This is a genomic window from Lactobacillus panisapium (assembly GCF_019469265.1).
Classification (GTDB): Bacteria; Bacillota; Bacilli; order Lactobacillales; family Lactobacillaceae; genus Lactobacillus; species Lactobacillus panisapium.
In genome coordinates, this window is record NZ_CP048268.1 from 1505001 (window position 1) to 1562671 (window position 57671).

63 protein-coding genes, 1 other RNA gene and 1 other annotated feature (2 of these 65 cut by a window edge) are annotated in these 57671 nt (G+C 39.2%); of the genes, 6 read left to right on the forward strand and 58 right to left on the reverse strand.

The features are described from left to right. The 16 genes from GYM71_RS07210 to GYM71_RS07285 all read right to left on the reverse strand — a co-directional run. Positions 1–954, reverse strand: partial view of a DEAD/DEAH box helicase gene (locus tag GYM71_RS07210; protein ID WP_220219975.1) — the 5' portion only. The gene continues 408 nt to the left of window position 1, outside the view; only the first 954 of its 1362 coding nucleotides appear in the window; the start codon lies at positions 952–954; the stop codon falls past the left edge of the window. Continuing rightward, positions 947–1903: a DHH family phosphoesterase gene (locus GYM71_RS07215; protein WP_220219976.1), complete on the reverse strand. Its 957-nt coding sequence runs from the start codon at positions 1901–1903 to the stop codon at positions 947–949. The genes GYM71_RS07210 and GYM71_RS07215 overlap by 8 nt, the downstream gene beginning before the upstream one ends. A 54-nt stretch (positions 1904–1957) precedes the next feature. Beyond that, the gene (gene dinB / locus GYM71_RS07220; RefSeq protein ID WP_244986808.1) at positions 1958–3094 is read right to left on the reverse strand and encodes a DNA polymerase IV; all 1137 of its coding nucleotides are present in this window, start codon (positions 3092–3094) and stop codon (positions 1958–1960) included. Continuing rightward, positions 3087–4535: a glucose-6-phosphate dehydrogenase gene (zwf, locus tag GYM71_RS07225; protein ID WP_220219978.1), complete on the reverse strand. Its 1449-nt coding sequence runs from the start codon at positions 4533–4535 to the stop codon at positions 3087–3089. Before zwf ends, dinB begins: the two co-directional genes overlap by 8 nt. A 160-nt stretch (positions 4536–4695) precedes the next feature. Next, entirely contained in the window at positions 4696–5139 is a 444-nt protein-coding gene (yajC, locus tag GYM71_RS07230; protein WP_244986809.1) for a preprotein translocase subunit YajC, read from the reverse strand. A gap of 65 nt (positions 5140–5204) precedes the next feature. Further along, complete coding sequence (gene ruvB / locus GYM71_RS07235; RefSeq protein ID WP_374106767.1) at positions 5205–6215, reverse strand: Holliday junction branch migration DNA helicase RuvB; 1011 nt, start codon at positions 6213–6215, stop codon at positions 5205–5207. 49 nt (positions 6216–6264) lie between these two features. Continuing rightward, complete coding sequence (ruvA, locus tag GYM71_RS07240; RefSeq protein ID WP_220219980.1) at positions 6265–6849, reverse strand: Holliday junction branch migration protein RuvA; 585 nt, start codon at positions 6847–6849, stop codon at positions 6265–6267. Between the two features lie 3 nt (positions 6850–6852). Further along, positions 6853–8745, reverse strand: a complete 1893-nt coding sequence (mutL, locus tag GYM71_RS07245; protein WP_220219981.1) for a DNA mismatch repair endonuclease MutL — start codon at positions 8743–8745, stop codon at positions 6853–6855. Positions 8746–8747: 2 nt separating this feature from the next. After that, positions 8748–11330 (reverse strand): DNA mismatch repair protein MutS, encoded by a 2583-nt coding sequence (mutS, locus tag GYM71_RS07250; RefSeq protein WP_220221201.1) that lies wholly within the window; start codon positions 11328–11330, stop codon positions 8748–8750. A gap of 173 nt (positions 11331–11503) precedes the next feature. After that, positions 11504–12151, reverse strand: coding sequence for a pyroglutamyl-peptidase I (gene pcp / locus GYM71_RS07255; RefSeq protein ID WP_220219982.1), 648 nt, complete (start codon positions 12149–12151; stop codon positions 11504–11506). A gap of 21 nt (positions 12152–12172) precedes the next feature. Next, positions 12173–13111 carry a DUF979 domain-containing protein gene (locus GYM71_RS07260; RefSeq protein ID WP_220219983.1) on the reverse strand — a complete coding sequence of 313 codons (939 nt, stop codon included), beginning with the start codon at positions 13109–13111 and terminating at the stop codon, positions 12173–12175. Further along, complete coding sequence (locus GYM71_RS07265) at positions 13112–13780, reverse strand: DUF969 domain-containing protein (RefSeq protein ID WP_220219984.1); 669 nt, start codon at positions 13778–13780, stop codon at positions 13112–13114. A gap of 190 nt (positions 13781–13970) precedes the next feature. Further along, positions 13971–15170 carry an SLAP domain-containing protein gene (locus GYM71_RS07270; RefSeq protein WP_220219985.1) on the reverse strand — a complete coding sequence of 400 codons (1200 nt, stop codon included), beginning with the start codon at positions 15168–15170 and terminating at the stop codon, positions 13971–13973. A gap of 178 nt (positions 15171–15348) precedes the next feature. Further along, the gene (groL, locus tag GYM71_RS07275) at positions 15349–16980 is read right to left on the reverse strand and encodes a chaperonin GroEL (RefSeq protein WP_103752482.1); all 1632 of its coding nucleotides are present in this window, start codon (positions 16978–16980) and stop codon (positions 15349–15351) included. A 16-nt stretch (positions 16981–16996) separates the two neighbouring features. Next, positions 16997–17281 carry a co-chaperone GroES gene (gene groES, locus GYM71_RS07280; RefSeq protein WP_103752481.1) on the reverse strand — a complete coding sequence of 95 codons (285 nt, stop codon included), beginning with the start codon at positions 17279–17281 and terminating at the stop codon, positions 16997–16999. A 181-nt stretch (positions 17282–17462) separates the two neighbouring features. Further along, positions 17463–18104, reverse strand: coding sequence for a redox-sensing transcriptional repressor Rex (locus tag GYM71_RS07285; RefSeq protein ID WP_103752480.1), 642 nt, complete (start codon positions 18102–18104; stop codon positions 17463–17465). 313 nt (positions 18105–18417) lie between these two features. Between GYM71_RS07285 and GYM71_RS07290 the strand changes: the two genes are divergently transcribed. Continuing rightward, the gene (locus GYM71_RS07290) at positions 18418–20343 is read left to right on the forward strand and encodes an ABC-F family ATP-binding cassette domain-containing protein (protein ID WP_220219986.1); all 1926 of its coding nucleotides are present in this window, start codon (positions 18418–18420) and stop codon (positions 20341–20343) included. Between the two features lie 336 nt (positions 20344–20679). Next, positions 20680–21084, forward strand: coding sequence for a GNAT family N-acetyltransferase (locus GYM71_RS07295; protein ID WP_220219987.1), 405 nt, complete (start codon positions 20680–20682; stop codon positions 21082–21084). 34 nt (positions 21085–21118) lie between these two features. On the opposite strand, the gene tsaD is transcribed toward GYM71_RS07295, so the two are convergent. The 19 genes from tsaD to GYM71_RS07390 all read right to left on the reverse strand — a co-directional run bounded on the left by tsaD (position 21119) and on the right by GYM71_RS07390 (position 35157). Beyond that, the gene (gene tsaD, locus GYM71_RS07300; RefSeq protein ID WP_220219988.1) at positions 21119–22168 is read right to left on the reverse strand and encodes a tRNA (adenosine(37)-N6)-threonylcarbamoyltransferase complex transferase subunit TsaD; all 1050 of its coding nucleotides are present in this window, start codon (positions 22166–22168) and stop codon (positions 21119–21121) included. A 2-nt stretch (positions 22169–22170) separates the two neighbouring features. Beyond that, positions 22171–22737 carry a ribosomal protein S18-alanine N-acetyltransferase gene (gene rimI, locus GYM71_RS07305; protein WP_220219989.1) on the reverse strand — a complete coding sequence of 189 codons (567 nt, stop codon included), beginning with the start codon at positions 22735–22737 and terminating at the stop codon, positions 22171–22173. Further along, complete coding sequence (tsaB, locus tag GYM71_RS07310; protein WP_220219990.1) at positions 22721–23461, reverse strand: tRNA (adenosine(37)-N6)-threonylcarbamoyltransferase complex dimerization subunit type 1 TsaB; 741 nt, start codon at positions 23459–23461, stop codon at positions 22721–22723. Before tsaB ends, rimI begins: the two co-directional genes overlap by 17 nt. 27 nt (positions 23462–23488) lie before the next feature. After that, positions 23489–24007 carry a folate family ECF transporter S component gene (locus tag GYM71_RS07315; protein WP_103752475.1) on the reverse strand — a complete coding sequence of 173 codons (519 nt, stop codon included), beginning with the start codon at positions 24005–24007 and terminating at the stop codon, positions 23489–23491. A 52-nt stretch (positions 24008–24059) separates the two neighbouring features. Continuing rightward, positions 24060–24797, reverse strand: a complete 738-nt coding sequence (locus GYM71_RS07320) for an acyl-[acyl-carrier-protein] thioesterase (RefSeq protein WP_220219991.1) — start codon at positions 24795–24797, stop codon at positions 24060–24062. A gap of 14 nt (positions 24798–24811) precedes the next feature. Continuing rightward, complete coding sequence (gene rsmI, locus GYM71_RS07325; RefSeq protein ID WP_220219992.1) at positions 24812–25666, reverse strand: 16S rRNA (cytidine(1402)-2'-O)-methyltransferase; 855 nt, start codon at positions 25664–25666, stop codon at positions 24812–24814. A 12-nt stretch (positions 25667–25678) separates the two neighbouring features. Continuing rightward, on the reverse strand, positions 25679–26017 hold the full coding sequence (gene yabA / locus GYM71_RS07330) for a DNA replication initiation control protein YabA (RefSeq protein ID WP_103752472.1): 339 nt from the start codon (positions 26015–26017) through the stop codon (positions 25679–25681). An 8-nt stretch (positions 26018–26025) separates the two neighbouring features. After that, a complete protein-coding gene (locus GYM71_RS07335) occupies positions 26026–26886 on the reverse strand; it encodes a DNA polymerase III subunit delta (RefSeq protein ID WP_220219993.1) in 861 nt (286 codons plus the stop codon). After that, positions 26886–27209 (reverse strand): cyclic-di-AMP receptor, encoded by a 324-nt coding sequence (locus tag GYM71_RS07340; protein WP_103752470.1) that lies wholly within the window; start codon positions 27207–27209, stop codon positions 26886–26888. The genes GYM71_RS07335 and GYM71_RS07340 overlap by 1 nt, the downstream gene beginning before the upstream one ends. Positions 27210–27215: 6 nt before the next feature. Then, positions 27216–27863, reverse strand: coding sequence for a dTMP kinase (tmk, locus tag GYM71_RS07345; protein ID WP_220219994.1), 648 nt, complete (start codon positions 27861–27863; stop codon positions 27216–27218). Positions 27864–27966: 103 nt separating this feature from the next. Continuing rightward, positions 27967–28197: a YaaL family protein gene (locus tag GYM71_RS07350; protein WP_103752468.1), complete on the reverse strand. Its 231-nt coding sequence runs from the start codon at positions 28195–28197 to the stop codon at positions 27967–27969. Next, positions 28197–28796 carry a recombination mediator RecR gene (gene recR / locus GYM71_RS07355; protein ID WP_103752467.1) on the reverse strand — a complete coding sequence of 200 codons (600 nt, stop codon included), beginning with the start codon at positions 28794–28796 and terminating at the stop codon, positions 28197–28199. The genes GYM71_RS07350 and recR overlap by 1 nt, the downstream gene beginning before the upstream one ends. Further along, a complete protein-coding gene (locus GYM71_RS07360) occupies positions 28797–29126 on the reverse strand; it encodes a YbaB/EbfC family nucleoid-associated protein (RefSeq protein ID WP_103752466.1) in 330 nt (109 codons plus the stop codon). It lies immediately after the preceding gene. 18 nt (positions 29127–29144) lie between these two features. Then, positions 29145–30959, reverse strand: a complete 1815-nt coding sequence (gene dnaX, locus GYM71_RS07365; RefSeq protein WP_220219995.1) for a DNA polymerase III subunit gamma/tau — start codon at positions 30957–30959, stop codon at positions 29145–29147. 53 nt (positions 30960–31012) lie between these two features. After that, an RNA gene (ffs, locus tag GYM71_RS07370) (signal recognition particle sRNA small type) lies at positions 31013–31112 on the reverse strand. Positions 31113–31137: 25 nt separating this feature from the next. Continuing rightward, positions 31138–31668, reverse strand: coding sequence for a tRNA adenosine(34) deaminase TadA (tadA, locus tag GYM71_RS07375; protein ID WP_103752464.1), 531 nt, complete (start codon positions 31666–31668; stop codon positions 31138–31140). Continuing rightward, positions 31668–32288, reverse strand: coding sequence for a class I SAM-dependent methyltransferase (locus tag GYM71_RS07380; protein WP_220219996.1), 621 nt, complete (start codon positions 32286–32288; stop codon positions 31668–31670). Before GYM71_RS07380 ends, tadA begins: the two co-directional genes overlap by 1 nt. Before the next feature lie 893 nt (positions 32289–33181). Beyond that, positions 33182–34174: a C40 family peptidase gene (locus GYM71_RS07385; protein WP_220219997.1), complete on the reverse strand. Its 993-nt coding sequence runs from the start codon at positions 34172–34174 to the stop codon at positions 33182–33184. 80 nt (positions 34175–34254) lie between these two features. Beyond that, positions 34255–35157 carry a C39 family peptidase gene (locus tag GYM71_RS07390; RefSeq protein WP_220219998.1) on the reverse strand — a complete coding sequence of 301 codons (903 nt, stop codon included), beginning with the start codon at positions 35155–35157 and terminating at the stop codon, positions 34255–34257. Positions 35158–35347: 190 nt separating this feature from the next. Between GYM71_RS07390 and GYM71_RS07395 the strand changes: the two genes are divergently transcribed. After that, positions 35348–35746 (forward strand): hypothetical protein, encoded by a 399-nt coding sequence (locus tag GYM71_RS07395; protein ID WP_220219999.1) that lies wholly within the window; start codon positions 35348–35350, stop codon positions 35744–35746. Positions 35747–35815: 69 nt separating this feature from the next. On the opposite strand, the gene rplL is transcribed toward GYM71_RS07395, so the two are convergent. The 18 genes from rplL to cysS form a co-directional block, all read right to left on the reverse strand. Next, a complete protein-coding gene (rplL, locus tag GYM71_RS07400; protein WP_103752459.1) occupies positions 35816–36181 on the reverse strand; it encodes a 50S ribosomal protein L7/L12 in 366 nt (121 codons plus the stop codon). A 48-nt stretch (positions 36182–36229) separates the two neighbouring features. Next, on the reverse strand, positions 36230–36739 hold the full coding sequence (gene rplJ, locus GYM71_RS07405; RefSeq protein ID WP_103752458.1) for a 50S ribosomal protein L10: 510 nt from the start codon (positions 36737–36739) through the stop codon (positions 36230–36232). Positions 36740–36774: 35 nt separating this feature from the next. Further along, positions 36775–36900 (reverse strand) — a sequence feature (ribosomal protein L10 leader region). 33 nt (positions 36901–36933) lie between these two features. After that, entirely contained in the window at positions 36934–37680 is a 747-nt protein-coding gene (gene phoU / locus GYM71_RS07410; protein ID WP_220220000.1) for a phosphate signaling complex protein PhoU, read from the reverse strand. Between the two features lie 15 nt (positions 37681–37695). Continuing rightward, complete coding sequence (pstB, locus tag GYM71_RS07415) at positions 37696–38451, reverse strand: phosphate ABC transporter ATP-binding protein PstB (protein ID WP_103752456.1); 756 nt, start codon at positions 38449–38451, stop codon at positions 37696–37698. Between the two features lie 12 nt (positions 38452–38463). Then, on the reverse strand, positions 38464–39264 hold the full coding sequence (gene pstB, locus GYM71_RS07420) for a phosphate ABC transporter ATP-binding protein PstB (RefSeq protein ID WP_103752455.1): 801 nt from the start codon (positions 39262–39264) through the stop codon (positions 38464–38466). 11 nt (positions 39265–39275) lie between these two features. Further along, positions 39276–40169 carry a phosphate ABC transporter permease PstA gene (pstA, locus tag GYM71_RS07425; RefSeq protein WP_103752454.1) on the reverse strand — a complete coding sequence of 298 codons (894 nt, stop codon included), beginning with the start codon at positions 40167–40169 and terminating at the stop codon, positions 39276–39278. Positions 40170–40176: 7 nt separating this feature from the next. After that, positions 40177–41169: a phosphate ABC transporter permease subunit PstC gene (gene pstC / locus GYM71_RS07430; protein WP_103752453.1), complete on the reverse strand. Its 993-nt coding sequence runs from the start codon at positions 41167–41169 to the stop codon at positions 40177–40179. Position 41170: 1 nt separating this feature from the next. Then, a complete protein-coding gene (locus tag GYM71_RS07435) occupies positions 41171–42037 on the reverse strand; it encodes a phosphate ABC transporter substrate-binding protein (RefSeq protein ID WP_103752452.1) in 867 nt (288 codons plus the stop codon). A 137-nt stretch (positions 42038–42174) separates the two neighbouring features. After that, positions 42175–42867 (reverse strand): 50S ribosomal protein L1, encoded by a 693-nt coding sequence (gene rplA, locus GYM71_RS07440; RefSeq protein ID WP_103752451.1) that lies wholly within the window; start codon positions 42865–42867, stop codon positions 42175–42177. A gap of 71 nt (positions 42868–42938) precedes the next feature. After that, positions 42939–43364 (reverse strand): 50S ribosomal protein L11, encoded by a 426-nt coding sequence (gene rplK / locus GYM71_RS07445; RefSeq protein ID WP_034980336.1) that lies wholly within the window; start codon positions 43362–43364, stop codon positions 42939–42941. 126 nt (positions 43365–43490) lie between these two features. Beyond that, positions 43491–44039: a transcription termination/antitermination protein NusG gene (nusG, locus tag GYM71_RS07450; RefSeq protein WP_103752450.1), complete on the reverse strand. Its 549-nt coding sequence runs from the start codon at positions 44037–44039 to the stop codon at positions 43491–43493. Positions 44040–44140: 101 nt separating this feature from the next. Continuing rightward, positions 44141–44311 (reverse strand): preprotein translocase subunit SecE, encoded by a 171-nt coding sequence (gene secE / locus GYM71_RS07455; protein WP_103752449.1) that lies wholly within the window; start codon positions 44309–44311, stop codon positions 44141–44143. Between the two features lie 6 nt (positions 44312–44317). Continuing rightward, positions 44318–44467, reverse strand: a complete 150-nt coding sequence (rpmG, locus tag GYM71_RS07460; protein WP_103752448.1) for a 50S ribosomal protein L33 — start codon at positions 44465–44467, stop codon at positions 44318–44320. Positions 44468–44675: 208 nt separating this feature from the next. Then, positions 44676–44891: a P8 family protein gene (locus GYM71_RS07465; protein ID WP_103752447.1), complete on the reverse strand. Its 216-nt coding sequence runs from the start codon at positions 44889–44891 to the stop codon at positions 44676–44678. A 72-nt stretch (positions 44892–44963) separates the two neighbouring features. Further along, positions 44964–45518 carry an RNA polymerase sigma factor gene (locus tag GYM71_RS07470; protein WP_220220001.1) on the reverse strand — a complete coding sequence of 185 codons (555 nt, stop codon included), beginning with the start codon at positions 45516–45518 and terminating at the stop codon, positions 44964–44966. Positions 45519–45739: 221 nt separating this feature from the next. Beyond that, entirely contained in the window at positions 45740–46495 is a 756-nt protein-coding gene (gene rlmB, locus GYM71_RS07475; protein ID WP_220220002.1) for a 23S rRNA (guanosine(2251)-2'-O)-methyltransferase RlmB, read from the reverse strand. Further along, positions 46482–46925 carry a Mini-ribonuclease 3 gene (locus GYM71_RS07480; protein ID WP_220220003.1) on the reverse strand — a complete coding sequence of 148 codons (444 nt, stop codon included), beginning with the start codon at positions 46923–46925 and terminating at the stop codon, positions 46482–46484. The genes rlmB and GYM71_RS07480 overlap by 14 nt, the downstream gene beginning before the upstream one ends. Further along, entirely contained in the window at positions 46918–48342 is a 1425-nt protein-coding gene (gene cysS / locus GYM71_RS07485) for a cysteine--tRNA ligase (RefSeq protein WP_220220004.1), read from the reverse strand. Before cysS ends, GYM71_RS07480 begins: the two co-directional genes overlap by 8 nt. Positions 48343–48678: 336 nt before the next feature. On the opposite strand from cysS, the gene GYM71_RS07490 reads away from it, so the two are divergent. Further along, the gene (locus tag GYM71_RS07490) at positions 48679–49509 is read left to right on the forward strand and encodes an SDR family oxidoreductase (protein WP_220220005.1); all 831 of its coding nucleotides are present in this window, start codon (positions 48679–48681) and stop codon (positions 49507–49509) included. Between the two features lie 78 nt (positions 49510–49587). Here the strand turns inward: GYM71_RS07490 and gltX are convergent, their stop codons facing one another. From gltX to GYM71_RS07505, 3 genes are all read right to left on the reverse strand, one after another. Then, a complete protein-coding gene (gene gltX, locus GYM71_RS07495; RefSeq protein ID WP_103752441.1) occupies positions 49588–51087 on the reverse strand; it encodes a glutamate--tRNA ligase in 1500 nt (499 codons plus the stop codon). 75 nt (positions 51088–51162) lie between these two features. Then, positions 51163–52539, reverse strand: a complete 1377-nt coding sequence (gene radA, locus GYM71_RS07500; protein WP_220220006.1) for a DNA repair protein RadA — start codon at positions 52537–52539, stop codon at positions 51163–51165. After that, the gene (locus GYM71_RS07505; RefSeq protein WP_220220007.1) at positions 52539–53087 is read right to left on the reverse strand and encodes a dCTP deaminase/dUTPase family protein; all 549 of its coding nucleotides are present in this window, start codon (positions 53085–53087) and stop codon (positions 52539–52541) included. Before GYM71_RS07505 ends, radA begins: the two co-directional genes overlap by 1 nt. A 251-nt stretch (positions 53088–53338) precedes the next feature. On the opposite strand from GYM71_RS07505, the gene GYM71_RS07510 reads away from it, so the two are divergent. Then, positions 53339–53641, forward strand: a complete 303-nt coding sequence (locus GYM71_RS07510) for a hypothetical protein (RefSeq protein ID WP_220220008.1) — start codon at positions 53339–53341, stop codon at positions 53639–53641. 119 nt (positions 53642–53760) lie between these two features. Then, positions 53761–55107 carry an aminopeptidase C gene (gene pepC / locus GYM71_RS07515; protein WP_220220009.1) on the forward strand — a complete coding sequence of 449 codons (1347 nt, stop codon included), beginning with the start codon at positions 53761–53763 and terminating at the stop codon, positions 55105–55107. A 69-nt stretch (positions 55108–55176) separates the two neighbouring features. Here the strand turns inward: pepC and galT are convergent, their stop codons facing one another. Both galT and GYM71_RS07525 read right to left on the reverse strand, forming a co-directional pair. Continuing rightward, complete coding sequence (galT, locus tag GYM71_RS07520; protein WP_220220010.1) at positions 55177–56655, reverse strand: UDP-glucose--hexose-1-phosphate uridylyltransferase; 1479 nt, start codon at positions 56653–56655, stop codon at positions 55177–55179. Positions 56656–56663: 8 nt separating this feature from the next. Further along, on the reverse strand, positions 56664–57671 hold the 3' portion of the coding sequence (locus GYM71_RS07525; protein WP_220220011.1) for a galactokinase. 162 nt of this gene lie beyond the right edge of the window; only the last 1008 of its 1170 coding nucleotides appear in the window; the start codon falls outside the window, past its right edge; its stop codon occupies positions 56664–56666.

Sequence of the window (57671 nt, forward strand, 5' to 3'; positions counted from 1 at the left end):
ATTAACGACTAAGCTGACACCAGCAATATCTAAACCACGTGCAGCCAAATCAGTTGCAACCACGTACTGATACTGACCTGCTTCAACCTCTCGCAATGTCCGTTTTCTTTCCCGTTCAGTGATTCCACCATGAATTTTCGCTACTTTTAGTCCCTGATCCTGCAAGTAGCGAGTTAAATCATCAACTGTTTGCTTTGTATTAGCAAAAATAACAGCCAAATAGGGCTGACCCAAAGTTAACAATTGATGCAGGACTGCTTTTCTATTTTTGGAGCCAATATCAAGTAAATCATTTTTAATGGTTGGCGAAATTACTGCTGGGTTATCAATTACAATTTGCTCCGGCTTAGACATATATTTGCGCAAGAAGTTTGCTAGTTTTACCGGAATCGTTGCTGAAAAGGCAGCCAAAGTGGTGTCTTTTGGCAATCTTTGCGCAATAAAATCAATATCGGCTAAAAAGCCCATATCTAAGGTCATATCTGCTTCATCAATGACAAAGTCTTTAACATAATCTAAAAGTAAGATTTTCTTTTCAACAAAATCATGTAAACGTCCGGGAGTCGCAATAACTACTTGCGGTTTATGATTGTCAATTTTTTTAAGCTGCCGCTCACGATCACTGCCGCCGGCAAAATGAGCAATTGAAATATTTAGCCCAGCAGCATCACGTAACTCACGGGCAACTTGGTAAAGCTGCTCTGACAGTTCACGACTTGGTGCAGTCAAAATAGCCTGAGGATACTCAAGCTTTTCGTCAATCTCATTTAGAACCGGAATTAAAAAGGAATGGGTCTTACCTGAACCGGTTACCGCCTGCACAACAGCATTTTTGTGTGCTAATAAAACAGGAATTACCTTTTCCTGCACCTTCGTTGGCTCAGTGAAATGTATCTTGGCCAATCCCTGCCTAATCGCTGGCTTAATGTTTTCATTGGTAAAAATATTATTCATTTTTTTCTTGATATTCCTTAGTTACCTGAACTAATTCTGCAAAGATTTGCTTAACTTCGTCCATGTCTTTAGCATTTGCCCCACTGGCTAAAGCATGACCACCACCGTCATGCTTTGCAGCTAATTCATTAATAATTGGACCCTTAGAACGGTAATGTACTCTAAAAGTGCCATCAGGCTTTTCAACAAATACGTTCCAAGCAATAATGTCTTTAATTCTTCCTGGGGTAGATACAGTACAGGACGCCTGGTCGGAATCCACGCCTAATTTATGCAATGCATCCCGTGACAATATTGCATATGCTGCCCCGCTCGGATCAACTTTCATGTATTCAAGTACTTCAGCCTGCAGTTTTGCCTGCGCAAAGGTTACATCGCTAATATTGCGGGCAATCTCATTAATATTAATCCCAGTCGCTGTCAGTTTGGCAACAACGTTAAAGGTATGCACCGAAGTTTCAGGATACATGAAGCGGCCAGTATCGCCGACAATACCAGCATATAGCGGATATGCAACCTCCGCAGTCAGCGGCAAATTTTCTTCAAGAATAAAATCGGCCACGATTTGGGAAGCTGCTGGAGCCTCATCATCAACAAAACTTAGATCAGCATATGGTTCAACATCAGGGTGATGATCAATTTTAATTAAAAAATCACCCTTGCTGTACATTTTATTAGCAATTCGAGCCGTATTACCAGTATCAGTAGTAATGACTAAAGCCCCCTGATAATCTTCTTCAGTCACCTTATCCATGGTGTTAATCCAAGCTAGATCGCCCTCATCATTTTCACCTGCACACAAGATCTTCTTGTCTGGAAATTTAAGTCTTAAAGAGCGTGCAAGCCCGGCTTGTGATCCCAACGCATCGGGATCTGGACTAGTATGACGGTGCAGAATAATAGTTGGATACTGCTCAATTTTTTCATATATTTTTGGGAAAGTGTTCATTTTGTCTCCTTCACAATTTTCAAAGTACTCAATTAGTTTAACAGATATTTTTCGTTAATTTGAAAATAAATCCAGAGCAATATTTTCAAATTCAGCCTCGGTAAAATCGGTAGCGGTAACACCTAAAAGTCTTATTCCATCATTTAAAAATGACTCAGAAAGCGGATTGAATAAGTCTCTGGCAGACTCATAAATATCCAATGGATTATTAGTTGCATGCTCTAATTTCTGCCTCTTTGTAACAGTTTCAAAATCGTTATTACGAATTTTTAAAACAACTGTACTAGCAAACAGATTAAGCTCCTGCAATTTCTTAGCTACTTCATTAACATAATTTCTGATATTGGTCAAAGCTGTCTGCTCATTATATACACATGGCTCATATGTTCGCTCGACCCCAATTGATTTTCGATTACGCTCATCATCGGGTACAACAGGTGACAAATCAATCCCATTAGCATGCTCTGCCATCTGATAACCCATTCGGTTAAAATGCTTGATTAATTCACGCACGTGCATTTGCTGCAAGCCTTGACCAGTGTATACGCCCAGCTCAGCCAGTCTCTGTTCTGTTTTTGGTCCAATGCCATGAAAACGGCTAATTTTTTGCCGAGCCAAAAAGCCACGTGCCTCACTAGGCAAAATAACTGTCCGTCCAAATGGCTTAGAATATTCCGAACCCATCTTAGCTAGAAATTTATTATAAGTTGCCCCGAATGAGCAATTTAGGCCAACTTCTTTTCTGATTCTATTTTGTAAATCAATAGCGATTTGAACTGTGGAATCTTGCCCCATTTTATTCTCAGTCACATCAAGATATGCTTCGTCCAGAGCAATTGATTCAACTACGTCCGTAACTTCATGCATCATTTCATGGATTTCTGCCGAAACACGGCGATATTTGGCAAAATCTGGTTTCATAAATACTAGTTTGCTTTTCGGTACTAGCCTAAAGGCCTTAATTGATGGCATTGCAGAATGAACGCCATATTTACGGGCAACATAATTGGCCGTAGCTACTACCCCATGACCATGATTTTGCCGCGGATCTTGTCCGATTACGAGCGCCTTATTCCTTAAATTAGGATGATCACGCGTTTCAACTGAGGCATAAAAAGCATCCATATCAATGTGAATGATTTTTCGATGTAAATCATTTTCCGGCAACAAGCCGTCGCTATAATTATTCATAAATCCAACGTTCAGTTGGCGATTCAAAAATCTCATTTGCGGCCTTTGGCCCCATCCGATACGGCAAATACTGGTTTATCTGCTTACCTTCTTCATTTTCTTTTTGCCATGCCTCTTCCACAACATCAATAAATTTCCAGTAATTTTTCAATTCACTCCAGTGCGTAAAGTTGGTGGAATCGTTGACAAAAACGTCGTGAAGAAGACGTTCATAGCCATCAGGTACCTTTTCTTGTTCTTGCTTTGAAAATAAGTAATCTAGGTTTTCACGTCGAATGCCTGGCTCCGTAATTTTTTTGCCATTAATCGTTATAAAAATTTGCATATCGGGATCAATAATAATCGAAATGTTGTTGGAGTGCGCTTGTCCGTATGGTGTACAGATGTGTTTGAGCACAATATCAATTCGGTTAGTTTTTTCGCGCAATTCTTTTCCAGTTCTAAAATAAATTGGCATGTTGGCAACTGGACCCTTTTTAAATTTCACTTCGCCAGCGACAAAAGTTTCGGTATTCGAGTCTTCGGCTACATTAGGTTCTTGCCGGTAACCAAAAGTCATATCGCTACCTAAATATTGTCCCCGGACGAAATGCTGCGCAATCTCTTGTTCATCTGGCACAATCATACTATCAAGCAATTCCTGCTTAGCCTCATGGATACTTTTAGAAGTTAAATCCTTGGGTTCAGGCATCGCTAGTAAAGTAATGATTTGAAAAATATGGTTTTGGACCATATCACGCAAAGCACCAGAGGTTTCGTAATAGCCACCACGGGCCTCAACTCCCAAATGCTCTGCCAGAGTCACTTGAATATTCTTAATTGTGGCACTATTCCAAATGTTTTTTATCAACGGATTGGTAAAACGAAGCGGCAAAATATTTTGAACCATTTCCTTACCAAGATAATGATCAATTCGGAAGATATCATTTTCATCAAATGAAGCAGTTATCTGCTTATTCAATTCTTCTGCAGAGGCTAAATCACGACCAAATGGCTTTTCTACTACTATTCGGTTAAAACCAGTGCTAGTCAAATTCTGATCGTTAATATGCTGCGCAATTGTACCAAAAAAGCGGGGAGCCATTGCCATGTAGAAAATGCGGTTTCCCTGAGCACTATAACGGTTATCAAGATCGCCAGCTAAATTTTTCAGCGTTTCATAGTGTTCAACATTGGTAACATCATGGGACTGGTAATAAAAATGACTAGTAAAAGCAGCTAGATCATTTTCATTAACCTCATCGTGTGTCTCATGAACGGCATCGCTGACCTGCTGCCGAAGATACTCATGTGACCAAGGGCGCCTAGCCGTACCAACAACAGCAAAGTTATCGTGAATTAAGCCTTGCTCATACAAATTAAACAGCGCAGGGTAAAGTTTACGGTGGGCCAAATCGCCACTTCCACCGAAGATAATCATAATAACAGGTATATTTTTCATGAGAAAATCCTTTCCAAAATCAGGTATGTTAACTCTATTTTATAATATTTTCCAGTCAAACTTTAGTTTTAAACAACCTTTATTAGAAAAATAAGCGGAACTTAAGTCAAAAAAAGACTGCAATAAAAAAGATGCCTTTTTATAGACATCTTGTTAGTTATTATTCTTCAGATGAGTGATCATCCTTGTTTTCACTGCTTGGCGTATCAGCAGGCTCTTTTTGAGCGGGCTTATCGGCAGGTGCAGCAGATTTTTCTTCTGCCGCAGATTCTTTAGCTGGTGCAGCTTCTTCAGCTTCTGGCGCAGCAGGTATTATCTGTTGAACTGCCATCCGGCTAAATGTTAGGTAAATTCCGTCTGCATCCAAGACAATTGTTTTGTCCTTAGAATTAACGGAGTCAACTTTACCGTGCAGACCATCAATCATGATGACATTGTCGCCTTTTTTAAGCTCATTCATCATTTCCATTTTCTTTTGTTGTTGCTTTTTCTGCGGTTTGAACATTGTGAAGTACATTAATGCAAACATAATCACAATAAAACCGATTGTCCACAAACTTCCCATGCCATTATTATTATTGGCCGCTAAAAATAAAGTATTCAAATTTACACCTCATTGTCTTAAAAATATCAATTACTTAATTATACAAAAACTAGCGCAGAATTGCACTACTGCCCGGGAATTGGTAAGCCTAATTGCACATAAGCTTTTTCAGTGACCATTCGTCCACGTGGCGTCATTAATAAAAAGCCATGCTGCAGTAAATAAGGTTCATATAGCGATTCGACCGTTTCAACATCTTCACCGGCATTGGCAGCTATTGTCCGCACGCCAACTGGGCCACCATGATAATTTTCAATAATAACCCGTAAAATTTTACGATCTGTCTGATCTAATCCTTCATCATCAACTTGCAACTGCTTTAAGGAATCTCTTGTTGTCTCATAAGAAATCACGTCTTCACCTTTGACCTGTGCAAAATCACGCACGCGCCGTAATAAGCGGTTAGCTACCCGTGGCGTTCCCCGTGACCTTCTTGCCAGTTCATGTGCAGCTTGTGAAGCAATCTCAATATTAAAAACACTACTGGAGCGCTGAATAATTTTTTCAAGTTCCGTCACATTATAATATTGTAAGTGCTCGACAATCCCAAAACGATCTCTTAATGGTGCTGATAATTGGCCGGCTAGTGTAGTTGCACCAACTAATGTGAATGGCGGTAGCGGAACATGAACCGCATGGGTTGTTTGTCCCTCACCAATCACGATATCGACGTAAAAGTCTTCCATCGCTGAATACAAAACTTCTTCTATTGGTTTAGGTAAGCGGTGGATTTCGTCAATAAATAAAATGTCGCCCGGATCAAGGTCAGTTAAAAGCGCCACTAAATCGCCAGCTTTTTCAATTGCTGGTCCACTGGTACTTTTTAACTTTACGCCCAATTCATTCGCAATTACAAAAGCCAGAGTCGTCTTTCCCAATCCCGGTGGGCCATAAAGTAAAACGTGGTCGAGGGCTTCATCACGCTTTTTGGCAGCTTTAATATAAACTGCCATTTCTTTTTTAACCCGCTCTTGACCCAAGTACTCTTGTAGATTCTGCGGGCGTAATGAAAATTCTGTCTGTTCTTCTTTTGGTCCCTGAATTTGGCCAGAAACAATTGAATTATCTTCGTCCACTACCTGTTTCACTTCCTTTAAGTAAACACTAAGTCCATTATAACAAGAATTACTTCTTTAAGAGAAGAGCCAAACCCTTTTTAATATATTGATCAGCCGTTGTCGCTTGTTCTTTAGCCAAAAGCGGCGTAATGCGATCAACTTCTTTTTTAGTATAACCCAGAGCCAGAAGGGCCAATAATGCATCATTTAACTCTGGTGAGACTTCTTGATCAGGAAGTTGGTCAACGCGCTGAACATAATCGCCCAGTTTTCCTTTTAGATCTAGCACAATCTGCGAGGCCGTCTTTTTCCCAACACCAGGAAAGCGGGTCAGGTACTTAACCTCTCCTTGTTCAATTGCTTCGGCTAGCGAATTGCTATTTTCGGCAGCCATAATTGCCAACGCCGATTTAGGTCCAATCCCGCTAACACTCAGTAATTTTAAAAATAAACCTTTATCTTCTTCGGTCTGAAAACCAAATAAGGTGATGCCAGTATCCCGTACAATTTGCTCAATGTAAACACGGGCCTTCTGCATTTCCTGATATGCAAAAGGTGTCGGACTATACACCTTATATCCCACACCATTAACGTCAATAACAATGTAGTCAGGTTTAATCTCCGTAATTATTCCTGCCAAATATTCGTACATGCTTTATTCATCCTTTTTAAACATTTTGCGTAAGTCATTTTCGCGTAACCGGACAATAACCACATTTCCTTTAGCATCATGATATGGGTCATTGACCTGACGCAGATTAGTCAGTAGATCGCCACACTCAGCACTTGATAGTTTCTTTTTCCCCGGAACAATCCTCTGTGCCTGCTCACTGGCAATTCTTTTAATCAAGTTGGCCGAATCAGTTTGGTCAACGTTGAGGTAACTGTCCAAAATTGCCCTGACAGAATGCTCAATATCGCCTTCAAGCCAAGTAGGATATGAACGTAGAATAAAGGTATCTTGGCCAAATTCCTCAAGAAACAGCCCAATTTGCTTGATTTCTTCTAATTGATCTTTGATCTGAATAAAATCTAGACTGCCAAATTCCAGAATCATTGGCGTTAGCAAACCTTGTTGGTTAATTTTTTGTCCTGCAATTTCACGGCTTATTTTTTTAAAAGCAAGCAATCTTCGTGCTGCAACCTGATCGATTAAGTAAAGGTCTTCCCCACTGACAGCAATCAAATAAGTATTAGTTTGACCTACTAAACTTAGCTCGGGTAAGCTGCTAGCAAGTAATTCATCCCCGGTAGAAATTACATCCTCGTGTAAATCTGAATGTGAAAAAGGCGTAAGTTGTACTTGCTGGTTCACATTTTCTGGCCACGTTTTTGTAACTAAATAACGATCATCTTCTCGGGGAATATTTAAGTCGACATATTTTGATGGTGCAACTGACTCAATCGCAGCCGGTTCAGTTTCATGAACTTCATCGCGAGTATTTTCAGCCTGGTCAGGTCTCTTAGTTTCAACCACATTTTTATTAAGGTTGAATTTCAACTGATCCATTCGCGTTTCTTCTTTGGTGTTAGTCAAATTGCCAATGGCATCGGCTTGAACATCCTTGGCTAAAAGAGCACTACTAATTGCATTAGTGATTAACCGACTGAGTTCGGTTTCCTTAGATAAGCGCACCTCTTTTTTGGTGGGATGAACGTTGACATCAACTAATAATGGGTCAACTTTAATCTTGATCACAGCGATTGGATAATGCTTTGCCGCCAAGTTAGTACCATAACCATCCATTACCGCGGTGGCTAGCTGAAAATTATTGATATAGCGGCCGTTAAGCAAAATTGAGATAAAATTGCGTGTCGATCTCGTTAAACCCGGCTTGGAAATTAATCCGGTTACTTCAAAATCATTGTCGCTACTCTTAAATGGCAGCATTTTTTCAGCAATTGAACGCCCATAGACACTTGAAACAGTTTGTTGCAGATTGCCATTACCCGCTGTTCGCAGCAATACACGCCCTTCATTCATTAGCGTTAACGCAATATCAGGGTAACCCAAAGCTATGCGGTTGACGATATCAACAATTTTCATAATTTCGGTTCTGGGGCTACGCAGGTATTTAAGCCTAGCGGGCGTATTGTAAAATAAATCTTTAACTGTGATTTGCGTGCCCTTGGTAGCTGCCGCTTCTTCTTGTGCTTTTTTAACGCCAGCCGCAAATTCGGCCCGCGTGCCACTAGCTCCACCGGAATTAGTTAAGATCTCAACATGACTTACGGCTGCGATTGATGCTAGGGCTTCGCCCCGAAAGCCAAGTGTGCCAACATTAAACAAATCATGCTCGTTACTTATTTTACTTGTAGCATGCCGGGTAAAAGCAAGATCAATCTGATCACTTGGTATCCCAGTTCCGTTATCCTGAACAATAATTTGTTTTAAACCGGCATCAATAAAATCAATCCGAATTCGCGTACTTTTGGCATCAATTGCATTTTCCAGCAATTCCTTAACTACACTAGCCGGACGTTCAATTACTTCTCCAGCCGCGATTTGATTAGACAGATTAACCGATAATTCGTGAATTTGGGCCATGATTATTTTTCATCCTTTAAATCATCCTGCCAGTTTTCCACCAGTTGCATTACTTGAAGTGGCGTTTGATCAGCTAAATAGAGATTAGATATTTCATCCAAAACATCTTTTTCCTTGTCCGACAATTCAGTTTCAGTACTTGGTGCCAGCTCCTGATCTGTCATCGTTTCTGATTCCTCATTGCTACTAAATAAATCAAGTTGTGCCGAGGTCGGTCCTAAATTGCTGCCTTGGGCTTCTAGACGGTTTAACAATTTTGTTGCTTTGCGTAAAACCTTGCGGGGTAAGCCAGCAAGTTGAGCAACATGAATACCGTAACTTTGGTCAGCTGGGCCTGGCAAAATTTTATGGAGAAAAATTAGTTTGCCGTTTTCTTCAGTTGCACCAACATGAATGTTCTTTAGCCTTGGCAATGTTTGTTCAAGATCAGTCAGTTCATGGAAGTGCGTTGCAAATAACACTTTTGCCCCTACTTCATCATGCAAATACTGCACGATTGCGCCAGCTAAAGCCATTCCATCATAGGTAGCTGTCCCACGACCAATTTCATCAAATAAGACCAGACTTCTCTTAGTGGCATTTTGTAAGGCTTCATTTGCCTCAGTCATTTCAACCATAAAAGTACTTTGACCAGAAATTAAGTCATCAGCAGCACCAATTCTGGTAAAAATCTGATCAAAAATTGGCAGCTCAGCACTATCGGCAGGAACAAAAGAGCCTACTTGGGCCATCACTGCAATTAAAGCCATTTGCCGCATATATGTACTTTTACCGGACATATTAGGACCAGTAATTAAGTAAATATCCGTATCTTGGTCAAGTCTGACATCATTGGGGATGTACGAACCAGCCTTCATTACCTTTTCAACAACCGGGTGCCTGCCTAAAACAACTTTAACATCCTGATTAGATGTGTGAAATTTTGGTCGGCAATAATTATTTTCCTCAGCAACTTGGGCAAAAGAACAAAAAACATCTAAAGCAGCAATTTGACCAGCTAGTTTTTGCAGAGCAGAAATATATTTCTTTACTTCCTCACGCAATTTAACAAATAACTCGTATTCCAGATCAGTTGACTTAGTTTGGGCCTCTAAAATTAAGTTTTCGTGTTCCTTTAGTTCGGGTGTAATGTAACGCTCAGCGTTTGTCAAAGTTTGCTTTCTGGTATAGCGATCAAGTGGTACCTTATTTTTATTCGAATTTGTTACCTGGATATAGTAGCCAAAAACCTTGTTGTAACCGACTTTAAGGTTATCAATTCCCGTTTTTTGTCGTTCGGTTTGTTCCATCTCAGTTAGCCACTTTTTACCGTTATTCATGGCATCCCGGTAACGATCTAGTTGTTGGTCAACATTATTGCGAATAAGTCCCCCTTCAGTTGTTAAAACTGGTGGCTGATCCACAATTGTAGAACTGATCAAATCGGCAATTCCGCTTAAAGGGTCAATCTCTGACGCAAATTTTTGCAAAATAGCACTATCAGACTCTTTTAACGAACTTAAAATAGACGGTACGGCTTGAAGTGAATGAGCAAGCTGTAATAATTCCCTGGCATTGACATTACCAAAGGCAATCCGACCAGTTAAACGCTCTAGATCATAAACACCCTTTAGCGCGTCATTCACATTTTCACGGGTAAAGTAGCCATCAAGCAAGGCCTGAACCATTTCTTGCCGCTTAGTTAATTCCTCTACAGATAATAATGGTCGAGCAAGCCACTGCTTTAATAGCCGCCCACCCATTGCAGTATGCGTTTTATCGAGCACCCAAAATAACGAGCCCATCTTCTTACCAGTCTTAGCTGAAGCAGTCAGTTCCAAATTATCGCGTACAGTATGCGACATCTGTAAATATTGGCTTACTTCATAGCTTTTAGCAATTTGCAAGTGCGCTAAGCTACGTCTTTGAGTCTGGAGTAAATAGCCTACAAGCTGCTTAACAGCATCTTTTTCAGCCTGATTAGTCAAATTTTGCTGGGCATAAGAAATTTCCGCATGCTTACCAGTCAACTCTGCTGGCTCTGAAACAGTAATATTAGCTTTATGTAAAAAATCGCTGTCAGATGCATTAAGATGACCATTATAGACAACTTCTCGCGTCCGCAACGACAACAATTCATTAGAAACTGCTGCAAAAGTTTTTAAGTGGGTTGCAAAGATTTCACCGGTTGACAAGTCGCTGTATGCTAAGCCAAAGCAGTTCTTGGTGGTTACTACAGAAGTTAAGTAATTAGATTCCTTGGCCTCACTTGGCTTATCGTTCATTAAAGTTCCAGGGGTTACTAGCTGAATAATTCCCCGCTTAACCATTCCCTTAGCCTCTTTGGGATCCTCTAATTGTTCACAAAGTGCAACTTTATAGCCCTTTTCAACTAAGGTGTCAACATAAGAATCAACCGCAACGTGAGGGACTCCAGCCATTGGGATTGGATTCTCAGTTTTGTTAGACCGGTGAGTTAAAGTCAGCTCAAGAATCTGGGCACCCTTAACCGCATCATCCTCAAATAATTCGTAAAAATCACCGACGCGATAAAAAAGAAAAGCATCGGGATATTGCTTTTTAATTTCATGATATTGCTCCATCATTGGAGTTAAGTTTGCTTTCGCCATTTATTCCTCTTCTTTTCTACTTTACTTTTATCATTATACGCTAAACACCGATTCAAAAGAAAAAAGACCGCAATTAAACGATCTTATTTTTTCTATTAATTAAAAATACAAAATGGCTATCTTCTAGCTTTCACAAAGTAAGGTTAAAATTAAGCAATATGACCTTCAACACTTTGCAAATCAGGCTTGCCGTCCATTTCAACGATTGCAGTAATTGCGGCCGTAATTCCCTTAACATCATCTGCCAAACTAAGACTTGGTGTTTCAGGACGAGCAACGACTTGCTCTGGTAAAAACGGAATGTGCATGAAACCAGCTTTTAAGTCATGGAATTCTTTGTCAATCATATATTGAACTTGGTACATAATATGGTTGCAAACGAATGTCCCAGCCGTTGTTGAAACAAGTGCTGGCAAACCTGCTTCACGAATAGCCTTAACCATTGCTTTAACTGGCAATTGTGTAAAGTAAGCATTCTGTCCGTCTTCATGAATTGGCGTAGCAATGGGCTGATAACCCTTATTGTCAGCAATTCGACCATCATCAAAATTGATGGCTACCCGTTCAGGAGTCAAAGCAAACCGACCGCCAGCTTGGCCAATATTTAAAACATAATCTGGCTTTTCCCGCACAATGGCATCATGAACAACAGTTGCACAATCACCAAACACTGTTGGAATTTCTACCTTAACGATTTCGGCTCCAGCAATCTGATCGGGTAAGCCTTTAACAGCCTCAATAGCTGGATTAATCTTATCATCACCAAAAGGATCAAAACCTGTTACTAAAATTTTCATTGTTTTTCTCTTTTCTAAAAACTAAAAAGCTAAGAAATACATCAAAACGATGTGTACGAGCAGCATAATAATTGCAATCGGAAATTGTTGCTTGATAACTCCTAAAGAATCCTTCATTTCCATCAAAGCTACTGGTAGTGAGTTAAAGTTAGCAGCCATCGGTGTCAATAACGTACCACAATAACCGGCTGTCATTCCTAAAGCAGCAACAACCACTGGTGAACCACCTTGGGCAACAACAAATGGAATACCAATACCAGCAGTAATAACGGCAAAAGCAGCAAATGCGTTACCCATAATTGCAGTAAAAATCGCCATTCCACAACAATATAGGATAACACCAAGCAAACGATTTCCAACTGGAAAAAGACCTGAGATAGCTTTGGCAGTTACTTGGCCAACACCTGAAGCAGTGAAGACTACACCAAGTGTGGCAAGTAATTGCGGTATGATACCAGCTGAACCAGCTGAACGAACCATCCGCTGAGTATCCTCATAAGCAACCTTGCCATTCGATTTGGTTAAAATCATTGCAACAATTAGAGATACCACAGCAGCAATACCAATTGCAACTTGTCCTCCTAATTTGCTCTTACTTAAAGGAGTAAATTTGGCAAGTAAAAGAGCTAAGACTGCCAGCAAAATACTTGGGAAAAAAATCCAATTACCAATTCGCTTAACGGTCTTATCCGCAACCTTTTCGGGTAATTCCTTAATTTTACCAACTTTGACTTGTTTTAATAACGATAACAATCCGTTTACCAAAAGCAAAGCGCCACTAATTTCATATGGAATCCATTGGCCAATACTAAAGATGATTGCAAAAATAAACCAGAAAAGTCCTGTCCCCCAGCGAGCCGGATTAGTTTGGTCACGCCAAGATTCAATGGCAGCTGCTAAAAAGAATAGTCCGATTATTACAAAAAAGGCCAATAGAAGATTATTAACTAAAGCTGTCATTTATTTCACCTTCTTATTTTTTAACTTTTGATCAAACATATGATTGTAAATTAAGCATAAAACATATGCGATTAAAGTGATTGGTATTGAGTTTAAAACAACGTTTGAGGCTTCAATTGGATGACCTAAAGATTTCATTGAACTAGTAATCATTAGAACTCCCGAAGAAGCAAAGAATAAGTTTTGAGCAAAAAAATTACCAAAGTTATCACTAGCTGCAGCACGCCCTTTAATCTGATCTACTTCTAGCTCTGTTAATTCTCCTTTAATTGAGCCTGCAGCCTGAGCCATAGGATTAATTAAAGGTGCAATAAATTGGATTTGACCTTGAAAGGAAATACCAAAAATACTTGCTAAACCACGAATTCCAGTATAGATATCAAAGATACGCCCAGGAGTTAAATTCTTTAATTTTTGAATTAAATTAGTTGCAGCCTTTTTTAAACCGTGCCTTTCAATAACTCCAATTGTCGGTAAAGTTAAGAAAAAGAGCGATACCATCCGGTTATCAATAAATCCTTTACCTAAAATCTGTAAAAATTTAACGAAATCAATCCCTGAAACTAAAGCAGTGACCAAAGCCGAAATAATGACTACGGCTACAGTGTCAAGTCCTAAGGCAAAGCCTACGACTATCACTAAAACGCCAAGTAAACTTAAATATTCCATTAGCATTCCTTCCTTGTGAGAAATTAATAATAATAATTAAACATACTAATATTATTATAATTTCTTGTCAAATCAGTATAATAAATTTTGTTTATAAAGAAAGCTGATTGCATATACCAATATATTGCAAAATAAAGAGCAATTCCCAAATGGAATTGCTCTTGTTTATATAAAGTTTAACGATCGTTTTTTAATCAAACCCAGTTATTTCACGTGAACGAATTAATTTTCCTTTACCAACAATGTAATAGTGTTGTCCTTTTAATTTAAAGGGATCACCGTAAGTTTGGATCTTCTTATTAACCGGAATAGTCCCTATTTTGCGGCCATAACGATTATAAACTGTAACGGGATGGTCTACTTTTACCCTTTCCATTTTTAAACCAGTGACGTTGCGAACAGGTACATAATAGCCATTGCCAATGGCATAGAAGAAGCGGCCAGCTGCCAAATGATGGTATTTGCTAATTTTAACACGCGAACCGGTAGCTAAAATTAAGCCATTAACGCGTCGACCATGTTCATTATATAAGTAGCTACTGTGCATGAGCCGTTTTTTCTGGTTATTAGATACCTGCTTTTGGGATGCAACATGTTTTGCGTTGTTGGCCTTAAAATTAGCAGCTAACAAATAGCGATCAGTAGCAATTGGATATAGTTTTAAACCTCGAATTTTAACCGGATTACCATAAGTTTTAACAACAGTACCCTTTTTAATGCTTTTCTTATTAATTAGTTCGCCCAGTTGATTATATGTGCGAGCATTATGCCGCAATTTACGGTTGACGCCGAAGACATTATTTTGAGCAACGTAATTATCATCATCAAGCAAGCAAAATTTTCGCTGTTTAATTTTTTTACTACCCATGAGATTCAAAGTTGAACCTGCACGCAAAATTAAATCATTTTTTCTTTTGCCATTATGATCATATAAATAAGCGTTATGCATTAATTTAGCTTGCTTTTGACCAGCAATCTTTACTACCACATTCAGACGTAATATATTTTCATTTGATATCCAAATGCCAACAATCCCCTTTGCTTGGCCATTAATAAGAGTTTGTGGTTTCACTATCCAATAAAATTTAGCAGTATCGGGATAATTTTGACTGTTGAAAACACACTGTTTTGCATAGCTAGTGTCATGCGCTAGATTCGTATTAGTGGGAATAATCACTTCATAGCCTGCTGGTTGAGGCTGTGGATCCTCATACTTTGATTCGGTCAGCGCATTTTGGCTTTCATTTTGGTTTTTAGGTAAAGCTGTAATATTACTATCTGCTTTTACCTGGCCACTTAAGCCTAAAAGGCAAACAGCCATCAAAGTACTTACTATGCCACACAAAGGCCATTTTTGAGATTTTTTTACTAATATTCTTTTGCTTAGCATTAATCTTCTCCTACAATAAATAAACAAATCGCATTAAAGTTTACTTAATATTAGTTCTTTGTCTTTTTATTGTAAAGGTACTTTAAACAGCATTGTTATTATATTTATTTAAGTAGGTAAAATTAACAAATGCACAAAAAAATCGCTCAACCGAGCGATTTTTTTAATCTTTTTAAAATTACATCATTCCTGGAGCACCGGCACCAGCGGCAGCATTAGGATCAGCTACTGGTTTGTCTTCTGGAATATCAGCAACAACAGCTTCAGTTGTTAATAATAATGCGGCAATTGAAGCAGCGTTTTGAAGTGCAGTACGGGTAACCTTAGTTGGGTCAATAATACCTGATTCAACCATGTTCTCCCATTCGCCGTTAGCAGCGTTGTAACCAACTTCAGGGTCTTGACTTTGTAATTTGTTCAAGATTACTGAACCATCTTCACCAGCGTTTTCAGCAATTTGACGTACTGGAGCAGTCAATGCACGTAAAACGATGTTGATACCAGTTTGCTCATCAGCATTGTCGCCTTTAAGGTCTTCAACGTTCTTGATAACGTCAACTAATGCAGTACCACCACCAGCTACGTAGCCTTCGTCAACAGCGGCACGAGTTGAGTTCAAAGCATCTTCAATCCGGTAGCGACGTTCTTTTAACTCAGTTTCAGTAGCAGCACCAACATGAATAACAGCTACACCACCAGTTAATTTAGCAAGACGTTCTTGCAACTTCTTCTTGTCAAAGTCTGAAGTAGTTTCTTCGATTTGACTTCTGATTGAGTCTTCACGTTCTTTAATTGCTTCATCTGAACCAGCACCATCAACAATAGTCGTTGAGTCCTTAGTAACAGTGATGCGACGTGCTTTACCTAATTGATCAATCGTTGTGTCCTTTAATTCAAGACCAAGATCTTCGGTAATAACTGTACCACCAGTAAGAGCGGCAATATCTTGTAATTGTTCTTTACGACGGTCACCAAAGCCTGGAGCCTTAACAGCAACAACGTTGAAAGTACCACGAATCTTGTTCAATACTAAAGTAGGAAGTGCTTCACCAGAAACATCGTCAGCGATAATCAATAATGATTTACCTTGTTGAACAATCTCTTGCAATAATGGCAAGATGTCTTGAATGTTAGAAATCTTCTTGTCAGTAATTAAAACATATGGGTTGTCCAAATCTGCTTCCATCTTATCGTTGTCAGTTACCATGTATTGTGATAAGTAACCACGATCGAATTGCATACCTTCAACTACTGATAATTCAGTTTCAATACCACGTGAGTCTTCAATTGTGATAACACCATCGTTACCAACTTTTTCCATTGCGTCAGCGATTAAGTCACCAACTTCTTTTGAAGCAGATGAAACTGAAGCAACTTGCGCAATTTGATCTTTTGAAGAAACAGTGTGACTTACTTTATGTAATTCATCAACAACAGCCTTGGTAGCTTTTTCAATTCCGCGACGAACACCTACGGGGTTAGCACCAGCAGTTACGTTCTTCATTCCTTCACGGATGATTGCTTGAGTTAACACAACTGCAGTAGTGGTACCGTCACCAGCAATGTCGTTAGTCTTTTGTGCAGCTTCGGCAACTAATTTAGCACCCATGTTTTCGTAGTGGTCTTTTAATTCAATTGACTTAGCAATGGTAACACCATCGTTAGTAATTTCAGGATTGCCGTAAGATTGCTCTAAGACAACGTTTCTACCTTTAGGACCGATTGTTGCCTTAACAGTATCAGCTAACTTATCAACACCCTTTAATAGGGAACGTCTTGCTTTTTCTGAGAATTTAATATCTTTTGCCATAATTTTCGCTCCTTAATTACTTAACCACTGCCAAAATATCTTTTTCATGAAGGACTAAGAATTTTTCACCTTCGTATTCAACGTTAGTGCCAGAATACTTGTCATATAGAACAACGTCGCCCTTTTCAACTGACATTGGGATCTTGTTGCCGTTTTCTGCATAACTGCCTTCACCGACAGCAACAACTTCACCTTCTGTTGGCTTTTCTTTAGCATTTGAAGCAAGGACGATTCCGCCTACAGTCTTTTCTTCTTCTTCTTTAACTTTTACGATCACGCGATCACCAATTGGTTGTAACACGTTTGTCCCTCCTAATTTTAATTTAAAATCATTTTTGTTATTTGTTAGCACTCTTATTAACCAAGTGCTAACTTACAAATATGATAATACCCCCTTTTAATAAAAAAAGCAAGAAAAAATTAGCACTTTTTTACTTAAAGTGCTAACTTTCTTTAGCCATTGCAGCGGCGGCTTTATATATTTATCTATTCTTATCTTTATCCGAATCAAGGAAATAAATGAGGGTTTGTAATTCAGTCGCCAAGTCAACATTTTGAATTCTAACCCCGGTTGGAGCTGATAACCGAATTGGCGTAAAGTTCATAATGCCCTTAATGCCAGCTTCGACCATGTCATCCGCTGTTTTTTGTGCAGAATCTGACGGCACTGTCAAAATAGCGATGGTGATCTGTTGGTCACTCAGCTGCTTTTGCAATTCACTCATTTCATAAACAGGAACGCCACTCAAAATTTTACCCGTAATTTTAGGATTAATATCAAAAGCACAGGAAATTCGGATGTTATTGCTTCGTTTGAAGTTATAGTTGAGCAAGGCGTGCCCCAAATTACCTACACCAACTAATGCAACATTAGTTAAAGTATCTTGATTTAAAATCTTTTTAAAAAAGGATAGGAGACTTTTGACATCATAGCCATACCCACGCTTACCCAAAGCACCAAAATATGAAAAATCACGACGGATTGATGCACTATCAACCTGAACTGCTTCTGATAATTCAGTAGATGAAACTTTTTCTTTACCAGCTTCATTCAGGATAATTAGGTAACGATAGTAAAGCGGCAGTCTCTTCGCTGTCGCTGTAGGTATTTTTATTTTTTCCATTTTAAAAAGCCTCCAACTTAATATCACTAGTGAGCTTTTTTGTGAATTCACTCATCAATTAATATTATTTTACCTATAACTTACTGATATTTGCAAATGTTTTTTCACAATCTAACACAATCACAAAACACGATTTTACTGTTAATTAACCCGCTTTACATGGTAATTAAAAAATTATTTGTAAATAACTGAGCAAATACTCGTAATCAATTTACTAATGATGAAAAAATAATTTTACTTAAAAAAGGCTTATTTCTCATGCAGTTGCCAGCAGTCTTGCCACATATGCTAAAATAGACTTTAGGTGAAAAATATGATAATTGCACAAGGACACGATTTAGAAAAACAATTTGGTGCCAATACGCTATTCAATCACGTTAATTTCTCGATTGATTCAAATGCAAGAATTGGCCTTGTAGGACCAAATGGAGTTGGTAAAACCACACTCCTTAAAATTATGACGGGTGAAGAAGAAGCTACCCACGGCGAATTTACCATTAATAAAGGGATCGATGTGGGTTATATCGCGCAGGAAAATGGCTTAGATGAAAGTAAGAGCATTTGGGATGAAATGCTGACCGTTTTTGCGCCATTAATTGCAAAAGGACAAAAAATCCGCGGCTTGCAACAAGCAATTGCCGAACATCCGGAAGATAAGCAACTTTTAAAACAATATGACCAGTTGCAATTTGATTTTGAACAACAAGGTGGATATACCTATCAGGCGGATATTAAAAGTATTTTGAATGGTTTTAACTTCCCTGAAAATACTTGGACTAAAATTATTGGTGATCTTTCTGGTGGTGAAAAAACCCGGCTTGCCTTTGTCAAACTGCTATTACGCAAGCCACCGCTACTTTTACTCGATGAGCCGACCAACTATTTAGATCTAGACACACTTGACTGGCTAGAAGGTTTTCTTAAAACATATTCCGGAGCAATTTTAGTTGTCTCTCACGACCAGTACTTTTTAGATCATCTTGCTAACCAAATTTTTGAATTGCAATTTGGCAAGCTAACAGCTTTTAAAGGAAATTATTCCGATTATGTTGCCCAGCGAAAGCAACGTGATCAGCAACAAGAAGAAGCTTACGAACGGCAACAAGAAAAAATTAAAAAAGACGAGGAATTTATTCAAAAGAATTTAGTTCGGGCAAAAACAACTAAAAGAGCGCAAAGCAGGCGCAAGCAACTTGAAAAAATGGAACGAATCACGCCACCTAAGCACAAAAATAAGGTACGGATTAAGTTCAAGAGTGAAAGACCCTCAGGTAAAGAAGTATTAATCTTACGAGATCTGACGATTGGCTACCCGACTAAGACAATGGTTCAAGACATTTCACTGCAAGTTAACAAAGGTGATCGTGTTGCTATTATTGGTGCCAATGGTATTGGTAAATCGACCTTATTAAAAACGATTATGAAGGACTTACAGCCTAAAGGTGGCTCAATTAAGTATGGTGCTTCGCTTGATATCGGCTACTATGATCAAGAACTCCAACTGCTCGATCCTAGTAAAACTGTGATTGATACCGTTTGGGATCGTCACAAAACAATGCCTGAACGGGATGTTAGATCAATTCTGGCAAGTTTTCTCTTTACCGCCAAAGATATTGATAAAACTGTTGGGCAGCTTTCCGGTGGCCAAAAAGCCCGGTTAACTTTGACGGTCTTGTCGCTTGAGCACAACAACTTTTTACTAATGGACGAGCCCACGAACCACTTAGACCTAGAAGCAAAGGAAGTTTTGGAACAAGCGTTACAGCATTTTGATGGTACACTGCTCTTTGTCTCTCACGACCGGTATTTTATCAATCAGCTTTCCAATAAAATTGTCGAAATCAAAGATAAGCATGCCAAAGTCTATGAGGGTGACTACACTTATTATTTAGACGAGAAAAATAAGTTTGCTGCTGATGCTACGGCTGAAGTTTCTACGAATGAGAATGAAACTGGCAGTGCAGAGCCAAAAACTAATAAGTTGTCATATCAAGAACAAAAGCAAAGAGACTCCCAAAAACGTAAGCTTGAACGTCAAGTTGAAGAGATCGAAACCAAGATTGATCAGCTTGAACAAAAGCAAGAGCAAATTCAAACGGAAATGGCTAACCCAGAAATTGCGACAAATTTTGATAAACTTGGTCCCTTACAAGAAGAATTAACCAATGTTCAAACTGATTTGGAGCAAGCCAATAATGACTGGGAAACAGCATTAACAGATTTAGATGAATTCAATTAATAAAAAAATCCTAATTCAATTCGCAAGAAAGAATTAGGATTTTTTCTTATGTTAACAGCCAAACGGCACGACCAGAAATGCATTCTGCTGCATCACCGCTTATTAAAATTTAACCATGATAATCTAAGTTAATGTAAACTAGCAAAGCTTGCCCCACCTTCTGTGTTTAACTAGCAATATACCTAGTTTTATTCAATTTTATTTTAAAAACAGTTTAGCACTTATTGCTATTTAACTTATTTCATTTATAATTGCATTAACTCAATTCAAAGAAGGTGTCTCAATGGAAAAATTACGTTATACTCCCAAATTTTAAATAAATTGAGGAGGATAAAAATGAAGTACATTACAACACAAAATATTAACCAAAAACAATTAATTAATTTATATAACAGCGTTGGTTGGACCGCATACACTAAAAACCCAACTGGGCTAAAGGCAGCGATTAACAACTCGCTACTAACCATTGCAGCAATTAATGAAGACAAACTTGTCGGACTAATTCGCGTTGTTGGTGATGGTGTCTCAATTATCTACATCCAAGATTTGCTTGTTCAGCCATCATACCAAAAACAAGGTATTGGCACACACTTAGTCAAGTTGGTTCTTACTAAGTTTCAAGCAGTTCGGCAAAAAGTACTCTTGACTATCGACGAACCAGAAACACGCTTTTTCTATAAAAAATGTGGTTTTAGATCATGCGATCAAGGGCAGCTAGTTGCTTTTTATCAAGAATTTTAAACTAAAAAGGGTTGACCGTTTATGGTCAGCCCTTTTAATTTAACATACTATCAGCATACGGCAATTCTAATGACGGATCAGCATTTAAAGTCAAGTCTGCAAATTGATGATCTTGGTATAAGTTGTAAGCTGCAGCACCGATCATCGCTGCATTATCACCGCAGAGCTTTAAGTCCGGCAAGATTACTTTCGGCTTGATGTTATGAGGTAAATTAGCAATTTCTTCCTCCATCCGCTCCCGCAATCCGCGATTCGCTGCAACACCGCCACCCATAATAAAGGTACGTGGCTGATACTGTTTAATTGCTCGGATGGTTTTATGTGCCAAAACATCAACAACGGCAGCCTGAAAACTTGCGGCTAAATCAAATTTATTTAATTCTTGGTGAATTTGGTCAGCATGGTGACAAGTGTTGATAAAGGCACTCTTTAAACCGGAAAAAGAAAAATCATAATCATCATCTTCCATCATTGCACGGGGAAAATGAAAAGTGTCATTACCCTGGTGAGCCCATTCATCAATCGTTTTACCAGCTGGATAATTCACGCCTAAAACGCGGCCAATTTTATCATAAGCCTCACCGGCAGCATCATCACGGGTATCACCAACAATTTCAAAATGAGTCGGATCTTTCAATAAGACGATTTCAGTGTGACCACCAGAAACTTGCAGTGCAAGCGCTGGGTATTCAATCTCAGCAGTTAACTGTGCCGCCATTATATGCCCCATTATATGATCAACACCAATCAAAGGAATGCCCGTTGCCATTGAGGCCGCTTTTGCTGCGCTAACACCAATAAGTAGCGCACCAACTAGTCCTGGACCATAAGTGACAGCAATCGCATCAATATCATTCCAAGTTGCATTTGCTTTTTGCAACGCTTCTTTCGTAATCTGGCTGATTACTTCAATGTGATGGCGACTCGCAACTTCGGGAACCACCCCGCCGAAACGTTGGTGACTCTTAATCTGAGTAGCCACAATTAAACTTTCTACTTCACGGCCATTTTTAACCACTGAAGTCGAAGTTTCATCACATGAACTTTCATAAGCTAAAATACGGATATCTTTTTTACTGTCCAAAACTAATCACTTTCTTTATCATCAGGTGCCAAAGTAAGCACCATGTTTAACCCATCTTTATGTAAATCTTGGTAATAATTTGGTCTAACAAAATTAACGGTAAAGCCAAGACCTTGATACAACTTTTTAGCCACTTCGTTATCAATCCGAACTTCTAAAGAAATCGAATGACATCCTAATTTGCGAGCATAATCAATCATCAATTGCATCAAATAAGTACCTAGACCCTTTTTCTGCCAGGCTGGATCAACAGCAAGATTGGTTATATGTGCTTCAACCAAATTTAGCCTCATCCCAATGACCGCAATCAGTGCCGTCTTATGGTAGACGACTAAATATAAAGAGTCCTTTTTTTGCAATTCAAGTTGAAAAATTTCAGCTGCCCACGGCGTACGACCTTCGTAAGTTTTAGTCTCTAAAAAAAGAAGGTTGGCAATATCACTTTCTTTAGCACGCATTACCTGCAAAACATGTTTATCTAGTGTAAACATAAACGGTCTAAATGTAGGTTGAACCAATTTATTGCCTACGCGAGAAAAATGGCAAAATTGCTTAAACCTCTTCCACATAGTTACTATCTGCTTCAAACGGCTTGCCAGTTTTCTTATGCCAATCTACTTCGGCTTGTGTACGCCGCAAATACCTTGGTAGCAACTGATCCGGCTCAACAGGCTGCTCATCAATTGCCAATTTGCCGATAACTCCTGCATGGGTTACATTTTGCTCATCAGTACCAAAACTAACCGGTAAATCTAACTTATTGATAGCTTCTTTTTGCTTTTCAAAGCCCGTCCCAACAAAAACTACCTTTTCCAGTTTATGAGCTAGAGCATAATCCTTAACGGCTTTTAGTAATTTATCAATATGATAGTGACCGTCTTCGATAATATTAACTAATTGACCATTTTCTCTCAAATAAGCCCCTGCAAAAAAATTGTCATTTCGGGCATCAATACCTGCTACAATCAACGTATCTGTGTCTTGACAATTTGCCGCTAAAGCCTTCATAGTTGATACACCAACTGCTTGTTTGGCCAAAATGCTGGCAAACATCTTAATTGTTGTAACCCCAATCCGTAATCCTGTATAAGAGCCTGGTCCAATTGCCACTGCAAAGCGGTCAATGTCTTTGAGCTTAAGGTGATTCTCGGTTAAAATTTCAGCAATTAACGGATCAAGGTGTTCACTATGATTTCGTTTATCGTGTTCACTTTTTTCAACCATCACAGTAGTATCTTCATTTAAAGCTACGCTTAACTGATTAGTTGCTGTTGATACACTTAAAATTTTCATTTCAGATCATTTATCCCTTTCTCAAAACTACCTTCTAATTTTAACACGAGAAAGAGCCCGTAAAACAAAGTAGGTAATAATCATTTCCAGCCAAGGCGCAATTGCTTCTTTAGGAACTCGCTGAATCAAAGCCACTTTAAAGTCCATGCCATACAAAAAGTGCAACCACAAGGTATTCATCCCTAAGTTAACTATTACCGTTACCAGCAATGTCGCCAATATGATCCGCCAGATTTTTACCGGTTTTTTATACAGAATTAAACCGTAAATAAGCGGGCCAACCATAGCACTTAAAGTGAAGCCAATAAAAAAGCCCCCCTGGTTAGCAAATAAGGCCGATGAAACTAAATCGCTAATTCCGCCACCGACTGCACCCCAAACGGGACCAAACATATAACCTAATAAAACACTACCAATAAAGCCCAAACCAATATGAACAATTGTTGTACCAATCGTGAACCGACTTAGCACAATTTTAATGGCAACAACAAATCCCAAAAGGACTAGATCACGCAATTCGACCTTAAACATTTCCTTTGTAGTCATTTGCAGCACTTTCTTTCATTAATAAACTTGGTAATAGTATACCATTATCTCATTATAACTTGCGCCAAGTTAGTTCACAAACGGCTTTATCCTTTTTATCTTCATCGGCAATTGTGTGGTAAGACTTAATCTCATCATCAGTTTCAACTAGCTTTACGCAGGCAAACGGCTTTTGGCCGTAACGAACTTCGAGATTAAACTTAATGTCAATTGCACTGACTACATGATTTTTGAGAAAATCACGATCAAGCGTGTCAATAAACCAGTTAAAGTAATGGCCGTTAGTCAAATGATGGTTAGTATCTAGGTCATCATAACGAACACGGTACTGTCTCTTAATTGGATAATCTTCTTGCAACCGAATCCGCGGAAAACGGGGCAGTTTCTTTAATAATGGAACCCCAATTTTAGCCATCATTTCCTTGTCTGTCGAAACTAGCTTCCGCTTAGCTAAGTCAAATAAGACCCATTCACTCTGAGCAGTGATCAATTCATTACCTTCTTGATCACTGAACGAATAATCACGATATTCCAAAAAACGATTATAGCCAACCGGATCAGTTGATAAGGTAATGTTTTCATTTGGCTTCGGCCAGCGCTTGATATCAATATGATATTGGGTAACTACCCATCCGAGTCCACGTTTATTCAACTCTTCAGTACTACCCGCACCATTATCCAATTGATGCTCGGACACGCTCATCATTAGATCAATCATTGCGGGTATTTTTAAATGCTGATTTTCATCACATTCATAAAAATTTACTTGATGTTGTTCACTATACTTCATTTTTTGAATCCCCATTATTTCTGATGATAACGATCATATAATTCATTTTTAGAAACTTGGTTTGCCTGCGCAACTTCTTTAATGGCAGATTTTTTACTTTCTCCCTGATCAACACGCTCATCAACGAGTTCAATTAATTCAGGCCAAGACAATTGCTCAGTTTCCTCAGTATTGGGCGAAACCAAAATAACGAATTCTCCCCGTGGCTGGTTTTCAGAAAAATACTGACTTACCTCTTGAACAGTTCCCCGAATAAATTCTTCGTGAATTTTAGTCAGCTCTCTGGCAGCAACAATTTCACGTTCTGGTGCAAAAACAGTTGCCATATTACTTAAAGTTTTAACTAATCGGTGCGGTGCTTCATAAAAAATAGAGGTGCCATGAGCTTGTTCCATTTGAACAAAATACGGTTTTTGTTCTCCAGCTTTTCGCGGTAAAAAACCATAATAGGTAAAAGGCTGCGCGTCAAAACCGGAAGCAATCAGTGCAGTTGTGAAAGCCGAAGCCCCCGGTAACGGGACAACCGGGATGTCATTTTTAATACATTCCTGAACCAATACAAATCCGGGATCTGAAATAACCGGCATTCCGGCATCACTAATCTCAGCGATGACGGCCCCATCCTGCATCAATTTAACTAACTCCGGAGCGCGCTCTTTGGAATTATATTTATGAAACGACAGCATATGATTATGGACACCGATTTTTTCTAACAGAATACCACTAGTTCTAGTATCCTCAGCCGCAATATAATCTGCTTCTTGCAGAATTCTTTTTGCCCTGATTGTAATATCTTCCAAATTACCAATCGGAGTCGGTACTAAATAAAGTTTCCCCTCATTTTGAGCATAACTACTTTGCCGCTGCATTATATCATTCCCTTAATGTGCTTTCTTTTTTTCGCCAAAATTATCAAGAATATCCAAACAAAACATGCAATCCGAACTTGGATCACGGTGTGAGCCGTAATACATATTGCAAATATGATAGCCCGAATTATATATTTTGCGTAAAGACTCAAGACCGCTCTGCGTTTTGATTGCGTTATTATGTGCGTTATTCATCTTATCCATTTTTTCACGTAATAACTGATTTTCAACTTTCAGCTCTGTATTTTCTTTGAGCGTTTCTAAAATACTGTTTTCTAAGCTCTCGATTGTCTTGGTCATACTGACCATTGAATCATGGAGCTGCTCTAACTTTGAATAAGAATCTACCATAAAAACACCTACCTTTTCCATTGCAGAGCAAGATAATCAAGCAGATTGTGAAAACCAACATTGCTATAGCGCATCTTGTCAACTTCCAGTAAATGCTTCAACATTCTTGCCCCCGCCTGCTGGCTACCATTATTTAAATCCTGTTGAGCCATCTTTTTTAACAAAAGCAAGAGATAATTTTGCTCCGCTTTCCCTTTAGCTAAATCAGCGAGCTTGTGCGCGCTAACAAGTGCTAAAGAATTATATTCAAGCATTTCTTGGTAAAAATACTTACCTGCTTTATCCAAGTTGGTTGTATCACCTAATTCAGCAATTTCTTCCTGGTTAAAGCCATTTGCTAATAAAGCCGCCGTCCTGCCATCAGCTTTTTGCCCAGCAGAAAAATTAATAATCTGTGTTCGTGACCGCACGGTCGGTAATATTTGATCTGCATTATTAGTAATCAGAATTGTTACCACCGGTGCAATGGGCTCTTCTAGCAAATTAAGCAGAGCATTAGCAGCAGATAGCGTTAATTTTTGTGCATCATTAATTATGAAAAAGCGGACACTGCTTTGCACGGGACTTTTGGCTAATTCTTCTTTTAAAACACGAATCTGATCAATCCCTAGGCTTTGTTTGCCCTCAGTTGTAACTAATAAGACGTCAGGATTATTACCAGAAATAATTTGCTGGCAATTTTGACACGAACCATCTGGCTTATTTTCACCCGTACAATTAAATAGACAGGCTAGCCAATATGCCGTATTTAGAGCCTGCAATTCATTAGCATCGACAAATAAGTAGCTATGCGCTAATTTTTTTTGTTCGAAGGCATGCCGTAAAAATTCGGCCTGCTTAACGCCTCTTTGTGAAATATCAATTTTCATTAAAACTGTTTAAACTCTTCCACTGATAGCACAAAACAGGTTGCTCCCCCAACGGTAATCTTAACGGGCTGACTGCTGACATCAAAGCCAGTCATTGCCAAGTTAGGGTTTAAGTATTCCTCACGCCCCTGTGATTCGCCCTTAATAATTCGCATTACTTTTTTGACAAATTTATCTTCAATTCCAATTAAAAAGGTAGTATTTCCTTCACTTAAGAATCCACCAGTGGTTGCTAACTTCGTTGCACGAATACTTTCTTTGGCAAAAGCGTGCTGCAAACGGTTAGCATCTTCTTTTTGAACAATCGCAATTATCAACTTCATTTTAAATCAGTCCTTTAGCAATTCTCTTGGTATACAATTTTCAATAATTCTAACACATGCTTTTACCACATCATTAACCGGTTGATTGGCATCCACGACTTTGATCCGGTCAGGATGACTCTGATTAATTTCTTGGTAACCCTGGTAAACTTTTTGATGAAAAGCTAGTTTTTCTTGCTCCAAACGGTCTTCTTGACCAGCTCGCTCTTTAGAAATCCGCGCTAACCCGACTTGAGGCTTAACATCCAAAAAGATGGTCAAATTGGGCTCAATCCCGTTAGTAGCAAACTCATTAATCTGCTTCACGGCCGCAATCCCTAGGTCTCTGCCTGCCCCTTGGTAGGCCAAAGAACTATCGACAAAGCGATCAGAAAAGATGACTTTACCAGCCTTTAAAGCAGGAATAATAGTTTCCTTCATATGTTGGCTTCGCGAAGCAGCATACAGTAATGCTTCAGTTTTTGCACTCATTTTTTCATTAGCAGGATCTAAAATAAACTGCCGAATTTTTTCAGCGATTACTGAACCACCTGGTTCACGAGTCACTAGATATTGTGTTTTCAATTGTGGTGCAATTTGGGCAACCACTTGTTCTAAAACTGTGCTTTTACCGGACCCGTCTGGCCCTTCGAAACTAATAAAATAACTCTTCATAAAACTCTCCATGAGTCTATTTTACAAGAGTTCGTCCTATATGAACACCCCAACGTACTTTTAATTTTTAGTGAAAATAAAAAAGCCCTTAAATAAGAGCTTTTTATTCTGAAATTGCATTGGTAAAACCACTAAATCTTGTATGTCGGTGACGGGCTTCCTGATACAAAAAAGCATACTTGGCTAGCAAAATTTCATTTGCAATAATATTTTCTTCTGACATGTCGAGCGTGGTAGAATTAAGATTTTTTTCAATTGCAATCTCTTCTTGCAATTTTTCAATCGTTTCTGTTAGCCACTCATCGCCCATTTTTTTAACTTGATTGTGCGCCATTAGATTGAAGTTCTCCCTTGCACTGCACGTTTTAACGTAATTGAATTTGCGTATTCAATATCACTACCCACAGCAAGTCCCGCAGCTAAACGGGTTACCTTAATTCCAGCAGGCTTAATCAACTTGCTGATATACATTGCCGTTGATTCACCTTCCGGAGTAGAATTCAATGCCAAAATTACTTCTTTCACTTTATCCTGTTTTTGTAAACGAACAATTAGTGACTTAATGTTAATTTCTTCTGGACCAATACCATCCATTGGTGACAAAACACCGTGCAGAACATGATATAAGCCACTGTACTCGCCCATTTCTTCAAAGGCCATGACGTCTTTGGGCTGCTCAACAACCATAATAGTTGATTGTTCACGACTTGGATTACTACAAATTACGCAGGGATCCTGCTCAGTAATATTACCGCAAATAGAGCAGCGGTGAAGCTTTTCTTTTACTTCATTTAGAGCAGTACTAAAATCATGAACATCTGTGTCTGGCATATCCAAAGTGTAGAAAGCCAAACGAGTAGCCGTTTTTTCACCAATACCAGGTAATTTCATATATGAATCAATTAAGTGCGCAATTGGTGCTGGATATTGCAATTAAATCATACCCTTCGTATATTTACCTAAACTTGCTTGAGTTGCTTGATCAATTTCTGACAAACCTTTATTAACCGCATCAATAATTAAGTCTTGCAACATATCTGGGTCATCAGGATCAATTGCTTCTTTATTAATATCGATCCCCTTGAGTTTACGATCTCCGCTGAATGTGGCAACAACTAAATCATCGGCAGACTTGCCAACAAATTCTTGCGCAGTGATATTTTCTTGCTCTTGCGCCATTTGCTCCTGCAGCTTTTTAGCCTGCTTCATCATCTGTTGCATATTCATGCCGCCCATTCCACCAAAATTAGGTCTTTTACTCATTGTTTTCTCCTCTTTATTTTAATCCTTTACGTTTACTGTATCACCAAATAGGTCTTTCGCTTTCTTAACAACCTCGTTTTCCTTGTCGTCTGCTGGGTTGTCAGCACTAGAGTCCTGTTTGCGCTTTAACATTTCTTCACGGTGTGTTTGCAAAAATTCTTTGCGAACCGTAAACCAATCGCTATCTGGTACCAAAACAATTTGGTAGTCACGCTTGGTAAATTTAGCAATCTGATCCGTCAGTATACCTAATAAATCCTCATCAGAACTAGCTTTTTCAAACCACAAAGCATATTTACACTTCATTACAACCTGATCGGAACTGGCAGCAACTGGTTCTAAAACGTCTAGCAGTGCCCGTTGCGAAACAGCTAAAACTGACTGCAAATCAGGCCAAACATCTTTAATTGCCTGCAAATCCTTCTTGGTGGCATTTTCAAGCACATGATAAACCTGTTTGCGATTTTGTTCATCAGCATGCTTATTATTTCTGACTTTCTTAGGTTTCTTTTTAGTTTTAGCAGTTTCTTGCGTAGCTTTAGCAATCTTGCCACCAGAAACTGCGTTATCAAGATGAAAAATCCGGTCACTATTACTTGTTTGTTTTTTACCTAAACGAGTAACCTTTTCCGTTAAACTAACGATTTGCTTCTTTAAAGCCGTAACTTCCGCCTGTAAGTCAGAACCGTTTTTAGCTTGCTGATTATCATTAGAAACTGAAGCCGGTTCAGTTTCCTGAATAGTTGGCGCACTTAATTGCTGGCTATCCGTACTTTCAACCAAAAAGACCTCTAACGGAATCTGCTGCTGGTTAGTATACCGCAAATCATTCAAAGCGGTATTGGCAGAAGCAATTAATTGGAAGTAACGCTGATCAGGCACGTCCTTAATTTTAGCAATAAAATCTTCTGTTAAAAAATTGCTTTGATTGTCACTGCCAGCTTTAACGATCATTAAAGCTGCCGTTGCCATATCAATTAATTCATCCAAAATGTTTTTTGAACTAGCGCCATTTTTAAGCTCCGCTTGCGCCAAAGTTAAGGCTTGGCCAGCGTCTCTATCCAAAATCGCCAATAATATTTGCTCAATTTTTTCTTTTGCCGCAAAGCCAGTTATTTCAAGCGCAGCATCGTATTCGACCTTATCTTTTTCATAACTTAACAGTTGATCAAGGATGCTTAACGCATCACGCATTCCGCCATCGGCAACTTGCGCAATGACCGCAATCGCCTTGTCGTCATAGCTGATTTTTTCTTGATCTAGAATATACTTCATTCGTTTCTCAAGGTCAGTCTGCGAAATACGTTTGAAATTATAACGTTGTGTTCGCGAAATAATCGTCGCTGGCACCTTTTGCAATTCGGTAGTTGCCAAGATGAAGACCACATGCTCTGGCGGTTCTTCAAGCGTCTTCAGTAAAGCGTTAAAGGCACCCATCGAGAGCATATGAACCTCGTCAATAATGTAAACTTTGTATTTACCCTGCGTGGGTGCATATTTAACCTTATCACGAATTTCCCGGATCTCATCGACACCATTATTAGAAGCAGCATCAATTTCCATAATATCGGACATTGCACCCTTATCGGCAGCAAGACAATTTGCGCATTGATTGCATGGTTCGCCATCCTGCAAGTTGGTACAGTTTAAGGCCTTGGCAAAAATTTTAGCACAAGATGTCTTACCGGTACCACGCGGACCTGCAAAAAGAAAAGCATGAGAAATAGTGCCGCGCTTAATCGCATTTTTTAAAGTATTGGTAATATCTTCCTGGCCGACAACACTGTCAAAAGTGCGCGGCCGCCATTTGCGGTATAACGCTTGATAAGCCATTAATATTTCTTTCCTAGTAAAAAACTCTTAACTCTTCGAAAGAGTTAAGAGTTTGTAAATGTCTAATAAAAGGCACATGCCTGAGCGACCTTAGTGCTGCTACCTTCCGGTCCTGACACGCTTCAGAGGTCAAACATTGCCCAATAGATATACTAACTTATTTTGCAAAATTTTTCCACTAATTTGCGGAATCTTTTCCGATTTCCTGCTCATTTTTTAAAGCTTTTTTGGCTAATTTTTGTTTACGGCGAATTGCCCGGAAAAAATCCTTTAACATTTGACTAGCTTCTTCGCGGTACAAGCCGCGAATAACCTGGGGATGATGATTAAATTTACTGACGCTAAACAAGTCAACCACACTGCCTGCCGCACCAGCTTTGGGGTCCAAGGCGCCAAAGTAGACGTTTTTTATTCTGGAATTGATAATTGCTCCAGCACACATTGGGCATGGTTCGAGCGTGACAAACAAGCTACAATCGATTAATCGCCAAGTATTTAGCTCAGTGCATCCCTGCCTAATTGCCATCATTTCGGCATGTTGCGTAGCATCTTGATCGAGTTCGCGCCGATTATACCCTCTACCAATAACTCGACCATCTGGATCCACCAAAATTGCACCAATCGGAACTTCACCTTTTTCTTGCGCTTTATTCGCCTGCTCAAAGGCTAATTGCATGTACTTTTTCTTTTCTTCACTCGAAAAAGACATTAATTATTCACCGCCTGCAAAATATAGTAACCCTTGTCCCGATCTAAGATAGTGCAATTGCCAAAAGTAGCTTTTAAAAGCTTACGTGCACTTGGCTCACCCTGCTTTTTTTGGATGACAACAAGAATTTTGCCATTTTTAACCAGGTGATTTTTAGCACCCGATAAGATACTGGTAACAACACTTTTACCAGCACGAATTGGTGGATTAGTCACAATTAGCCCAAATTTTTTGTCATCTGCTATCTTCTCATAAACATTAGACTGATAAATTGCCACATTGCTTATTTGATTCATGGTGGCATTTCTCTTTGCTAGCGCCAAACCGCGCTCATTAACATCGGTCATCTCCACGGTTTGCTCTGGCCAAAATTTCGCAGCAAAAAGGCCCAAAGGACCATAACCTGCTCCGACATCTAAAATTCCTTTGGCGGGAAAAGAAACTTGGGCCATCTGCTTAATTAAAACGCCTGAACCATAGTCGACCCGCATTTTTGAAAAAACACCTGCATCAGTTGTGAATTTTAGGTCTATTCCAGCAACATGATAGTCAACTACGTGTTCATCATGCTCCGTAGTTGGATTAGCCGCATAATACATTTGATTTTTTTGCTCAGTCATAATTTTCTCGTTTCCTAAAACAGTCTGTTCTAGATAATTTTAGCGAACACAACGCTTTTTGCAAACAGGTTTACTTGATCATTAATAAAAAAACTAGTTGACTTATGGTTCTACCCCAAAGCAAACTAGCTAATTTTTTAATTTTTCTCGTAACTGTTACTTTAAATAATAAAAAGAAGCCAATTACTCTATTCAAAAGCGATTACCCAATTGACGCTTCTGATAACTAAATTTTAGCTTTAATAAATTACTTTATATGTCAGTTTGTCCTAATTTACGAGCTTCATTATGATGACTAGCAATGCTATAATTGTTGTAAGTTAAATGCTAAAAAATATAACACAGTACTCATAAGAATTAGAGGATTGCTTGTTTGGCATAATGCAATAATTTAAAAATAAAAATTCAGTAATCTAGTTACTTCGTTGACAATTAAAGGAAAAAATAATAAGATGAATGAGAGAAAGAAAAGCGGCGGGATCTCTACGGGGACCGCTACGGAGACAAAGGCTCCTCATCATATTGATGAGGAGCTTTCTTTATCATTGGCTTGAAGGAAAAATTAGGACAAAAGCATTAGAACTTTTTGCAACTTTCACTAGTTCACCAATTCAAGCTATTCTCATGCGTAATTTGATGTGAATTTTAACGTTAATATTTGTTAGTAATCTGCTTGCAGCAACTTTTTCTTTAATCCTATACCAGCATTAGTTTCGGTTACATCGTCATTTTTATGATTCGTCTTCAATTTACGTTGCTTTCCTATTATTATATTTAAGTTGTTTAATTACCTTTTGATATTAAATGATGACGCACCACAAAGATTAATAAAAACCCCGAAGTTAGGACAACTTCGAGGTTTTTTATTATGACTAAATTATGTTCAACATTTTTTAATTTTTTTCATGAACACTAACGGTTTTAGTTATTGGGAAAACCCGCTTAGCATAGTAATACCGTTTAAAGTTAGCTGGCCAAACCGTTACTCCAGCTCCTGGCCAAGAATGAAGAACTTTATTTTTACCAAGGTAAATCCCGATATGATAGCAAGCTGGCTTTGGCCGACCGTAGAAAATCAAATCTCCGCGTTTTAAGTGCTTTAAACTCACTGTTTGCAAAGTCTTGCTTTTAACGAAGGAACGGCAACCCCATTCATGTGTTGCATGCCACCGCGGATTAGCTGGCGACGGATCAATTCCGGTTGCGTACATGCATTGCATAACCAATCCAGAGCAATCAACGGAAGTACCTGGCTGTTTAGTCGTGAAATTAACCCACGCAGTTTTCGCCTTCTTATACTGATATCCGCGCTTAATAAATGCCTTTACGTAATCCTCTCTAGTTGAAGCATAATTGAGGCTTTTATCAAGGGGACTTGAGTAAAAGCCTTTAATGTGGAGATCTTTCATATGCAATTGACGATATTTAGCTGGAATTTGATAACGGCGAACTGTCGAAATCGTAATTTTATCACTTGTCGCTGCAGTTGCATCATTTGTTGCAGGAGCATATAAACGCCAAGTTGTCTTCAATTTACGATACCAGTTAGAAGGAAAAGTTAATTTAAAACTACCGGTTTCACCAGTTGTAAAAGTTTGGCAATTAACGTATTTTTTGCCGTTCCATTTTTGTAAATAAACTGTTCTTTTTTCTGGTGTATTTAGCATAACCTGATCAGTGATGTTGTCACCCGCAGTCCATTTATACTTAGTTGCTAACTGCTTAAACTCAGTCTCTTTATTAGTTTCCTGATTATTGTTTGACTGCGCTGCAGACGGCTGATCATTGGCAGTTTCAATATCCGCAGCCATCACAGTACTTGTAGTCATGTTTGCTACTAAAAAAATGGCGGCTAGGCTGGCAAAAATACGTCTTTTATTTTTCATTTTTTCCTCTTTTTATTTCATTACTCTAACATTTTCCAAAACCTATCATATCATAAATTAAGTATTTATAAGCTATGGTTTTAATAACTTAATGCCCGATAACCATCACCACGCCAATGTTTAATAAAATTACTTGTATTAATTGATGCTTTTTTTCCAGTCCATGGATCATTGTAATAAAGTCGTTTCTTATAATATCCAGTTAACGTTAATGCGTGATTGGAAAAACCATCAATGCCACTAACCCAAACGACGACTAAATGTGAGCGCAAAAGCTTATTCTTTATTGCTGTTAAACTTGCCCCAGTCATTACTTTTGTCGTTCCAAGATATTTTTTAACAACTCCTTTAATACCATTAGGCGCTACCCAATATCCTGCTGGATATTTTTTATATGGTGAGCCGATAAACCCCTTATTTGGATTACTGCTTCTCGGTGTTAAATTGGCAACTTCAGTTTTCGAAACAGGAACACCTGCAAAATTAAGCATCATTGTAACAGCCGTCATTTCACATCCAGTTGGTAATTGTGGTCTCTGCGATATCGCAGCTGCCTTGTTTTTTACACCAATAATTTTGCCGTTTTTAATCAAATATTGGGTTTTAGGTGTTGCAATAGACGTCTCGCTTCTTTTGCCATCATCTAAATAATAACTGTAACTTGCTTTATGTGGTGTCTTTCTTACACCACTCAAGCGCTGACCGTTTTTATTGAACAAATAATATGAATTACCGATTTTAATTTGTCCAGTTACCTTTTTGCCATCTTGATAATAAGATGTTGCACCATTTTCCGTTACCCAGCCTTCTAAAGTTTTAGATGACTTTGAACTTAAATTAGCTTGATTTTTTTCTGTTTTATTAGCAACTACTTGCGTTTTTGGCGCCTGAGGCTCATTTGTTGCGGCACATACAGAGTTAGCCGTACCAAACTCAAACGCCGTAATTGCTGTTAATAATAGTAGCCAAAATCCTTTTTTCATTTGTTTACGCTTTCTATTTATCTAAATTACTTACATTATAAAGCATGACCAATAGTAATTGTAGCTATGTAAATAAAAAACGTAATTTAGTCTGTTACTAAAATTAATTTATTTGCTCTATTATTTATTGTTATTTATAAACATTAGTTATACACTTTTAAATAAATACTTTTTAAGGAGAAATATTAGGATGAAAACAACTATTGATGATATACATATATACGTAAATATAGATTCATTACCTCACATCATTTTGCTTGTACTGATTGTGCTAGTTCTTATTGTTTTTATCGGCTTTATTATTGATCATAATACAACCTATGATGACAGCAAATTATTTAGAAAAATTAAAAAAAGGACTGGTGCTAATACAATTGGTGGTGGACAAGAATATTACCTTAGATACTGGGTATGGCAAAGAAAAAAGAGAATAGCAATAATCAATCTGCTATCTTCAATGACAAGAGACCGATTTTATTATCCTGATAAAGCTTGGCGAAAGGCTGGACTAGTTAAGTTTCCAGGTCGAAGAGAATGTTGGATTAATGCATCTGATTTACGTCCAGACTATTTTAATAATAATTATTAATACAAAAAACGCGCATCTGCAATTCGCAGATACGCGTCTTTTTATTTAGCTTGTCCAGTTGGACCGTAACTATTTCAAAGTTACTGAAGCACCAACTTCTTCAAGCTTAGATTTAATGTCGTTAGCTTCGTCTTCAGAAACGCCTTCCTTAACGTTCTTAGGAGCGCCATCAACAAGATCCTTTGAGTCCTTAAGGCCAAGTCCAGTGATGTCACGAACAACCTTAATAACCTTAACCTTTTCTTGACCAGCTTCAGTCAATTCTACATCGTAGCTTGACTTAGCAGCTGCGTCACCACCAGCAGCACCTGCAGCAGCAACTGGAGCAGCAGCAGAAACGCCAAATTCGTCTTCAATAGCCTTTACAAGGTCATTTAATTCAAGAATTGAAGCATTCTTTAAGTCTTCAATAATCTTTTCAGTATCTAAAGCCATATTTATATATCCTCCGAAATATTTTTATTAGATATAAATTACTATATTTTATTCAGCAGATTCATCTTTTGAATCAGCAACAGCTTTAACAGCGTATGCGACGTTGCGTACAGGAGCTTGTAATACAGAAACAAGCATTGATAGCAAGCCTTCGCGTCCAGGAATAGCAGCAAGAGACTTAATGTCTTCTTTAGAAGTCAACTTGCCTTCTAGCATACCACCCTTAATGTCGATTACATCAAAATCATCTTCATATTTTGAAACAATACGAGCTGGTTCTGTGATGTCATCAGCATTATCAGTATAAACAACAGCAGTAGGGCCAACAAAAGCGTCATCAAGACCTTCAATGCCAGCCTTAGCAGCAGCACGTCTTAAGTATGTGTTCTTAACAACCTTCATCTTAACGTCGTTTTCACGAAGTTCCTTACGCATGTTAGTAACTTCTTCAACAGTCAAACCAAGGTAATTAATTACTAAGATAGCTTTTGCAGATTTAAGTTCTTCAGCAAATGCGTCAACGAACTTTTCTTTTTCAGCAATAGCAGCTTTACTCAATCGAATTCACCTCCATAAAATTCATTAATAAATTCCATAAGGCCTAAAAAACTCCATGCCAAGCAAGACATGGAGCATTAAAAATCTTCATTATCTTCCGGCCTCGGCGGGAAATTAAGGCGTTGTGCCACCCGAGTCTTAGGTAGAATTTACTTTATTAACTATAACAGGATTAATATTTAATTGCAAGACAATTATTCCTTTTTAGTCTTGCTATTTTTCTTAGTCGTTGCTTTAGCCTTAGCAGTTTTTGTCCTTTTTTTCGCTTGTGTTTTTTTCTTATCAGCACTAATTAGTTCAAAAAGTTCACCGGATGATTTGTAAATAACCCAACTTGCTAAGTTGACAATGTGATCGCTAATCCGCTCTAACAATCTAATAATGACAAAGTAACTGGCTGAAGCGACGGCAACATTTGGATCTTGCTCAACACCATCAATAATCATTTGCCGGGCTTTGCGGTAATCTTGGTAAACATCTTCATGTCCATTAAGCATTGACCGAGCAGTGTTTTCATCATCTTGAACATAGGCAGTCAAAACTTGAATTAACATTGTCCGAACTTGATGAGTCATGCCAGAAATGATTTTTTCAACTTCGGAAATCCGCGGGTTACCTTTAACGCGAACAGTTTCAACCGCAATACTATTGGCATTTTCACCGATTCTTTCCAAATCAGTTGTGGCCTTTAAAATACTAATTACAACGCGAAAATCTGTAGCGACAGGTTGTTGTAATGCCATTAGGTCGAGTGCTTTTTTCTCAATCTTAATTGCTTCTTTGGCCACAACCTTATCTTCTTCAATCATTTCCTGCGCCATCTTTTTATCGTGATCGACGAATGACCGGGTTCCCTGGTCAATTAAATCATTAACTTGGACACCCATTTCCATAAATTGCGTGTTTAGCTTTTTCAGTTCGTCTAAAAATATTTCGTGCATAATCCACCTCCATAATTAGCCAAAACGGCCGTTAAGATAATTACTAGTTATTTCCTTTTCTGGTGCCAGGAACATCTGCTCAGTTGTACCAGATTCAATTAATTCACCATTCATCAAAAATGCAACTTGATCAGATACCCGACTGGCTTGCTGCAAATTGTGCGTAACCATGATAAAGGTATATTTTTTCTTTAACCCCATCAAGGTTTCCTCAATTTCTGAGCTAGAAATTGGGTCTAGTGCCGAAGTAGGCTCATCGAGTAAAACCACTTCTGGTCTTACCGCTAAAGCCCGCGCAATACAGATTCTCTGCTGCTGTCCACCAGAAAATGCAAGAGCATTTCGTTGCAAGCTGTCTTTGGTTTCCTCCCAAATGGCTGCTTGTTTCAAGCTTTCTTCTACTCGCTGTTCAATCAGCTCTTTGTCTTTGACGCCAGCGACACGCAAGCCATAAGCAACATTATCAAACACCGAAAACGGAAACGGTGTTGGTTGTTGAAAAACCATGCCTACTTTTTTTCTTAAAGCCACTAAATCCAAATGAGTTCGATAAATATCTTGCCCTTCCAGCAAAATTTTGCCAGTGATCTTAATATTTTCAATATCATCATTCATCCGGTTCAAGCACCGTAAAAAAGTTGACTTACCACAACCTGATGGGCCAATCAGTGCCGTCAGTTTCTTAGTTGGAAAAGCAAGCGTAATTCCGTGCAATGCTTCAAAATCGCCGTAACTTAATTTAACGTTCTCGGCTTCCATGATATTTGTCATTTTACCGCTCCTTTAGCCAAAACTACCCTGAATATACTTCTCAGTGATCTCGCCTTGCGGATTAGTGAAAATGTTAGTAGTCGTATCGTATTCCAGTGCATGTCCCAAATGGAAAAACGCGGTATACTCACTAATTCTAGAAGCTTGCTGCATATTATGCGTAACCATCACCATTGTGTATTTTTTCCGCAACTGCTTTAACGTATCTTCAAGCTTAGCAGTTGAGACCGGATCAAGCGCACTTGCTGGCTCATCTAAAAGCAAAATTTCTGGTTTTAACGCAATTGCACGTGCGATACAAAGTCGCTGCTGCTGTCCGCCTGACAAAGCTAAGGCACTTTTATCCAATTTGTCTTTAACTTCGTCCCATAAAGCAGCAGCCCGCAAACTTTCTTCAACTATCTGGTCTAACTTCTGCTTGTCCTGTTGGCCATTTGCTTTTAAAGCGTAAACAATATTCTCCCGAATTGATTTCGGGAATGGATTTGGTTTTTGGAAAACCATCCCGATTGCCTTACGTAATTCATAAACATTAATCTTTTTCTGGTTAACATCAAGATCATGAAACATAATCTTACCGTCTACCCGAGCAACCCGATCATTCATCCGGTTCAGAGAACGTAAAAATGTTGATTTACCAGAGCCCGAGGCACCAATTAAAGCAGTAATGGTATTTTTCTTAAATCCAAGACTAACATCAAACAACTTTTGAATTGTACCACCATAAAAGACACTTAAGTCCTCTGTGTACACGGCACAATCTTCTTCAGGAAAAGTCTTAATGTAAGTCTTTTGCGTTTGCCAATTTTCCATAAAAAATTCCCTTATTTAATTTTAGCGGCTGTTAACCGATTATAGAGCCAATTACCAAGAGCCCGTGCGCCAAAATTAAAAATAATTACAACAATTACGAGCAAAGCCGAAGTGGCGGCTGAAACAACATTAACGTCGGGAATAATTCCTTCCGTATTAACCTTCCAAATATGAACAGCCAGAGTTTCAGCAGGACGCATTACGTTTAAAAAACTGGTTGGACTGAACATATTCCAATTAGAATAATCAACCGTTGAACCACTTTGACCTGCCGTATAAATTAGGGCAGCCGCTTCACCGAAGACACGACCAGCACTAAGAATTACACCAGTAATAATCCCTGGAAGAGCAGCAGGTAGAACAACTCCACGAATTGTTTTCCAATTAGACAACCCCAGTGCCCAGCCAGCTTCGCGCTGCGTTTGTGGCACACCTTTTATGGCTTCTTCAATGTTGCTAGTTAAAATAGGTAAATTGAAAAAAGTTAGTGCCAAGGCACCAGCAATAATTGAAAAGCCTAAGCCAAATTGAACTACAAACAGTAAATAACCAAATAACCCAACAACAATTGAAGGCAGTGAGCTCAAGATTTCAATTGTTGTTCTGATTAGTTGCGTTAACCAGTTATCAGCTGCATATTCGGCCAGGTAAATTGCTGCCCCCAAAGCAATGGGAAGAGAAATTATTAGCGTCAGCAATAACAAATATAGTGAATTAAATAATTGGTCTCTAATCCCACCGCCTGCTTCAAACGATGAAGAAACGGAAGTTAAAAAGTGCCACGATAGGTGCGGAACACCAGAAATTAAAATATTTCCGATAATACCGGCCAAAAGTAAGATTACGATGCCTACTAAAAAGTAAATTACACAAGTAGCAATCCGATCATTTCTTTTTGAATTCATAATGCCACTAACTCTTCTTTCCAATTAAGTGTACTAAAAAGTTGAACACTAACGACATAATCAAAAGCAGCAATGCCAGTGACCACAAAGCATTATTAGGTAAAGTGCCCATAACGGTATTACCCATTTGACTAGTCAGCTGACTGGTTAAAGTGGCAGCTGGGCTGACCAGGTTATATGGCATTAACACGGCATTTCCGATTGCCATTTGAACTGCTAAAGCTTCACCGAAGGCCCGTGCCATTCCAAAAATAATCGCTGTCATAATTCGTGCGCGAGCAGCCCTTAAAACAACGTGAAAAATGGTTTGCCATTGGGTTGCACCAAGTGCAGCGGATGATTTGCGCAATTCTTTTGGCACTGCCTTAAAGGCATCAACAGTTAATGACGTAATCGTTGGTAAAACCATTACGAATAAGATTAATGTTGCCGTTAAAATACCAAATCCAGTTCCACCAAAAATTGTCCGAATAGCTGGTACGACCACGGTTAATCCCAAGAAACCATAAACAACTGATGGAATTCCAACTAGTAATTCCATTACGGACTGAAGAAAGTTAGCCTTTTTACCAGATTCATATTCTGTCATAAATAAAGCAACGGCAATTGCAAAAGGCGTCGCAATTATTGCTGCCAGTAAAGTTACTGCAAATGAAGTAACAATCATTGCTGCCGCACCCACGTGCTCAGGACCGGCACTAGGATTCCAATCCGAAGAAAATAAAAAGTGGAAGATATTTACTTTATCTGTAAAGAAAGTGGCAAGACCATGCATTCCAACAAAGCCGATAATTGCCACAATCAAGACTCCGATTAAGACGATTGCCAAAGCGGTCAAGCCTTTGCCCCAGCGCTCCTGCCTAGTTTCTTTGGACGGCTTAGTCAAACGCGCAATATCGATATTACGGGGATTAATGCCCTTAATCTTAACATGAGGAACTTTTTGCTGAGCAATCGCTTGTTCAACAACCTCTTGCAAATCTTGTTCTTTTTTAGCCATATTAATTACCTAATTTCGTAATTTTATTTTGACTATCACGATAAACTTTCATTTCATGAATACTAAGATAGCCAATCTTTGGAACCAAATCTTTTTGGACCTTTTTGCTCAATACATATTTAATAAAGGCAGCCGTTGCTTTGTTAGGCTCTCCTTTAGTGTACATATGCTCATACGACCATAATGGCCATTTGTTAGTAGGAATGTTCTTATTAACTGGCTGTACATGGTTAATGCTAATTTTTTGAATGTTTTCATCATTAGCATACGGGAAGGAAATATAAGAGATGGTTCCCGGCGTCGAATTGACGATTTTCTTAACCGTACCGTTAGAATCCTGTTCTTGTGAATTAATGGCATCCTTGCCCTTTAAAATCAAATCTTCAAAGGTAGTTCTAGTACCACTACCACGAGAACGGTTGATGACAATGATTGGCAGATTTTTACCGCCAACCTGGCGCCAGTTTTTAATCTTACCGGTAAAGATATCTGCTAATTGCTGGTTGGTTAAATTTTTAACCCCTACACCCTTATTAGCAATAGGTACAATCCCAACGATTGCAACTTGATAGTCCTTCAGTTTCTTTTCGTCGATTCCCTTTTGCGTTTCAGCAAAAACATCCGACGTACCAACCTGGACGGCTCCCGCTTGTACTTGACTAAGTCCGGTACCAGAGCCACCACCTTGGACAACAATATTACTGTCAAGATGGGCTAAATGATAGTCATTGCCAGCTTGCTCAATTAACGGCTGCAAAGCACTTGAGCCTACGATTGTGATTTTTTGGCGGTTTTGACTGCAACCAACTAAAAAAAGCGGCACAAACAAAAGGATTGCCAGCAATTTGCCCACATTATTTTTACGCATGATAATTCCCTCAATTAGACAATTGGATTATGCTTTAGTTTAACAAATCTTTTGCAATTGATAAATAATAAACATCAAAAAGTCGATAAAAAAAGCAACTCGCCTAAACGGCAGAGTTGCTCTTTAATTGTTATTTATTAGTCCAAGTTTAATGGATCAAGCTTGATCCCTGGGCCAAAGGTTGCAGCAACTGCAACACTCTTAATGTATTGACCCTTAGCTGCTGATGGACGTGCACGTAAAATAACGTCACGAAGTGCATCAAAGTTTTCAATTAATTGTTCATCAGTAAATGAAACCTTACCGATAGCAGCATGAATAGCAGCTTGACGGTCAACACGGTATTCAACCTGACCAGCCTTAACATTCTTAACGGCCTTTTCAATGTCCATTGTAACAGTACCAGTCTTAGGGTTTGGCATCAAACCTTTAGGTCCTAATACACGACCCAAACGACCAACTTTAGCCATCATTGTTGGTGTTGCAACAACAACGTCAAAGTCTAAGTAACCATTTTGAACTTTTTCAACTAATTCGTCTGAACCAACTTCGTCAGCACCGGCAGCCTTAGCTTCTTCAGCTTGTGCACCTTCAGCAAAGACAATAACCTTTTGGGTCTTACCAGTACCGTTTGGCAAAACAATTGAGCCACGGATTTGTTGGTCAGCTTGCTTAGGATCAACGCTCAAGTTGTAAGAAACTTCAACTGATGCGTCAAAGCCAGCATATGAAGTTTCTTTAACAAGCTTCATTGCTTCAGCAACTGAATATAATTTCTTTGAATCTACTTTTTTAGCAGCTTCTACATATTTTTTACCATGCTTTGGCATGTGATTTCCTCCTTAATATGTGGTCAAGCGAGCCAATGGCTCTCCCACCTAAATTGTTATAAATAACAGGATTAGTCTTCGACTTCGATACCCATGCTTCTAGCAGTACCTTCGATCATCCGCATAGCAGCTTCGACATCAGCAGCGTTAAGGTCCTTCATCTTAGTTTCAGCGATTTCCTTAACTTGATCCTTGGTTACCTTACCAACTTTCTTGGTATTAGGTTCACCAGAAGCCTTGTCAATTTTAGCAGCTTGCTTCAGAAGTACTGGAGCTGGTGGAGTCTTAGTAACGAATTCGAATGAACGATCTTCGTAAACTGTAATGACTACAGGAATAATCATGCCTTTTTGGTCAGCAGTTCTAGCATTGAAGTCCTTAGTAAAACCAACAATGTTAATACCTGCTTGACCCAAAGCAGGACCAACTGGAGGTGCGGGTGTTGCAGCACCAGCTGGTATTTGTAATTTGACAACGTTAATAACTTTTTTTGCCACGGTCAAAACCTCCTTGATTCCGTGCGTGGTTAGAATGGAAAAGTTACCTACTTTTCCTCCCACAATAATAAAAGTACCTTAATATGGTACCATCGATTAATTAGATTTGCAATATCCGACGAAATTTTAGCTAATTTTCTTTACTTGATCGTAATCAAGTTCTGTAGTGGTTGCCCGACCAAACATATCAACAGAAACAAACAACTTATACTTATCTGGTTGAATTTCCGTGATTTTACCTTCAACACCATTAAAGGCGCCGTCAATAATTGTCACAGTTTCACCAACTTCATAGTCAATTTGTGGCCGTTTAGCTGGCTCACCTTGTTGACGCAATAAGCGGTTAACTTCTTCATCTAATAGCGGCGAAGGCTTGGAACCACCACCATGTGAACCAACAAAGCCAGTTACATTAGGTGTATTACGAACAACAAACCAGCTTTCATCGGTCATAACCATTTCAACTAAAACGTAACCAGGAAAGATTTTTTCTTCGACTTCTTTTTTCTTGTCGTTAACTTTCTCGATTTTCTCTTGTTCAGGAACCATTACCCGAAAAATGTAATCTTGCATCCCCATGCTTTGAGCACGAGATAAGAGGTCAGATTTAACCTTGTCTTCATAGCCTGAATAAGTGTGAAGTACAAACCATTGCTTTTTAGTTGTTTCAACCATTACATAAATTCTCCTTTTAAATTTGGCAAACAAAAAAACCTCCAAGTAAGAGGTTCTTCTTAATTAACTTCATTATATCACGAATAGAAAATCATTGCTATTTACATAAACATCTGCGTCAAAATACTGAACAAGTAGTCCAGTAATCCAAGGAATAAAGCGAATAAGACAGAGGTAGTAATTACAATGCCTGTATCATGACGGTTTTGCTTAGCACTTGGCCAAGTGACTAACCGCATTTCATGTCCTACACTCTTAAAAAACTTAATCATTAATCTTTACCTCGTTTCCTTATGCACCGTCATTTTACCGCAATGCTTACAGAATTTCTTTAATTCAAGCCGCTGGGTGCGATTCTTGCTTGCGGTGATTGAGTAGTTACGCGAGCCGCAAATGCTGCAGGCTAATGATGCTTTTTTCACTGCCATAATCTCACTTCCAAACTATTGTATTTTAACAAAAAAAGGTAATGTACGCAATTAAGTACAAAATAAAATTAAATAATTAACTAGCCATTTAGTCAAGATATCTGCTTTTAATGCAATTAAACAAAAACAGTTGCCCATCATCGGACAACTGCTTTTAAGTGGTCAAACAAAGCGTGACCACTGGTCGTAGAACATTGTATAGTCGGATTTACTTCTTAAGATTTTCATTTACGAAGGATTCGATTTTATCGTCAGAATAATCGAGAAACGGAAGCATTTCTTCTTCCGTCTTCATGGTATCTCTACCATTCTTTTCCATGAAGTAGTCCCAAAGGGCATCTCTAACTGGAATATCTGAATCACTCCAGTCAAAAACTTCTTTCATGTGACGATCTAACAATGCAGTCTTTATTTCTTCTGCCATCTTAATCTACCTCCTAAAATTATTCTACATTAAAGATTATATCCTATTTCCAAAGCCATAGCTATTAAAATATTATTTTAATAGGCTTGCGCGCATTTTTCTAATCAAGCGCGAACGCGCCCGAACTAAGGTAAGCTGACTTACTTTTAGATAATTGATTACCTCTTCTTGCCGATAAACGCCAAGAATAATTAATAAAGTCCATATTTCTAACAACGAGAGATTACTAATGGCTTCCTCTACGCTTTCAGATAATGGCACACAAGAAACTAAAACTGCTGGACGGCGGACAGGCTTCAGCCCATTGGTAATTGCCGTTTCCAGTGAAATTGCTTGTGTCGAAGCTCGTCTACGATATGCCATGTGATAACGTAAGACAGAACGAATACGGTTAAGCAGACGAACTTTATAATAACTGCCGAATGTCCCTTTTCCTTCTTGATATTTTAGTGCTGCTTCGTGACACACAATCAAGGCTTCCTGGTTCCAATCTTGTTCATCATAATAACGAACATAATATTGCTGCTTAACATGGTTTATTAATGGGCGATATAAATTGTAGAGTTCTGGTAATGCATCTTGGTCTCCCGCTTTGATTTTTCTAATTAAAATTGCTTCCTGTCTCATTTTACTTGCTCAACCTTCATTTTGATTCTATTTTCAGAGCATTTAGTTATGCCCAGGTTCAAGAATAGAAAAAAATGGTCATAAACTTGACAGAACCTATGTTTATTTCGCACGAGCAAGTTGAAATGTCGAAAAGGCGTATTGCAAAAAAATCATTCTGTCACTTGCTAAGTGAAAATAAGCAAAAAAACATTCTACTATCTCAGTAGAATGTTTTTTAATTAATTAAGTGGATTACGACTATTGAGCATCTGGTAGAGCAGCACACCGGTTGCGACACTGGCATTGAGCGACTGGACGTGACCGACCATTGGCAAAGTTAACATTTGATCCATCTGTTCTTTAAGCAGACGCGAAATTCCTTTACCCTCATTTCCGATGACAAGCACGGTCTTACCGTTACTGTCCCACCGACGATAATCCGTTCCCTTCATATCTGTTCCAAAAAGCCAATAACCATGTTTTTTTAGCATTTGACTTGTCTGAACCAAGTTATTAACGCGAGCAACTGGCACGTGATCAATTGCCCCAGTTGAAGTCTTAGCTACAACCGAAGTTAACCCGGTCGCATGCCGTTTAGGAATGATGATAGCGTCAACTCCGGTAGCGTCGGCTGTCCGTAAAATTGAGCCCAAATTATGCGGATCTTCAATTGAATCGAGCATTAACAGAAACGGCTCTTTTTCGTCACGATCGAATTGAGCAAGCAAATCATCCAAAGCGGCGTATTCAAAGCTAGCAACAGTTAGAACCAAACCTTGGTGATTGCCGCCTTGAACCAACCGATCAAGTTTATTTTTAGGGACTGTTTGGACAATAATGCCCTTCTTTTTCGCTAACCCAAATACTTCATTAGCAAAACTTTCCTGGACTCCCTGCTGTAAAAACACCTTATTAATGCGGTCAGCGTCTTGCGTTTTGAGAAAATCAAGCCCCGCATGCTTACCAAAAACAAAATCTTTATCATTTGAAGTCATACTGATCAATGCCACCTTCCTCTACTGTCTTAATGCACCATGCATTCAATTCGGTAATGCGGTCCGTTTTATTCAATAATTCCAAGTAGCCCCAAACTGCTTCAAAACCAGTGGACAATTGGTATGTGGCTAAACTGGTATTTTTGGCTTTAGTATACGTTTTCGAATTGCGTCCTCGCTTAAACGTGGCAATTTCATCGCTACTAAGTAAATTTTCATCTTGCAGTTTTGTAATTAATGCCGCCTGAGCTTTCGCAGAAACATAGTGCGTTGCCTGCCGTTGTAAAACCTGCGGTTTAACAATTCCACCTTTAATTAGGTGCTGGCGGATTGCAATTTCATAAACTGCATCCCCTAAATAAGCCAGTGTTTGGCCATTTAACGTATCCGGATTCACAGCACTTTCGACTAACTTCTTTACTTTATTCACGTATCCACCTTGTTCCTTGTGGGGTGTCCTCCACTGTAATTCCCATTTCTTTTAATTGCGCACGCAATTGGTCGCTTTTAGCCCAATCCTTATTTTTCCGCGCTTGTTCGCGTTCTTTAATCAACGCGGCAATCTCATCTTCATCTTCAGCAGCAGTTGTTGCGGTTAACTGTGTCGTTTCAATACCAAAAACTGCCAGCCAATCATGCAGCAATTGTTTTACTTCTTTTAAAGCCTCTTTATCAGCATTTTCCGCAGCAATATTAGCATTAACAACTGGCAATAAATCATAAATTGCAGCTAGCGCATTTTGCACGTTAAAATCGTCATCCATAGCCGTGATGAATGCCATTTTCGTTTTCTTAATTGCTTCTTCTAAAGCAGCTGCCTGAACACTGCTCGTCTGATCGCTAAGTCGGTATTCCAAGTTATTCAGTGTGTTTTTGAAGCGTTGCAAAATAATTTCGGCTTGCTGCAGGTTTTCCTTAGAATAATTGATTTGACGGCGATATTGCACGCTAGCCATCAAGAAGCGCAGAACTTGCGGGTCAACTGTTTTCAGCAAATCATGCACCGTCACAAAATTATGCAGCGATTTCGACATTTTTTCTGCTTCTGCGCCAACAGTTACAAACCCATTATGCATCCAATAATGAACAAATTTTTTGCCAGTTGCGGCTTCACTTTGTGCGATTTCATTTTCATGGTGCGGAAATTCTAAATCTTGCCCACCGCCATGAATATCGATTGTCTCGCCTAAGTACTTTGTAGCCATCACGGAACACTCAATGTGCCAACCAGGGCGGCCTTTGCCCCAAGGCGAATTCCACGCAATTTCATCTGGCTGCTTCTGCTTTTTCCATAATGCAAAATCGATTGGATCCTGCTTTCTTTTTTGTTCCTCTTCGTTGATGTGCTCGGAGGCACCCTCTTCCAGTTCAGCGATATTCTGACTGCTTAATTCACCGTAATGCGCAAATTTTTTAGCATGATAATAAACATCCCCATCGGCCTCATAGGCATAACCTTGAGCAATCAGTTGCTTAATAAAATTGATAATTGCCGTTATTTCATGAGTGGCACGCGGATTTTTGGTTGCTGGCTCAATATTTAAGGCTGCAGTATCTTCTTGATAAGCTTTAATGTACCGCTCTGCTAATTCAGGCACCGTGGTCTTTTCGCGCCGTGCTTCATTAATCATCTTGTCGTCCACATCGGTAAAGTTAGAAACAAAGTTAACGTGATAACCCCGAAATTCAAAATAGCGTCTGATAGTGTCAAATGCAATGGCACTACGGGCGTTCCCAATATGAATGTAGTTGTAGACAGTGGGGCCACAGACATACATCGTAATTTGTCCAGGGCGAATCGGCTGAAATTCTTCTTTTGTTTTGGTCAGAGTATTATAAATTTTCACGATGGCCAGCTTGCCTTTCTAAAAAACATTTATCTTCATTTTAACAGAAAGTGACGCATATTCTAGCATGGACTATGAGAAAATAGCGGATTGTGCCTGTCCAGCTTGGCTTTTTTACCTTCAAAAAACACGTGGTAACCATAAAGTGGCGCACTGCACACAAATTTGATGATGGCCCTCCTCCTTTTACCAACCTATTTTTTGCTAAATTAGACAAATGGTTCTTGCCTTCGAGTATGGTATAAGTCATAAAATGAAAAATAATCAAATTATTAAAGATCTTAAACTAACAGTAGCACTTCACATGCTACGCAGTGAATATTTGAAGGAGTTAAGATGGAAAAACAAGTAATGCTAGTTGTTGGTGCAGGGCAAATCAGTCTTGCGATTGCACGAAGATTAGGGGCTGATTATCAAATTATTGTTGGTGACAAGAACTTAGAACATGCCCAAAAGTTCGAACAGACTTTAACAGAAGCCGGCTTTAATGCTAAAGCAAGCGAAATGGATTTAGCATCACGAGATTCAATCAAAGAAACCATTAAACTTGCTACGACCTTTGGTGAAATAAAAGCTTTAGTTAATGGTGCCGGATTATCACCAAGTCAGGCCAAGACCGAAGATATTTTAAAAGTTGACTTGTACGGCACAGCGGTCCTACTTGAGGAAGTGGGCAAAGTTATTGCGAAAGGCGGTGTTGGGATTACTATTTCTAGTCAATCTGGTCACCGTCTTCACGCCTTAACAACTGAGCAAGATCGTCAACTCGCTACCACTCCAACCAGTAAATTATTGCAATTGCCAATCCTGCAACCAGAAAACATCGCCGATACGCTCCAAGCATACCAGTTAGCAAAAAGGTGTAATGAAAAAAGAGTGATGGCAGAAGCAATCAACTGGGCTAAAAGAGGAGCACGACTGAATGCAATTGCTCCCGGAATCATCGTAACACCTCTTGCTCTAGATGAATTTAACGGCATCAGGGGCGACTTTTACCGAAAAATGTTTGCCCAGTCCCCTGCTGGACGTCCAGGAACTGCGGATGAAGTAGCGAATGTAGCGGAGTTGTTAATGACACAGCAAGGTGCATTTATTACCGGCTCAACTTTTCTAATTGATGGCGGAGCTACGGCAAATTACTTTTATGGCCAGCAAGCTGACAATTAATTACAGTCCAAAGCCAAATTACCGCTAAAAAGCAAAAACACACCACCTCGTTTCGAGATGATGTGCTTTTTATTTCTATTATAAGCCGTTTTCGCTCATTTGCTTCAAGGTTAAGTCCAAGTGCTGCATCACTCTTTGCTTACCTAAAAGTTCCATTGCTTCACCAATGCCAGGGCCAACCATTGATCTAGTGGTTGCAATTCTGATTGGCATAAACAGTCTTCTACCCTTAATGCCCGTTTCTTGACGTGTTGCTTGAACAGCATTCATGATTTGGGGAGAAGTAAACCGTGGAATCAGATCAACTTGCTTCTTAAATTCTTCGATTACAGGTCTAGCTTCGTCTTTGCGAATTTCATCGATTTCTTCTTCACTCAAGTTCTTCGGTGCATCAAAGAAAATTTTGGCCAAATCAACAATTTGCTTAGTGTATGACATTTGCACTGAGTAAATATTTACCAGTTGCCGAACCCATTCCATCTTTTCTGGATTTGGATCTTGTTCAACTAGCCCGGCTTCTTGCAAGTTATTCAAAGCCAAATCAAGCAAGGTGTCACGATCGGCCTTCTTAATGTATTGGTTATTAATCCACTCAAGCTTCTTTTGGTCAAAAGCAGCAGGAGAATTTGATAACCGAGCTGGGTCAAATTGTTTAATCAATTCACGTTGAGTAAAAATCTCATTTTCGCCCACAGGTGACCAACCAAGAAGGGTAATAAAGTTAAACATGGCATCTGGCAAATAGCCCATATCACGGTATTGCTCAATAAATTGCAAAACTGATTCGTCACGCTTGGAAAGCTTCTTACCAGTCTCAGAATTGATAATCAATGTCATGTGACCAAATTTTGGTGGTTCCCAGCCAAGCGCTTCATAAACTGCTAATTGCTTTGGCGTGTTGGAAACATGGTCATCCCCACGCAGCACGTGAGTAATTTCCATCAAGTGATCGTCAATAACAACTGCAAAGTTATAAGTTGGCATACCATCACGTTTTTGAATAACAAAATCGCCACCGATCGTGTCTGATTCAAAACTCAAATGGCCCTTAACAATATCTTCCCAGGAATAAGTTTCCATTTCAGGAATGTGAATCCGAACAACTGGCTTCAAGCCCTTGGCCTTAGCTTCTTCTTGCTTTTGCGCAATTTCGTCAGCTGTCAGGCCCTCATATTCATAGGTGTAGTGCGGTGCAATCCCCATTGCGCGCTGCTCTTCACGTTGCTCTTCAAGCTCTTCTTCAGTTTTATATGAATAATAAGCTTTACCTTCATCAATTAATTGCTTGATGTACTTATTGTAAATATCTTTACGTTCTGATTGCCGGTAAGGACCAAAGTCACCGCCCTTATCAGGACCTTCATCCCAATCAATTCCAAGCCAGCGAAGGTTATCCATCTGAGACTCAGAACCACCTTCAACGTTCCGCTTTTGGTCGGTATCTTCAATTCTTAATACAAAAGTACCTTTATTATGGCGCGCAAATAGATAATTAAATAATGCAGTACGCGCGTTACCGATATGCAAATGTCCCGTTGGACTTGGGGCATATCTTACCCGAATTTTTTGTTTTGCCAAAATTCATGCCTCTTTCAAAAAGTAAATCTCAATAAACTAAGTTTAACGGTTGAACCATAAAAGTTCAATGGTTGCTTATCCTAAAACCAATTTCAATGCCTGCGGGATGCTAGCCACTGGTATCACTTCAATGCCAAGGTTCTGCAGACTAGCCCGCATGTTGTGTTTAGGAATAAAAATGCGCTTAAAACCTGTTTTAGCAGCTTCTTTAATGCGGGCATCGATTTGATTGACCCGACGCACCTCACCGGTTAAACCAACTTCACCAACAAAACAATCTGTCGGTAAAATTTCTTCATTTTTATAGCTGGAAGCAATTGCCATTACTACTGCTAAGTCGACAGCCGGTTCATTTAACCGAATACCACCAGTAGCTGTTAAGTAGACATCCTGGTTTTGGAGCATTAAATTGCCCCTTTTTTCTAGCACCGCTAATAATAAGCCCGCGCGGTTAAAGTCAATTCCAGAAGTTGTTCTTTTCGCATAGCCAAAGGCTGTTGGTGTAACCAGTGCCTGAATTTCAGCTAATATTGGGCGAGTACCTTCTAGTGATACGACAATGGCCGAACCGGTTGAATTTGGCAAGCGCTCATCAAGAAAGATTGCTGACGGGTTGGTTACTTCTTGCAGCCCCTTATTGACCATTTCAAACATCCCGATTTCATTGGCAGCACCAAAACGATTTTTAACCGAATGGAGAATTCGGTACGCATGATGCTCATCGCCTTCAAAATACAGAACCGTGTCAACCATGTGCTCAAGAATCTTGGGACCCGCAATGGCACCTTCTTTAGTAACGTGCCCGATCACAAAAACCGTAATCGCATCCATTTTCGCGATTTTCATTAATTCACTGGTCACTTCACGTACCTGCGAGGCCGAACCGGTCATTGAATCAAGACTAGGCTCGTTCATCGTTTGAATCGAGTCGATTACGACAAAATCGGGTTTAAGGGTGTCAATCTGTTGCCTAATATCCTCCATATCAGTTTCTGGATAAAGCATCATCTCATTACCACTAAGACCCAACCGGTCTGCGCGCAATTTGATCTGATTAGCAGATTCCTCACCGGATACGTATAAAACCCGGTAGGTTGCGGACAATTCACTCATGATTTGTAACATTAAAGTTGATTTCCCGATTCCGGGATCTCCACCGATTAAGACCAATGAGCCTGGTACTATTCCACCACCTAAAACACGGTTTAATTCATCCATGCTCGTTTTGATCCGCTCTTCTTTTTCAGCCTTAACAGCGGTAATCTTAACTGGTTCATTAATCCCAGTTTTCTTAATTAACCGGCTCGGACTGCCCTTAGTGGAACGAGCTTGGACTGTTTCAGTCTCTTTTTCAAACTGATTCCAAGCACCGCAATTAGGACAGCGGCCCAAATAACTGGCAGAAATATAACCACAGGAATGACATTTGTACTTAGTTTTAATCTTCGCCATTAGTCCTCCTTGTTTGTTGAACCAAATCCGTTTGCTCTAATCCGGCTAACTGGAAGGTCATCATCAGCTTTTTGGTATTTCATAAAAATCCCTTGGGCAATCCGGTCGCCTTTATGAATCTTAATCGGCCTAACCCCATAATTAATGAGCTGTGCAAAAATTTCGCCTTCGTTAGCTTCATTATTATAATAATCAGAATCAATTACACCAATGCCATTAGGCAAACTCAAGCTACGCTTGAAAGTATTCGATGAGCGGTTTGCCAGCAGCAAAAACTCGTCTTCTGGCATGTAAGCTTTGACCCCAGTCGGAATAAGAAATGGTTTTAAAACCTGCTCCGCCATTTCATAATCTGGTTCATATAATTGGTGCCCGTTTCTAATTAAACGAAAAATCCGCACAAAATTCAGCCGCCAAATGCTGGGAATCACCATGTCTTTAGCCGCCGCAAAATCATACCCAGCGCTCGCAATTGTCTGCCGCCTAGGCAAAATAATATTTTGATCTTGATACTTAGATACAACTTCAAAGCCACGTAATTTAGTCATTTTATCTCCTTTAAATCAACAAGAACTATTTTACCTTAATCGCAATGATTTATCCTTAATTTGCGTAAGTTCAAAGAATTTATTAACTTATTTTTTAAAAAGTGGTACCTAGCTATTTTAAACAATCCGTTAGTTACTCTTTACCTACCTAGTTGAGGCTGTCCACCTAAACTTTTTGCTTTATTTTAATGCAGATATTCTATAATAAGATACGCAAAAAAAATATGGTTGTTTTTTTAAAAGGAAAATTTATGTTTAATGTTAATAACCCGCACCAATTCTTTCAAACCGATGATGATAACGGCGTTATGGTATGTCGCTGGACGATGGACAAAATCAAGCGCAAAGATGGCAAAGTCTGGTTAATGAACCACTTTTTTATCAATCCTAGTGCAAATAAAGCTGAAGTCTTAAATCAAGAAATGCGCATCGTAATGCTTGTTGCCCAAGAATCCAACTTGAAAATCTGGCCACTTGATCCTTTAATCATCGCATATTTTGCTGAGCATCCCGCATTTGACCAAATTTGGTATCACCGGCCTTGTGCTAATTAATTAATGCAAGAAAAATTAAGTTGAACAAGCCAAAACTGTGCACTTTTTACTAATCTTAATTAGACTACTCTACTTAGTTAAGCTAAAATGGTAGTTATTAACTTAAGGAGGAATATATAATGACTAAAGAAATTACCAATGACGCTATTGCCAATTACACCGCTGATTTGGCTAAGCATCCTAGTTTTAATATTGCCAGTCATGCTGCCCAAGAAAACGGCATCTACAAGGCAAGTCAAAACCTGCAATCAAAGATTGATTTAAACCCAACTTTTTCTGTAGAAATTGAAACTGGTAAGCCAGCTGATCAAAAGCAATCCGGTCGTTGCTGGATGTTCTCTGCCTTGAACACCATGCGCCACCCATTACAAAAGGAATATAAAGTTAAGGACTTTGAATTATCGCAGAACTACACCAACTTCTGGGATAAGTTCGAAAAATCCAACTGGTTCTTTGAAAATGTGATTGCTTCAGCTGATAAGCCACTTGGTGACCGTAAAGTTAGCTTTTTGTTCACTACCCCACAACAAGATGGTGGTCAATGGGACATGCTATGCGGTTTAATTGAAAAATATGGAATTGTGCCAAAATCTGTTTATCCAGAAACTGCTAACGCAACAAACTCTAGCGCTTTGAATGACACTTTAAACACTTTATTGCGTAAAGATGGGTTAGAACTGCGCGATTTAGTTAACAGTGGCAAGTCCGAAGATGAAGTTGAAGCACGCAAGAACGAATTCTTAAACGATGTTTTCCGGATCTTAGCAATTTCACTTGGCGTTCCACCAAAGAAATTTGACTTTGAATACAAAGATGACGATGGCAACTACCACCGTGAAGCTGGAATTACACCAAAAGAATTCTTTGATAAATACGTTGGCATGAACCTGGAAGACTACGTTTCAATTATCAACTCACCTACAGACGATAAGCCATACCACAAGGTCTTTTCTGTTGAATACCTGGGCAATGTTGTTGGCGGCAGACAAGTTCGTCACCTTAACTTAACCATTAACGAAATGAAAGACCTAATCATCAAGCAATTAAAAGCTGGTGAAGTTGTTTGGTTTGGTTCAAATGTTGGTAAGGATTCCGAAAGACAACTCGGTTTACTCGACACTAACATTTACAAGCGCGATGAATTGTTCGACGTTGATTTCTCAATGACTAAGGCCGAAAGACTTGATTCTACTGAAAGCATGATGGATCATGCTATGGTCATTACGGGTGTCGACTTGGTTGACGACAAGCCAACTAAGTGGAAAATCGAAAATTCATGGGGTGAAAAGCCAGGATTTAAGGGTTACTTCGTTATGAGCGACTCATGGTTTGACTCCTTCGTTTACCAAGCTGTTATCAACAAGAAATTCTTGCCAGATGACATGAAGAAAGAATTTGACGATGGTGCTAAGAACCCAATTCAACTTCTTCCTTGGGACCCAATGGGTGCTTTAGCTTTTAAGTAAAATAATTGGTTAAAAAAATGCGTTACTGCAATTAGTAACGCATTTTTTATTTACCGTAAAAAGCTTAATTCATGCTAAGCCAACCTCATTAACAAAACGCATAAATGCGGCCTGCCCAGCAGGTGTTTGCTTAAAAACACCTGCATCTTCTAAAACGCGAGCAAAAACTTGGCCTAATTCATCTTGCAATATCTGGTTTACGTTAGCAGCCTGAATTGGCTGCCGTTCTTTAATTTCTTGGGCCCACTGCAGGTGAATCTGCTTAATAGCATTAGGCTGACCTAAAAGATATTTCTTAACCTCGTTCATCTCTGGTACTAGGCGCGGTGGCAAAATCGCTAGTCCTAATACTTCAATTAAACCAATATTTTCTTTTTTGATGTGCTGCACATCGGGATGCGGATGAAAAATCCCAGCCGGAAAAGCGGCTGAAGTTTGGTTATCACGTAAAACGAGGTCAAGGACATAATCACTGCCCTCTTTACGCGCAATCGGGGTAATAGTGTGGTGCTTTTCGCCGGCACTGACGGCACGCACATTAACTGTTTCATCCGAATATGTTCGCCAAGCAGTAAGAATTTTGGCAGCTAAAGAAACCAGTGCTTCCTTGTCTATGCCGCGCAATCGAATCACCGACATGGGCCACTTAACTAGTCCAGCTTTGACGGTAGGAAAGCCAGCAAACTGCAATTTAGTCGTAATTGGAGCCTCATCCATAGGAAAACGGTGCTTGCCGCCTTGATAATGCTCATGTGACAATATCGAACCGCCCACAATCGGCAAATCGGCATTGCTCCCGACAAAATATCCGGGAAACTGATCAACAATTGTCAATAAGTTATTAAAAGTTGATCGCGCAATTGTCATCGGTTCATGTTTGGCTGAAAGAAAAATACAGTGTTCGTTAAAATATGCATACGGTGAATACTGGAAGCCCCATAATTCATCATTAAGCTTAAAGCGAATAACGCGGTGATTTCTGCGCGCCGGATAATCCGCACGGCCCTCATAACCCTCATTTTCCAGACATAATTGACATAACGGGTACCCAGTTGATTGTGTTTTAGCCGCTTGCGCAATCTTCTTCGGATCCTTTTCAGGCTTGGCCAAATTAATGGTAATCTCTAACTTGCCATACTTACTGGGCGTAACAAAATAGCTATTTTTAGCAATTGCTCGCGTCTTAATATAGTCGCAGCGTTTGCTCAGTTCGTAAAAATTGTTAATGGCTTTACTGGCAGATTTTTGGTAAGTCTGCCAGAAGCGCTTGTTAACGACGCTAGGTCGTGGTGTAAGCAAAGCCATTAGATCGGCGCCAATAATTGCCCGTTCAGCGCTATCGCCTTTACAATTACCATTTGCCTGTGCAATTTGAACTAATTCATCTTTTAAATCGAGCAAGTCACGTTTGCTAGTTACCGCGCTGACAGCAGAATCGCCCACCATACTTAAAATTTGATTCCGCAAATATATTCGATCTAAGTCAGTATAATCGCTATTGGCAATTACCTGCGTAATAAATGCTTCAACTAGCTTTTGTTCAGCCATTTTTTATCCTATTCATGTAAAATCTTGGTGCCATCAGAGGTGGCAGCTAAATAAAATGATGGTGCATAACCAATTTGGTGTTGGTAGACCGCTGCCACATTTTCCTGAAAGGCTGTCACTTGCTCCTTAGCTACGAGTGCAATCGCACAACCACCAAAACCAGCTCCCGTCATACGCGCACCTAACACGCCAGGCTGCTTCCAGGCAGTGTGAACCAGCGTATCCAGTTCCTTGCCAGTAACTTCGTAATCATATTCGAGTGAAAGATGCGAAGCATTCATTAACCGGCCGAATTGAGCTAAATTGCCTTTTTGCAAAGCCTTTTCTGCTGCCAGTGTCCGCTGATTTTCCCATACAGCATGTCGGCACCGCTTTAACAGCATTTCATTAGGTAGCAAATAACCGTATTCATCAAGTAAATGACCGGTAAGTTCCCCCAAGGCTCTGATATTAAGCTCTGTTTGGAGTATTTTTAATCCTTCTTCACTTTCCTTACGCCGCTCATTATATTTGGAATCCGACAATTCCCGCCTCTTGTTAGTATTCATGATAACGATTAAATTGTTATTTAACTTTAAGGGCACCATTTTATAATGCAATTTACCAGTATCAAGCAAGATAGCCTGATCACGCTGGCCCATTGCCACGGCAAACTGATCCATGATACCTGAATTAACCCCGATAAAATTATTTTCGGTTTTTACCCCAAGCTTGACCAGTTCTAACCGGTCAATGGTTAAATTAAACTGATCCTTCATTATGAGACCAATTAACATTTCCAGCGCTGCCGACGAAGAAAGACCGGCACCATCAGGGATGTTGCCACTAATGTAAATGTTTAATCCGTGATCAAAGTGTGCACCACTTTTAAGCAAATAATGCATCATCCCCTTGGCATAATTAACCCAGGAATCTTTTTTGACGTATTTTAGCTGTGCCAAATCGACCGTTACAATACCGGTTTTAGCAAAATTAGCCGAATAAAAGTTAAACTGTTGATCTGTTCGCGGACTAAC

Coding starts and splice junctions, on each gene's coding strand:
- GYM71_RS07215 (WP_220219976.1), bottom strand. CDS start 1,903: ATGAACACTTTCCCAAAAATATATGAAAAAATTGAGCAGTATCCAACT.
- dinB (WP_244986808.1), bottom strand. CDS start 3,094: ATGAATAATTATAGCGACGGCTTGTTGCCGGAAAATGATTTACATCGA.
- zwf (WP_220219978.1), bottom strand. CDS start 4,535: ATGAAAAATATACCTGTTATTATGATTATCTTCGGTGGAAGTGGCGAT.
- ruvA (WP_220219980.1), bottom strand. CDS start 6,849: ATGTACGAATATTTGGCAGGAATAATTACGGAGATTAAACCTGACTAC.
- mutL (WP_220219981.1), bottom strand. CDS start 8,745: ATGGCCCAAATTCACGAATTATCGGTTAATCTGTCTAATCAAATCGCG.
- mutS (WP_220221201.1), bottom strand. CDS start 11,330: ATGATGGAGCAATATCATGAAATTAAAAAGCAATATCCCGATGCTTTT.
- pcp (WP_220219982.1), bottom strand. CDS start 12,151: ATGAAAATTTTAGTAACAGGTTTTGATCCTTTTGGTGATGATAAGATT.
- GYM71_RS07260 (WP_220219983.1), bottom strand. CDS start 13,111: ATGACAGCTTTAGTTAATAATCTTCTATTGGCCTTTTTTGTAATAATC.
- GYM71_RS07265 (WP_220219984.1), bottom strand. CDS start 13,780: ATGGAATATTTAAGTTTACTTGGCGTTTTAGTGATAGTCGTAGGCTTT.
- GYM71_RS07270 (WP_220219985.1), bottom strand. CDS start 15,170: ATGCTAAGCAAAAGAATATTAGTAAAAAAATCTCAAAAATGGCCTTTG.
- groL (WP_103752482.1), bottom strand. CDS start 16,980: ATGGCAAAAGATATTAAATTCTCAGAAAAAGCAAGACGTTCCCTATTA.
- GYM71_RS07285 (WP_103752480.1), bottom strand. CDS start 18,104: ATGGAAAAAATAAAAATACCTACAGCGACAGCGAAGAGACTGCCGCTT.
- GYM71_RS07290 (WP_220219986.1), top strand. CDS start 18,418: ATGATAATTGCACAAGGACACGATTTAGAAAAACAATTTGGTGCCAAT.
- GYM71_RS07295 (WP_220219987.1), top strand. CDS start 20,680: ATGAAGTACATTACAACACAAAATATTAACCAAAAACAATTAATTAAT.
- rimI (WP_220219989.1), bottom strand. CDS start 22,737: ATGTGGAAGAGGTTTAAGCAATTTTGCCATTTTTCTCGCGTAGGCAAT.
- tsaB (WP_220219990.1), bottom strand. CDS start 23,461: ATGAAAATTTTAAGTGTATCAACAGCAACTAATCAGTTAAGCGTAGCT.
- GYM71_RS07315 (WP_103752475.1), bottom strand. CDS start 24,007: ATGACTACAAAGGAAATGTTTAAGGTCGAATTGCGTGATCTAGTCCTT.
- GYM71_RS07320 (WP_220219991.1), bottom strand. CDS start 24,797: ATGAAGTATAGTGAACAACATCAAGTAAATTTTTATGAATGTGATGAA.
- rsmI (WP_220219992.1), bottom strand. CDS start 25,666: ATGCAGCGGCAAAGTAGTTATGCTCAAAATGAGGGGAAACTTTATTTA.
- yabA (WP_103752472.1), bottom strand. CDS start 26,017: ATGGTAGATTCTTATTCAAAGTTAGAGCAGCTCCATGATTCAATGGTC.
- GYM71_RS07335 (WP_220219993.1), bottom strand. CDS start 26,886: ATGAAAATTGATATTTCACAAAGAGGCGTTAAGCAGGCCGAATTTTTA.
- GYM71_RS07340 (WP_103752470.1), bottom strand. CDS start 27,209: ATGAAGTTGATAATTGCGATTGTTCAAAAAGAAGATGCTAACCGTTTG.
- tmk (WP_220219994.1), bottom strand. CDS start 27,863: ATGAAGAGTTATTTTATTAGTTTCGAAGGGCCAGACGGGTCCGGTAAA.
- GYM71_RS07350 (WP_103752468.1), bottom strand. CDS start 28,197: ATGGCGCACAATCAAGTTAAAAAAATGGGCGATGAGTGGCTAACAGAA.
- GYM71_RS07360 (WP_103752466.1), bottom strand. CDS start 29,126: ATGAGTAAAAGACCTAATTTTGGTGGAATGGGCGGCATGAATATGCAA.
- dnaX (WP_220219995.1), bottom strand. CDS start 30,959: ATGGCTTATCAAGCGTTATACCGCAAATGGCGGCCGCGCACTTTTGAC.
- tadA (WP_103752464.1), bottom strand. CDS start 31,668: ATGTCTTTTTCGAGTGAAGAAAAGAAAAAGTACATGCAATTAGCCTTT.
- GYM71_RS07380 (WP_220219996.1), bottom strand. CDS start 32,288: ATGACTGAGCAAAAAAATCAAATGTATTATGCGGCTAATCCAACTACG.
- GYM71_RS07385 (WP_220219997.1), bottom strand. CDS start 34,174: ATGAAAAATAAAAGACGTATTTTTGCCAGCCTAGCCGCCATTTTTTTA.
- GYM71_RS07390 (WP_220219998.1), bottom strand. CDS start 35,157: ATGAAAAAAGGATTTTGGCTACTATTATTAACAGCAATTACGGCGTTT.
- GYM71_RS07395 (WP_220219999.1), top strand. CDS start 35,348: ATGAAAACAACTATTGATGATATACATATATACGTAAATATAGATTCA.
- rplL (WP_103752459.1), bottom strand. CDS start 36,181: ATGGCTTTAGATACTGAAAAGATTATTGAAGACTTAAAGAATGCTTCA.
- phoU (WP_220220000.1), bottom strand. CDS start 37,680: ATGCACGAAATATTTTTAGACGAACTGAAAAAGCTAAACACGCAATTT.
- pstB (WP_103752456.1), bottom strand. CDS start 38,451: ATGACAAATATCATGGAAGCCGAGAACGTTAAATTAAGTTACGGCGAT.
- pstB (WP_103752455.1), bottom strand. CDS start 39,264: ATGGAAAATTGGCAAACGCAAAAGACTTACATTAAGACTTTTCCTGAA.
- pstA (WP_103752454.1), bottom strand. CDS start 40,169: ATGAATTCAAAAAGAAATGATCGGATTGCTACTTGTGTAATTTACTTT.
- pstC (WP_103752453.1), bottom strand. CDS start 41,169: ATGGCTAAAAAAGAACAAGATTTGCAAGAGGTTGTTGAACAAGCGATT.
- GYM71_RS07435 (WP_103752452.1), bottom strand. CDS start 42,037: ATGCGTAAAAATAATGTGGGCAAATTGCTGGCAATCCTTTTGTTTGTG.
- rplA (WP_103752451.1), bottom strand. CDS start 42,867: ATGCCAAAGCATGGTAAAAAATATGTAGAAGCTGCTAAAAAAGTAGAT.
- nusG (WP_103752450.1), bottom strand. CDS start 44,039: ATGGTTGAAACAACTAAAAAGCAATGGTTTGTACTTCACACTTATTCA.
- secE (WP_103752449.1), bottom strand. CDS start 44,311: ATGATTAAGTTTTTTAAGAGTGTAGGACATGAAATGCGGTTAGTCACT.
- rpmG (WP_103752448.1), bottom strand. CDS start 44,467: ATGGCAGTGAAAAAAGCATCATTAGCCTGCAGCATTTGCGGCTCGCGT.
- GYM71_RS07465 (WP_103752447.1), bottom strand. CDS start 44,891: ATGGCAGAAGAAATAAAGACTGCATTGTTAGATCGTCACATGAAAGAA.
- GYM71_RS07470 (WP_220220001.1), bottom strand. CDS start 45,518: ATGAGACAGGAAGCAATTTTAATTAGAAAAATCAAAGCGGGAGACCAA.
- rlmB (WP_220220002.1), bottom strand. CDS start 46,495: ATGACTTCAAATGATAAAGATTTTGTTTTTGGTAAGCATGCGGGGCTT.
- GYM71_RS07490 (WP_220220005.1), top strand. CDS start 48,679: ATGGAAAAACAAGTAATGCTAGTTGTTGGTGCAGGGCAAATCAGTCTT.
- radA (WP_220220006.1), bottom strand. CDS start 52,539: ATGGCGAAGATTAAAACTAAGTACAAATGTCATTCCTGTGGTTATATT.
- GYM71_RS07505 (WP_220220007.1), bottom strand. CDS start 53,087: ATGACTAAATTACGTGGCTTTGAAGTTGTATCTAAGTATCAAGATCAA.
- GYM71_RS07510 (WP_220220008.1), top strand. CDS start 53,339: ATGTTTAATGTTAATAACCCGCACCAATTCTTTCAAACCGATGATGAT.
- pepC (WP_220220009.1), top strand. CDS start 53,761: ATGACTAAAGAAATTACCAATGACGCTATTGCCAATTACACCGCTGAT.
- galT (WP_220220010.1), bottom strand. CDS start 56,655: ATGGCTGAACAAAAGCTAGTTGAAGCATTTATTACGCAGGTAATTGCC.